The organism is Pseudomonas sp. BAV 4579, assembly GCF_009765395.1.
GTDB classification, from domain to species: Bacteria; Pseudomonadota; Gammaproteobacteria; order Pseudomonadales; family Pseudomonadaceae; genus Chryseomonas; species Chryseomonas aestiva.
Map to the genome: position 1 here is coordinate 1 of NZ_WHOV01000003.1, position 57019 is coordinate 57019.

Below are 57019 nucleotides of genomic sequence, written 5' to 3' on the forward strand. Positions count from 1 at the left end.
CATCTGCGCCGGAAGTGGGGCGCATTATAGGGGAGTTTCAGGACAGGTCAACAGTTATTTTCACAAAGGCCAAAAAAGAAAGGGGGCTGCTTACGCAGCCCCCTTTCCTATAGACCTCTTGTGCGGCTAGCCGCGACCGACACGACGATTGCGCCAGAGGGTGGTGAAGGGGCCGGAGACGGCATAGGCCAGGAAGCCCAGCAGCAGAACGCGCGGCGGGTCGGTGAAGACCACGGCGAAGACCAGCACGGCGATCAGGATGACCACGAAGGGCACCCGCCCTTTCAGGCCTAGGGTCTTGAAGCTCCAGTACTTGAAGTTGCTGACCATGAGCATGCCAGCCGCGGCGACCATCAGGGCTACCAGCAGGGACAGCTTGGAGCCCTGGATGCCGAAGTCACTGAAGCACCAGACGGTACCAGCCACCAGGGCCGCCGCGGAAGGACTGGCCAGGCCGATGAAGTAGCGCTTGTCCACCGAACCGATCTGGGTGTTGAAGCGCGCCAGACGCAAGGCGGCGCCTGCCACATAGATGAAGGCAACGGCCCAGCCGACATTACCCAGGCCGCTCAGGGCCCACTGGAAGGCCAGGATGGCCGGCGCGACACCGAAGGCGACCATGTCGGAGAGCGAGTCGTACTGTTCGCCGAAGGCGCTCTGGGTGTTGGTCATCCGGGCGACGCGGCCATCCAGGCCATCAAGAACCATGGCGATAAAGATGGCGGCGGCGGCGGCCGAGAAACCGGCGGAGGCAATCTCGTACTGTCCCTGGATGAAGGCGGTCTGAGCCGCAACACCCTTGATGATCGAATAGAGGCCGGCAAAGAGCGCCGCGGTGGTGAAGAGGTTGGGCAGCAGGTACACGCCACGGCGTCTGATCTTGCGCCCCTGGGCGTCCTGCGTCTCCTCGATGTGTTCATCCACGGGGATGAGGCCGTCGGTGTTGGTGTTGGACGGGGTTTCTTCGGGACGCTCGCTCATGGATTTTCCTTGGGCATTACCTGACGGATTGGACTGACCTCTTGAGGATAGGGTTCAGCCTAACCTCCCATGCTAAGGCATTGCCGGGGTCGTGGGCAGTGCAATAAAAAACGCGGCCGAAGCCGCGTCTTTACTGTTCGTTACAGGGCTGACGCCCTGCCCGATCAGTTCTTGGTCTTGTCGACGATCTTGTTCGACGCGATCCAGGGCATCATGGCCCGCAGCTTCTCGCCGACCTGCTCGATCGGGTGAGCCGCGTTGTTGCGACGGTAGGCGGTCATGGAAGCGTAGTTGGACGCACCCTCGGCCACGAACATCTTGGCGTATTCGCCGTTCTGGATGCGCTTGAGCGCATTCTTCATGGCGGCGCGCGACTCGGCGTTGATCACCTCGGGGCCGGTCACGTACTCGCCGTACTCGGCGTTGTTGGAGATCGAGTAGTTCATGTTGGCGATGCCGCCTTCGTACATGAGGTCGACGATCAGCTTCAGTTCGTGCAGGCACTCGAAGTAGGCCATTTCCGGCGCGTAGCCGGCTTCGACCAGGGTTTCGAAACCGGCCTTGACCAGTTCGACCGCACCACCGCACAGCACGGCCTGCTCACCGAACAGGTCGGTTTCGGTCTCGTCCTTGAAGGTGGTCTCGATGATGCCGGTACGGCCGCCGCCGACGCCACAGGCGTAGGAAAGGGCGACGTCCTTGGCATTGCCGGAAGCGTCCTGGTGGACGGCGACCAGATCAGGGATGCCGCCGCCCTTGACGAACTCGGAACGCACGGTGTGACCCGGGGCCTTGGGGGCGATCATGATGACGTCCAGGTCAGCGCGGGGCACGACCTGGTTGTAGTGGATGGCGAAACCGTGGGCGAAGGCCAGGGTGGCACCCTGCTTCAGGTTCGGCTCGACTTCGTCCTTGTACAGCTTGGACTGGAATTCGTCGGGGGTCAGGATCATGACCACGTCGGCGGAGGCGACGGCGTCCTTGACCGGCTTGACGGTCAGGCCATGGGCCTCGGCCTTGGCCACGGTGGCCGAGCCACTGCGCAGACCGACGACGACGTCGACGCCGGAGTCCTTCAGGTTGCAGGCGTGGGCGTGACCCTGGGAGCCGTAGCCGATGATGGCGACCTTCTTGCCCTGGATGATGGAAAGGTCACAGTCTTTGTCGTAGTAAACGCGCATTGCAGGTTCTCCTGGAAAAGGGGGTATCAGATGCTCAGGGCTTTGTCGCCACGGGAAATTCCGGTCACGCCGCTACGCACCACCTCGAGGATAGACGCGGCGCCGATCGCCTGGATGAAGCTGTCGATCTTCTCGCTGGTGCCCGCCAGCTGAATGGTATACACGCTGCTGCCGACATCGACGATCTGGCCGCGAAAGATATCGGTGGTGCGCTTGACCTCGGCGCGCTGGGCGCCGGTGGCCTTGACCTTGATCAGCAGGAGTTCGCGCTCGATGTGGGCGCTCTCGGACAGGTTGACCAGTTTCACCACCTCGATGAGCTTGTTGAGGTTCTTGGTGATCTGCTCGACCGTCTCTTCCTGGCCGATGGTGGTCAGGGTCAGGCGCGACAGGGTCGGATCCTCGGTCGCGGCGACCGTGAGGCTTTCGATGTTGTAGTTGCGCTGGGAAAACAGGCCGACCACGCGGGACAGGGCGCCGGGCTCGTTTTCCAGCAGCAGGGAGATGATGTGTCTCATGTTCAGGTCCGCTCCGTCTTGCTCAGCCACATGTCGCGCATCGCGCCATCCTTGATCTGCATCGGATAGACGTGTTCGGTGTTGTCCACGGCGATGTCGAGGAAGACCAGGCGATTCTTCATGGCGAAGGCCTCGGCCATCATCGGCTTGAGGTCTTCCAGACGCTCGATGCGCATGCCGACGTGGCCATAGGCCTCGGCCAGCTTGACGAAGTCCGGCAGGGATTCCATGTAGGAGTGGGAGTAGCGGCTGCTGTACTGCATGTCCTGCCACTGGCGGACCATGCCCAGGGCACCGTTGTTGAGGCAGACGATCTTCACCGGCAGGTCGTACTGCATGCAGGTGGAGAGTTCCTGGATGTTCATCTGCACGCTGCCTTCACCGGTGACGCAGGCGACGTCAGCGTCCGGGAAGTTGAGCTTGACGCCCATGGCCGCCGGGAAGCCGAAGCCCATGGTGCCGAGGCCGCCGGAGTTGATCCAGCGATTGGGCTTGTCGTAGCGGTAGTACTGGGCGGCGAACATCTGGTGCTGGCCCACGTCCGAGGTGATGTAGGCATCGCCCGCGGTGACGTCGTACAGGGTTTCGATGACGGTCTGCGGCTTGATGATGCTGCCGTCGCCCTTGTCGTAGGGGAACATCTCGCGGCCGCCACGCCATTCCTCGATCTGCTTCCACCAGGAGGCCTGGCTTTCGGCGTGGGGCTTCTCGCTCAGCTCGCGGACCACGGCGACCATCTCAGTGAGGACGCTGTCGACCGGACCGACGATGGGCACGTCGGCCTTGATGGTCTTGGAGATCGACGCCGGGTCGATGTCGACGTGGATGATCTTGGCGTTCGGGCAGAAGCGCGTGGCGCCGTTGATGACGCGGTCATCGAAACGTGCGCCCACGGCGAGGATGACGTCGCTGTGGTGCATGGCCAGGTTGGCCGGGTAGCTGCCGTGCATGCCGAGCATGCCGAGGAACTGGCGATCGCTGCCCGGATAGCCGCCGAGCCCCATCAGGGTATTGGTGACCGGCAGGTTGAGCAGGCGCGCCAGCTCGGTGAGGGCCGCGGAGGCGCCGCCGAGGATGACCCCGCCACCGGCGTAGAGAACCGGGCGCTTGGCCGCCACCAGCATCTCAATGGCCTTGCGAATCTGCCCAGAATGACCGCGCTGCGCCGGATTGTAGGAGCGCAGCTTGATCTTCTTCGGATAGACGTATTCGAATTTCTTGGTCGGATCGCCCATGTCCTTGGGGATGTCGACCACCACCGGACCAGGACGGCCGGACTCGGCGAGGTAGAAGGCCTTCTTGAGGACTTCGGGGATCTCGGAGGGGTGCTTGATGATGAAGCTGTGCTTCACGATCGGCCGGGAGATGCCGACCATGTCGGTTTCCTGGAAGGCGTCGGTGCCCACCATGTTGCTCGGCACCTGCCCGGACAGGACCACCATGGGGATGGAGTCCATGTAGGCGGTGGCGATGCCGGTGATGGCGTTGGTCGCACCGGGGCCGGAGGTCACCAGGACCACGCCGGCCTTGCCGGTGGCGCGGGCATAGCCGTCAGCCATGTGGGTGGCGGCCTGCTCGTGACGAACCAGGATGTGGTTGAGCGCCGGTTCCTTGAACAGGGCGTCGTAGATGTGCAGCAGGGCACCGCCCGGGTACCCGTAGATGTGTTTCACGCCCTCGTCGCGCAAGAAGCGGACGACCATCTCAGCGCCAGTTAATAGCTCCACGTATCACCTCATTCCACGCATGGCGAGCGCCCATTGGTGGACGCTCAAGGTTCGGTTGACTGCAAGGCAGAGCATGGGCGACGGTGATCACCGACGATTCAGCTGCCTAGAAAGCCTTGTTGGAAGATTCCGATGAATGCTGGAGCTTCCACCCGACGCGAGGTAACGCGGTGCAGGGTATTTGACTGTGGCGGCGCGGGTAGGCACCTCATGGTCTGCCGAGCAGTCAGCTTTGGGCCGACTCGCTACAGCGAACTTTGGATTGTTCGCATTCGACCGGTGCAAGTCAAGCCGAAAGGTGCAACCGGGCGCAATCGGTCGTCGGCGAGCAGTCGTGATGAAAAGGTCGACGTCTCCTCTTATAGTGAAGTCCTGTCCTCTTCCCTTCCAGGATTCCCATGCGCTCGATCTTCTGGCTTTCCGCCCTGGCTTTCGCCTGCAGCCTGTCCGCCCAGGCCGCGCAGGTCTACAAATGGACCGACGACAAGGGTGTCACCCATTTCAGCGCCCAGCCGCCCGAGGGCCAGAAGGCCAACGAGGTGGACGTGAAGACGGCGCCGCAGATCAATGGCGGTGGCACTGCGCCCACCTACAAGATGCCCAATGGCGCCCAGCAGCCGTCGGTGTCCAACGATGCCCAGCAGCAGGAGCTGGATCGCCAGGTGAAGGCGCAGGTGCGCGAGGAGCAGAACAAGCTCAAGGAGCAGTGCGACCAGGCGCGCCAGAATCTGGCGCAGCTGCGCAACAATCCACGCATCCTGGTGCAGTCCGGTCGTGGCGAGACGCGGCGGCTGAGCGAAGAGGAGCGTCAGCAGCGGCTGGCCGAGACCCAGCTGTCCATCGAGCAGAACTGCGGCAAATAGCTCAGGGGCCTTCGATGATGCGGTCGAATTCGGCCAGGGACGCGAGCAGGGGCAGGACCGGATCGAGATTGCCCTGGTAGACCATCTCGGCCATCGGCCGGATGCCCGAGCGCGCCGGCAGGACCGCATCGCTCTCGATGATCAGCTTCATCCGCGGCACGAAGATCCACTGCAGCCACTGGGCGAAGTTCAGGGTATCGACGCAGAAGGGCTCCTGGCTGGCCAGGGCCTCGGCGCTGGGCGCCTGCGCCGACCACCAGCCGAGCAGGCGCAATTCACGCTCGATCTGCAGCAGCTGATCGGCGAGAGCCGGCAGGCGCTCGTCCATCAGGTACCCACCTGCGCCTTCTGCCGGGCCAGGGCGGCCCCGGAGGCATCGCCCTGGGCTTCGCGGGCCTGGGCGATCAGCTGCCAGAGACTGGCCTGCAGGGCCGGACGACCATTGGCATAGGTCAAGGCGCGACGGGCCAGTTGCTCGCCCTGGGCGGGATCGTTCTGCGCCAGGCGCACCTGGGCCAGGCGATAGAGCACCTGGGGCTCGCGCGGGGCGATGCGCATGGCGCGCTCCAGGCTCGAGGAGGCGCCGTTGAGATCGCCACCACCCTGCTGTTGCTGGGCGGTGGTCAGCAGGGACAGCACCGGACCGTCGAGCTGCTCGTCGGCAGCCAGGCCGCCGCCCGTGGAAGCGCTGGCGGAGGGGATGCCCGTCGGCGCGCTGCTGGCAGCGGCGGCGCCCTGAGTGGCGGGCGGATAGACCGGCTGTGAATAGCTCGGCTGTACCGGCGCCTGGGCGGGCGGCGTGCTGGGGCTGGACGAGGTGATCAGCGGCGCCGAGGCCGCCGGCGCGGCATAGGTCTCCAGGGGCGCGGAACTGCCGCCCGGCACCATGACGGTCACCCCGGCATCGGCCGGCGCACTGGGCGCTGCGGCCACCGGAGCCTGGCGCTGCGCCGGCAGGGGCCGGTTGTTGCCCTGGCGATAGAGTTCGCCGTTGGACACCGGACCGCCGGAATCGACCACGGGGATGGCGCCACGCTGCGGCGCGGCGCAACCGGCGAGGAGAACACCGGCGATCATCACCGGCCAGACTGCTTTCGTCACCTTGGGACCTCTCAATTCAACCAACCCTTGACCCAATCCATGACCGGACTGCCGCCGTTGCCGTTGCTGCCGGCGGCGGGTGCGGCCGGCGCGCCACAGGAGGCGCCCGCTGGCGGTTCACTGCCGCGAATATAAGGCATCTGCACGGCATTGGGACACGAGGGATCCGTGCCGCGGCCGGTGGTGGCATCGACCCAGGCCTGGGTGATGTTGTCCGGCACCGGCATGTCCAGGGAGACCGGATCGGCACGGCGCATGAAGTTGCTCCAGACCTGCAGGGCGCCGGTGGCACCGGTCAGCGGTGTCTTGCCGTTGTCGTCGCGACCCAGCCAGACCACCGCCAGCAGATCCTGGCTGAAGCCGGAGAACCAGCTGTCGCGGGAATCGTTGGTGGTACCGGTCTTGCCCGCCAGGTTAACGCTGGTGGGGATCTGGTTGTAGACCGAGCGGCCGGTGCCCTCGCGCATGACGCGCTGCATGGCGTACTGCACCAGGTAGATGGCGCCGGTATCGAAGCGCTGCTCGATCTGGAACGGATAGCGCTTGAGCGGCTCGCCATTGGCGTCGAGCACGCTGCGGATGCTGCGCAACGGCGTATTGAAGCCGCCGTTGGCCAGCGTCTGGTACATGGTCGCCACTTCCATGGGCGTCAGGGCGCCGGCACCGAGCAGGGTCGCCGGGTAAGGCGGCAGGGCGCGACTCACGCCCAGGCGCTCGACGGTCTTGAGCACCTCGGGTAGCCCCAGGTCCAGGCCCAGGCGCGCCGTGGAGAGGTTGTAGGAATGCGCCAGCCCCTGATAGAGGAAGATGGTGCCGTGCGCCTTGTGCTCGTAGTTCTGTGGCCGCCAGACCTGGCCGTCGGCGCCTTTCACCGAGAAGGGCTCGTCCTGGATCAGGGTGGTCAGGGTGTACTTGCTGGGGCGTTCCAGGGCGGTGAGATAGACCGCCGGCTTGATCAGCGAACCGACCTGGCGCACCGCATCGAGGGCGCGGTTGTAGCCGGCGAAGCGTGGATCGCGGCCGCCCAGCAGCGCCTGGACCTCACCGGTTTCCGGATTGGTCACCACCATGGCCGACTCGACGTTTTCCGCGCCCTTGCGACCATCGATGCGCTTCAAAGCCTCGGCCATGGCCGCTTCGGCCTTGGTCTGCAGGATGGGGTCGAAGCTGGTGAAGATGCGCAGCCCTTCCTCGGTGAGGTCTTCGTCGCGGTAGTCCTGCTTGAGCTGACGTTTGACCAGGTCGACGAAGGCCGGGAAGGAACTGTTGGTCAGGCTGCCGGCCTTGGTGATGCCCAGCGGGCGGGCCTTGGCGGCCTCGGCCTCGGTGGCGCTGACCACGCCCTGCTCGGCCATGAGGTCGAGTACCAGGTTGCGGCGGGCCATGGCGCGCTCGGGATAGCGACGCGGGTTGTAGTAGGACGGCCCCTTCACCAGACCGACCAGCAGGGCGACCTGGTGCAGTTTCAGTTCGCTGAAGGGCTGGCCGAAGAAGTACTGGGCGGCCAGACCGAAGCCGTGGATGGCGCGCGAGCCGTCCTGACCGAGGAACACCTCGTTGAGGTAGGCCTCGAGGATCTCCTGCTTGCTGTAGTGCAGCTCCAGCAGCAGCGCCATCAGGGCTTCGGTGCCCTTGCGGGTGATGCTGCGCTCGTTGGTGAGGTAGAAGTTCTTGACCAGCTGCTGGGTCAGGGTACTGCCACCCTGGCGCACCTGGCCGCTGGTGGCGTTGACCCAGACGGCGCGCGCGATGGACTTGGGCGAGACGCCATGGTGATGCCAGAACTCGCGGTCCTCGACGGCCACCAGGCCATCGACCAGGTGCGGTGGCGCCTGGTCGAGCTTGATGAGGATGCGATCCTCGTTATGCGCCGGATAGATGCCGCCGATAATCAGCGGTTCCAGGCGGGCCACGGCCAGGTTGCTGCCATCCAGGGCGCTGACGCCGGAGACGGTGCCGCCGGCGAAGCGCACGCGGATCGCCCGGGCCGGTTCGACGCCTTCGTAGAACTGGAAGCCGCGGGTGTTCAGCTCGACCGTGGAGGCGCCCACGGAGACGCTGCCGGGGCCGTCCACGGTCTTCTCGCGGCGATAGCCGAGGGCATCGAGTTCGGTGAGGAAGTCGTCACGGCTGAGCTTGACGCCATTGAACAATTCCAGCGGCCGGGCATAGACCTTGGCCGGGATGGTCCAGCGCTTGCCGGAGAATTTTTCCTGGACCACGGCATCCAGATAGATGCATACGCCAGCCAGGGCTACCAGCGCGACCAGACCAAGCTTGACTGCCCAGCCGGACAGACGGCGCCAGTCAAAGGTCTTGCGCTTGCGGGAACGAGAGGATCGGGGTCGCTTCATGGCGGCGCATTATACGCACTTGCCCGTTGGCCGACAGCGGCCCACAAGCGCTTCGTCAGCTGGGGTTCAAGGATGCCCCTTCCCGGTGCCGTGGCTTGCGTGGACCGCCCTGGCAGCGATAATGCCGCCATCCATTTCCTACAAGGACCGCCCGTGAGCCAGCTCCTGATTTCCGCCCTGCAGAACCCGGCGCTCTATCCCCACTCCACCTCGGCGTTCCGGGTGATCGAAACCCATATTTCCTGGGTCGTGCTGACCGGCGAGGTCGCCTACAAGATCAAGAAGCCGGTGAACTTCGGTTTCCTCGACTTCACCGACCTGGAGGCCCGCCGTCACTTCTGCCGTGAGGAGCTACGCCTCAATCAGCGCCTGACCCGCGATCTCTACCGGGACGTGGTGGCCATCACCGGCAGCGAAGGTGCTCCCGAGCTGGATGGCAGCGGTCCGGTGATCGAATACGCCCTGCGCATGCGCGAATTCCCCCAGAGCCAGCTGCTCAGCGAAGTGCAGCAACGCGGCGAACTGACCGAGGCGCACATCGATGCCCTGGCCGCCCAGATCGCCCGCTTCCACCTGGCAGCGCCCCAGGTGGCGACGGAGCATCCGCTGTGCACCCCGGACGCCGCCATGGCACCGGTACGGCAGAATTTCGAGCAGATCCGCGCCATGCTCGGCGAGGCGGACGACCTCAAGCAGCTCGATCAGCTGGAAGTCTGGGCCGAAGCCAGCTACGCCCGCCTGCTACCGCTGTTCGAGACCCGCTGCCGAGACGGCTTCATCCGCGAATGCCACGGCGACATCCACCTGGCCAACGCCACCCTGCTCGACGGCGAGGTGGTGCTGTTCGACTGCATCGAGTTCAACGAGCCCTTCCGCCTGACCGACACCATGGGCGATGCCGGCTTCCTGGCCATGGACCTGGAAGACCGGGGTCTCAAGTCGCTGAGCAACAGATTCGTCAACGCCTACTTCGAGGCGACCGGCGACTATGCCGGGCTGGCCCTGCTCGACTTCTACAAGGCCTATCGCGCCATGGTGCGCGCCAAGATCGCCCTGTTCCGCCTGGGTCAGGCCGAGGAGCCGGCGCTGCGGGCCGAGATTCTCGCCAGCTATCGCAGCTACACGGCCCTGGCCGAGGGCTACACCCAGGTGCCTCAGCCCTTCGCGGCGGTGATGCATGGCGTCTCGGGCATCGGCAAGAGCACCGTGGCCCTGGCCCTGGTCGAGGCGCTCGGCGCCATTCGCTTGAGATCCGATGTCGAGCGCCAGCGCCTCTATGTCGACAGCGACGAAGCCACCCGTTACAGCGCCGCAGCCGGCGAAGCCACCTATGCGCGACTGCACGAGATCGGCGCCCAGGTGCTGGCGGCCGGCTATCCGCTGGTGCTCGACGCCACCTATCTCAAGCAGGCCCAGCGCGCCGCGGCCCAGGCCCTGGCCGAAGCCCAGGCCGCCCCCCTGCTGATCATCGACTGCCAGGCGGACGACGAACTCATCGCCCGCTGGTTGCAGGAGCGCCAGGCCGAGGGGACCGACCCTTCCGAAGCCACCCTTGCGGTGGTGGCGGCCCAGCGCCAGGCGCAGGATCCGCTCGAACCCGCCGAGCAGGATCGGGCCCTGGTGGTGGAACTGGGGCGCGCGGGACAGCTGGAGGCCCTGCCGGCTCGACTGCTGCGCCGCCTGGGTCGCGCGTCGGTCTGACCGCGACCTCCTGGGAGGCAGAACAAGCGTTCCGTCACAGCTCGTGGAGTTGTGGATTTACGGTCGCCGACGAGCGGCTTATCGTGCGACCCACGTCACAACCTCTGCGTAACAAGAAGGAATTGGCACCATGTACCTCATCGGCGATCAGCCTCCCTATGTCGATCAGCTGCGTCAGGCGCTGCAGGCCATTCCGGCGCGGCTGGTCAGTGGTGTGGCGCCGAGTCGGCAGCCGCTGCAGCTGAGTCCCGCCGCCCTGCTGCAGGACTGGATGCGCAATGACGAGGTCTATCTGATCCAGCGCGGCCCGCTGCGGGTGGTGCTGGATCAGCGGGCGCTGTTCCAGCTCGGCGAAGGCGATCTGATCGGCCTGGGGCGCACCCTGGATCTGCCGATCCTCAACTACGAGAGCGAGGCCGACGTGCGGGTGCTGCCCTACGACCGCGAGACCTTTCTCGCGGCGGCCACCGCCACACCGGTCCAGCGCGATGCCCTGCTGAGGTACATGCTGGGCCAGCAGTCGCTGCTGGCCCAGGCGCTGATCCGGCTCAAGCCGCCGGTCACCCAGCCGGCGACCGGCTTCCGTCGCTATGCCGCCGGCGAGGTCATCATCCGCCAGGGCGACTCCGCCGAGCATGTCTTCGTCATCACCGAAGGCCATGCCGAGGCCTGGGTGGATGGCTGCAAGGTCGGCGAGGTCTGCCAGGACGAGATCGTCGGCGCCCTGGCGGTCTTCACCCATACGCCGCGTACCGCCAGCGTCATCGCCAAGACCGTCTGCACCGTGCTGGTGATCCCCCAGGATCAGTTCGTCTCGCTGATGGAGACCACCCCGCGCATCGCCCACAGCCTGATCGAGAACATGGCGCGCCATATCGATACGCTGAACAAGGAAGTCACCCGCCTGCGCAGTGCCCCGGAGCGGCCCGCGGGCAGTAATTAAGAAATATTCTCGAATACGCTTGACGATGGAATGAGAATTGTTATTATTCAAATCAGCCGGTCGCGAGATCGGTCGATAACTGGAGGTCCAGCAGTGGTCTTCGGGTTATCTCCTCATCAGGCTAATCACGGTTTTGGACCCGGCTCTGCAGGGTCTTTTTTTTGTCCGGAATCTGGCGCTAGCGGCGATCCAGTACGACTGGCACAGCATCAGCCGGCCGCTCCTCCCCCAGAACATAGGCCGCCTGCAGTTGCTGGGCAGCCCGCGCGGCACGGTGGGCGTCGCCGGCATGGATCAGACCCAGGGGCCGATTCTCGTCGACCCACTCGCCGGGTAATGCCAGATCAGCCAGGCCTACGGCGGGATCCACTTCATCTTCCGGGCGCTGTCGACCGCCACCCAGTTCGACCACCAGCAGACCGAGGGCACGGGTATCGACCTGCTGCACCCAGCCCGGGCGGGCCGGATGGACGGCGCGCACGACTGGAGCCCGGGGCAGATGCTGCCAGGGCCGCTCGGTCAGGTCGGACGGGCCGCCCAGGGCCAGGTTCATCGCCGCGAAACGCGCCAGGGCGGCGCCGCTCTGCCAGGCCTCCAGCACCAGGCGCTCGGCCACGATGGCATCGTCGGCCAGTCCGGCCAGTTGCAGCGCTTCCCCGGCCAGCGCCTGGATCACCTGCCAGAGGCGTGCGCTGCGCACCTCGCCGGCCAGCAGGGCGATCGCCTCTTCCACTTCCAGGGCATTGCCGGCGCTGCGCGCCAGGGGCTGGCCCATGTCGGTGACCAGGGCACGGGTACGGACCCCTGCCGCCTCGGCGACCTCGACGATGCTGTCGGCCAGGCGCAGCGCGGCTTCCTGCTCGGCCATGAAGGCACCGCCGCCGGTCTTGACGTCCATGACCAGCACGTCCAGGCCGGCGGCCAGTTTCTTGGCCAGGATGGAGGCGGTGATCAGGTCCACCGATTCCACCGTGGCGGTGACGTCGCGAATGGCATAGAGGCGGCGATCGGCCGGGGCCAGATCGGCGTCCGGACCGACGATGGCGCAACCCACCTCGGCCACCACCTGGCGAAAGCGCGCGAGGCCAGGACGGATACGATAGCCGGGGATGCTCTCCAGCTTGTCGAGGGTGCCGCCGGTATGGCCCAGGCCGCGCCCGGAGATCATCGGCACATGGCAGCCACAGGCGGCGAGCAGCGGCGCCAGCACCAGGCTGGTGAGATCGCCCACGCCGCCGGTGGAATGCTTGTCCACCACCGGCCCCGGCAGGTCCCAGTGCAGCACCTGGCCGCTGTCGCGCATGGCCAGGGTCAGGGCGGTGCGCTCCGCAGCGGTCATGCCGCGCAGCAGGGTGGCCATGGCGAAGGCGGCGATCTGGCCTTCACTGAGGCTGTCATCGACGATGCCGCTGACCAGGCGCTGAAGGTCCGCAGCGGACACCTCCAGGCCATCGCGCTTCTGGCGGATCACTTCCTGGGCGAGCCACATGGGCGGACTCCTCAGAAGTCGTCGAAGGCGCCGGGCAGCAGCTCGGCCAGGGTCCAGGTGCGGGTACGGCCGGGTTCGCTGCCGCTGCAGACGATGGTCGCGTCGGGCGCCATCAGCTCCAGCAGCACCTGCCGGCAGGCACCGCAGGGACTGATCAGGGGGACGCCCGGCGCATGGATGGCCATGGCGGTGAAGCTGCGCGGCGGCAGGCCCCGGCTGATGGCGGCGAACAGGGCGCTGCGCTCGGCGCAGTTGGTCAGGCCGTAGGAGATGTTTTCCACGTTGCAGCCATGGATGACCTCGCCCTCGGCGGTCAGCAGGGCGGCGCCCACGGGAAATTCCGAATGCGGACAGTAGGCGCGCTCGGCTGCAGCGACCGCTTCCGGAAGCAGGGCGGCGAGGTGCGCAGGCAGGTTGGTGCTCATGACAGTCTCCAGATCAGAACTGATAACCCACCCCCGCATAGTAGCCCCAGCCGTTGGAGCGACCCTCGAAATCGCCCTCGCCAAAGTTCAGCTCGGTGCCGTCGCGCCAGTTGCCGCCATTGTGGAAATGCCGTGCCGCGAACATGAAGCGCAGGTGGGTGAAGGCATAGAGCAGCACGTTGGTGGACACGGTGGCATTGGCCGTACGCCCCGGCTCGTCGCCCAGCTTGGAGCCGAAATCGAAGTTGGTGAAGCCGACATAGGTCAGGGAGGCGCCGTTGTCGAACCTGGCCAGCGGCCAGATGTACTTGAGCTGGGCCCGATAGCCGTCCCAGGAATTCTCGTTGGCGGCGCCATAGTTTTCCCACTGGCGGCGGCCGTAGAGGTTGGCGGACAGCAGTACCGGGGTGTGGGTCTCGATGTCGGTGCCGAAACCGGCGTAGAGGGTGTTCTGCCGACTGGCCTGGCTGCTGCCGTGATCGTAGATCCAGTCGAAGGCCAGGTACCACTCCTTGAACGGCCCGAAGGCCAGCGAGCGGCCGGTGAGCTGATCGAGGGAAATCCGCGGTTCGTGCTCCATGAACAGGGGCGAACCGCGGTCCCAGACGCCGGAGTCGTGGCTGTTGCCGATGCCCAGTACCCGGGGCACGTCGATGTAGCCATAGAGTTCGAAGGGCCCTTTGCGGCCGAAGTACTCGTACTCCAGATAGACGTCGTCCACGGGCTGCGGGCCGAAGCTGATGTCCTTGCTGCCGATCAGGGTCAGATCCTGGTTGTACCAGGACGACAGATAGGGGGAGCGATTTGCCGTCTGTTGCGCGGCAGGACTGGCGGTCTCGCCCTGGGCGCTGTCGGTCGCGACGGCGGGAGCGGCCAACAGCTGAGTGCTGCAGCAGAGCAGGAGCGATAAGGCGCCGAAGCGCACGCGACGGGGGCGGGAAAACGTCATGAGGAGGGTTCCTGAGCAAAAGCCTTGAGAAGCCGCGGACAACGCGTGGCGGCAGAGCAGGAGCACGCCATGGTCATCCACTGTTACGTTTTGGCGCACCCAGGCCAGCTGTGCACCATAAAGTGGACCCGATGGCCCGATCGGCATCGACCTAGAGGCCGATGAAGAAGCCGGCCAGGGCCGCGCTCATCAGGTTGGCCAGGGTGCCGCCAAGCATGGCGCGCAGGCCCAGCTGAGCCAGTTCGTGACGCCGCTGCGGGGCGATGCCGCCCAGGCCGCCGAGCTGGATGGCGATGGAGGAGAGGTTGGCGAAGCCGCAGAGGGCGAAGGTGACGATGACCTGGGTGTGCGCCGACAGCGGCTGGACGCCAGCCGCCGCCGACTTGACCGGGTCGAGGTAGGGCGAGAGGTCGGCATAGGCAACGAATTCGTTGAGCACCAGCTTCTGGCCGATGAAGCCACCGGCCTGCACCGCCTCGCTCCAGGGCACCCCGATGAGGAAGGCCACCGGCGCCAGCAGATAGCCCAGCACCAGTTGCATGCTCAGTTGCGGCACGCCGAACCAGGCGCCGCACCAGCCGAGGATGCCGTTGAGCAGGGCGATCAGGGCGATGAAGGCCAGCAGCATGGCACCGACCGCCAGGGCGATGCGCAGGCCGACCTGGGCGCCTTCGGCGGCCGCATCTATGACGTTGGCCGGACGCTCCTCGCCCTCCCCCAGGGTCTTCATGGCCTGGTCGCGCGGCTGTTCGGTCTCCGGCTCCATCAGCTTGGCCATCAGCAGTCCGCCCGGGGCGGCCATGAAGCTGGCGGCGATCAGATACTTGAGTTCCACGCCCATGCCGGCGTAGCCCAGCAGCACCGAACCGGCCACCGCGGCGAACCCGCCGACCATGATGGCGAACAGCTCCGAGCGGGTGAGATCGGCGATGAAGGGCCGCACCACCAGCGGCATTTCCGACTGGCCGAGAAACAGCGTCGCGGTGACCGTGGTGGATTCCACCCGACTGGTGCCAAGCAGGGCGTGCAAGGCCCCGCCCACCACACGGATGATCCAGCCCATGATGCCCAGGTAGTAGAGCACCGCGATCAGGCTGCCGAAGAACACGATCAGGGGCAGCACCCGCACGGCGAAAACGAAGCCGCCGTTACCGAAGTACTCGAACATCCTCGGTCCGGCGAGACCGCCGAAGAGGAATTCGATGCCCTTGTCGGCATAGAGCTGCAGCGAAGAGACGGCTCCGGAGACACTGCCGAGCACCTGCTGGCCCCAGGGAATGTAGAGCACGAACAGACCGAGCCCCGCCTGCAACAGAAAGGCCGCGAGCACGGTACGCACGCGAATGGCGCGGCGCTGGCGGGAAAAGAGGATGGCGATGGCCACCAGCAACAGCATGCCCAGCACAGAGATCATCAAGAGACTCCTGACAGGATCGCCCGATAGCGGCGATCGATGGGCGATATCCGTAAGCAAGGCGCCTGCCAGATCCTGTCCGGGCGATCAGCTTTTTGTGACTGCTCAGTCAGCGAGGCGTAGCGGCCGGTCCAGCTGCAGACCCGCGGGCGAGAGCCGTGCCCCATAAGCCAGCACCTGCACGCCCTGCCGGCGGGCTTCGCCCAGGGCCAGGGCATAGGCGGCGTCGATCTCCGCCGCCGGGCGCACCGCCTCGATGCCTTCGAGCAGCACGCAATAGAGCAGCACCGCCCGCTCGCCGGCCGCAGCCAGGGCCGCCAGCTCGCGCAGATGGCGGGTCCCGCGGGTGGTCACGGCATCGGGAAAGGCGGCGACCGTGGTGTCGGCAAAACCCAGGGTGACGCTCTTCACCTCCAGATACAGCGGCCCGGCGGGATACTCCAGGCGGAAATCGGCGCGACTGTTCTCCAGGCCGTAGGCCACCTCCCGGCGCAGGGCAGTGAAGCCGGCCAGCTCGGGAATGCCACCGGCCAGCAAGGCCTCTTCCACCAGGCCATTGGCACGGGCGGTATTGATGCAGGCCAGCCGCCCGTGATCCGTCTCGACCAGTTCCCAGGTGCCGGGCAGCTTGCGCTTGGGACCACTGGCCCGACTGAACCAGACCCGGGCACCCGCCGGCTGGCAATGGCGCATGGACCCGGTATTGGGGCAGTGCAGGGTCAGCACCTCGCCGCCGGCGGTCTCGATGTCGGCGAGAAAGCGCTTGTAGCGGCGCAGCAGGCGACCTTCTTCCAGAGGCGGATCGAATCTCACCGGGCCCTCCAGCGCTGCAGGCCCTGGGCGATGCGGGCGACGGCCTCTTCCAGGCGCGGCAGCGACTGGGTGTAGGCGAAGCGCACATGGGTGTCGGCACGGTGGCGACCGAAATCCAGGCCAGGGGTGATGGCCACATGTTCGGTCTCCAGCAGGAACTGGCAGAAGGCATAGGCGTCGCCACCGAAGGCGGAGATGTCGGCATAGAGATAGAAGGCGCCCTGGGGCTCGACGGCGATCCTGAAGCCCAGGCCACGCAGCGCCGGCAGCAGGTAGTCGCGACGGCGGGCGAATTCGGCGCGCCGCTCTTCGAAGATGGCCATGGCCGCCGGGGTGAAACAGGCCAGGGCGGCCTGCTGGGCCACGGTGGAGGCGCTGATGTAGAGATTCTGCGCCAGTTTTTCCAGTTCCGGCACGGCGGCGGGCGGCGCCACCAGCCAGCCGAGGCGCCAGCCGGTCATGCCGAAGTACTTGGAGAAGCTGTTGAGCACCAAGGCCGAATCGTCCACCTCCAGCACGCTGGGGGCGTCCAGGCCGTAGGTCAGGCCGTGGTAGATCTCGTCCACCACCAGGTGACCACCGCGGGTCTTGAGGGCGGCCGATAGCCCGGCGAGTTCATCGCGATCGAGCAGGGTGCCGGTCGGATTGGCCGGCGAGGCCACCAGGGCGCCCACGCTGGTCGGTTGCCAGTGCCGCTCCACCAGCTCGGGCGTGAGTTGGTAGCGGGTGTCGGCGCCGACCGGGATCAGCTGGGCCGCGCCTTCCACCAGACGCAGAAAGTGCCTGTTGCAGGGATAGCCGGGATCGGTCAGCAGCCAGTGCCGCCCGGGATCGACCAGCAGGGCGCTGGCCAGCAGCAGGGCGCCCGAGCCGCCGGGGGTGATCAGCACCCGCTCCGGATCCAGGCCGATGCCGTAGCGCTCGCCATAGAAGGCGGCGATGGCGCGGCGCAACTCCGGCAGGCCGCGGGCCGCGGTATAGCGGGTCTGACCGGCTGCCAGCGCGGCCTGGCCAGCGGCGATCACCGGGGCGGCGGTGGTGAAATCGGGCTCGCCAATCTCCAGGTGGATGACGTCGTGGCCGGCGGCCTGGAGCTGGTTAGCACGCTCCAGCAGGGCCATCACATGGAAGGGCTCGATGGCCTGGCTGCGTGCGCTGTAGGAATTGGACATGGACGGGGTCCGAACTTGTGGCGAAGGCGGGATTCTAACCAAGGCTTCGCAGACCGGCACCCGCCGCGTCGGCACGGAGCGGGAGGCCAGTAGTAGCGCCCCCTGGAAGCTTCTGGTAAGTTCGCCGGCTTGCATCCGCAGGGCGACTGGCCAGTCGAGAACATATTCAGCCTGGCGTCGGCATTGCGCGGGACGTCATCGGCAGCCACAGACCCCGGGCGTTCCAACATGGAGAGGCCTGGAAACGCATCCAGCCTGTGGACAGGATCAGCGAAAGTGAGAGGGTCAATCATGCCCAGCGAAGCAAATCAGCAGAACAATCATCTGGCCCGTGGCTACGAACCCTACCAGCCTGCCAAGGGCGAGGAATACATGAGTGAGCGCATGCGCGCGCACTTCACTGGCATTCTGAACAAGTGGAAGCAGGAACTGCGCGAAGAAGTCGATCGCACCGTGCACCACATGAAGGAAGAAGCGGCCAACTTCGCCGACCCGGCCGATCGCGCGACCCAGGAAGAGGAATTCAGCCTGGAACTGCGTGCCCGCGACCGCGAGCGCAAGCTGATCAAGAAGATCGACGAGACGCTGCAGCTGATCGAAGACAACGAATACGGCTGGTGCGACTCCTGCGGCGTGGAAATCGGTATCCGCCGTCTGGAAGCCCGTCCGACCGCCAGTCTGTGCATCGACTGCAAGACCCTGGCCGAGATCCGCGAGAAGCAGACCGGGACCTGAGTCCTGCTGCCTCACCGACGAGGGCGCTACGGCGCCCTTTGTTCTGTTCAGATTTCGGTTTTTCCGGCATTCACAGGATGAGCTATGGCCAGGCGCCCCTATGTCGGCCGTTTCGCCCCCACGCCCAGCGGCTATCTGCACTTCGGCTCGCTGGTCGCCGCCCTCGCCTCCTACCTGGATGCCCGCGCCGCGGGCGGGCGCTGGCTGGTGCGCATGGAAGACCTGGATCCGCCACGCGAGGTCCCGGGCGCCCAGACGACCATCCTCACCACCCTGGAGGCCTATGGCTTCGAATGGGACGGCCCGGTGCTGCGCCAGAGCGAACGCCTGGACGCCTATCACGCAGTCATCGCCCAGTGGCTGGCCAGCGGGCTGGCCTATGCTTGCGACTGCTCGCGCAAGCAGCTCGAAGGCGGTGGTGGGCTCTACCCCGGCTACTGCCGCAATCGCGGCCTGCCGGCGACGGACGCCGCCCTCCGCATCCGCGTCCCTGAGCTGGACTACCGCTTCGTCGACCGGGTGCAGGGCGAATTCCGCCAGCACCTGGGACGCGAGGTGGGCGACTTCGTCATCCAGCGTCGCGACGGCCTGATCGCCTACCAGCTGGCGGTGGTAATGGACGATGCCCTGCAGGGCGTCACCGACGTAGTGCGGGGCGCCGACCTGCTGGACTCCACGCCGCGCCAGCTCTATCTGCAGGAATTGCTCGGCCATCCGGCGCCGCGCTATCTGCACGTGCCGCTGCTGATCCAGCCCGACGGCCACAAGCTGGGCAAAAGTTACCGCTCGCCGCCGCTGCCAGCCGAACAGGCCGGCGCCCTGCTGGTACGCGCCCTGCGCGCCCTGGGCCAGCCGACCCAGCCGGCGCTGGCCGAGGAGCCCCCGACCCGGGTGCTGGCCTGGGGCGTCGCCCACTGGGACGCCACGCTGATCCCGCGGGTGCCCCACCTGGCCGAAGCCCAGCTGCCGGACTAGTAGTTGGGCCAGAGTCCGGGCGTGACCAGTTCCAGCAGGTGCCCGTCCGGATCACGGAAATACAGGCTGATCGCGCCCCGTGGCCACTGGGTGCGTTCCTCGATGGTGACCTCGGCGGCTGCCAGGTGCGCGACCCAGGCGTCCAGTTCATCCGCCGCGATCGCTAGGGCCAGGTGCTGACAGCCCTGGGCGCCGTGAGGGGGGATGCAGCCGCCCGGCAACCTGACGGGTTGCTCGGTAGTGCCCCGCTGGAACAGCAACAGGACGCTGGCGCCCACCGCATAGGCGGCCAAGCGGTCGTCGGCGAACAGCGGCGCCAGGCCCAGCACCTCGTCGTAGAAGCGCCGGGCCCTGGGCAGATCGGCGACATAGAGCGCGGTTTCCAGTACGGCCGCGAGACGGGGTCTGGTCATTGACGAACTCCAGCGGGCAAGTAAGCCTTCACGGTAGAAGCCCCCCTCTCCGGGGTACAGCGCTTTTGCTTTACCATGGCGCCATCGCCGTTCGGGAACCGTGCATGTACATCTACCGGCTGGTCCTGCTCCTCGTGGTAGGCATCTATCTGTTCTCCCCCGCCATCATGGATTGGTGGATCGCTCCCAGCGGCGCCTGGTATCGGCCCTACCTGCTGTGGCTCATTCTCATCGTGGTGACCTTCATCCTGCAGAGCCAGCGCGATGCCGACGAGCTTTAGTCTGTCCCAACTGGTCCTGATCAGCGCCGGTTACCTGCTGATCTTCTTTGGCGTCGCCTGGATGACCGAGAAGGGCTGGGTGCCGCGCCGGCTGGTGCGCCATCCGCTGATCTACACCCTGTCGCTGGGCGTCTATGCCAGCGCCTGGGCCTTCTATGGCACCGTGGGCCTGGCCTACGACTACGGCTACGGCTTTCTCGCCTATTATCTGGGGCTGTGCGGCGCCTTTCTGCTGGCGCCGGTATTGCTCTACCCCATCCTGCGCCTGACCCGTGCCTACCAGCTGGCGTCCCTGGCCGATCTCTTCGCCTTCCGCTTCCGCAGCACCTGGGCCGGCGCCCTGACCAGTCTGGGCATGCTGATCGCCGTGCTGCCACTGCTGGCGCTGCAGATCCAGGCGGTGGCCACCAGCACCGGCATCCTGGTGCAGGCCCGCGCCCAGGACGCCCCGGCGCTGGGCTTCTGCCTGCTGATCACCCTGTTCGCCATGCTCTTCGGCGCGCGCCAGATCAACTCCAAGGAGCGCCACGAGGGCCTGGTGGTGGCCATCGCCTTCGAATCCCTGGTCAAGCTGCTGGCCCTGGGCATCGTCGGCGGCGTCACCCTCTATACCGTGTTCGGCGGCCCCAACGGCTTGGAGACCTGGCTGCAGCAGAACCAGAGCGCCCTCTCCACCCTGCACACCCCGCTGCAGGAAGGCCCCTGGCGGATCCTGCTGCTGGTGTTCTTCGCCGCCGCCATCGTCACCCCGCACATGTACCACATGGCCTTTACCGAGAATCTCAGTCCCCAGGCGCTGGTCAGCGCCAGCTGGGGCCTGCCGCTGTTCCTGCTGCTGATCAGCCTGGCGGTGCCGCCGATTCTCTGGGGTGGCCTGGCGCTGGGTTCGCCGACGCCGCCGGAGTACTTCACCCTGGGCGTGGGCCTGGCGCTGGACAATCCGCTGCTGGCGCTGGTGGCCTTCGTCGGCGGCCTGTCGGCGGCCAGCGGCCTGATCATCGTGGTGACCATGGCGCTGTCGGGCATGCTGCTCAACCACATCGTGCTGCCGCTCTACCAGCCACCCACCGACGGCAACATCTATCGCTGGCTGCGCATGACCCGGCGTCTGCTGATCGCCGCCATCATCCTCGGCAGCTACGGCTTCTATCGCCTGCTGCAGGGCCATGGCGATCTCTCCAGCCTGGGCATCGTCTCCTTTGTCGCCACCGTGCAGTTCCTGCCCGGCGCGCTGTCGGTGCTCTACTGGCAGACGGCCAATCGCAAGGGCTTCATCGCCGGCCTGCTGTGCGGCCTGGGCCTGTGGTTCCTGAGCATGCTCATGCCGCTGGTGGCCGACATCAATCCGCTGCACATCGGCGTCTTCAGCTATCGCATCAGCGCCAGCAACTGGCACCTTGCCGCGGTGGCCTCGCTGACCGTCAACGTGCTGGTGTTCGCCCTGGTCTCGCTGTTCACCGAAGCCAGCGAAGAAGAGAAGAGCGCCGCCGAGGCCTGCGCGGTGGACAACGTCCGCCGGCCGCAGCGCCGCGAACTGGCCGCCAGCTCGCCCCAGGACTTCGCGGCCCAGCTGGCCAAGCCGCTGGGCGCCAAGACCGCGCAAAAGGAAGTCGAGCGCGCCCTGGCCGACCTGCTGCTGCCCTATGACGAACGCCGCCCCTATGCCCTGCGCCGGTTGCGCGATCGCATCGAGGCCAACCTCTCGGGCCTGATGGGCCCGCGGGTCGCCCAGGACATCGTCGAGACCTTTCTGCCGTTCAAGGCGGAAAGCGAGGCCTATGCCACCGAAGACATCCACTTCATCGAGAATCGCCTGGAAGACTACCAGTCGCGCCTGACGGGTCTCGCCGCCGAGCTGGACGCCCTGCGTCGCTATCACCGCCAGACCCTGCAGGAGTTGCCCATGGGCGTCTGCTCCCTGGCCCGCGACCGCGAGATCCTCATGTGGAACCGCGCCATGGAAGAACTCACCGGCATCGATGGCGCCCGGGTGGTCGGCTCGCGCCTGAGCGCCCTGCCCGATCCCTGGCAGGACCTGTTCGAGCGCTTTCTCGCCGAACCGGCGCAGCAGCACCTCTACAAGCAGCGCCTGCCCCAGGAACATGAGCAGCGCTGGCTCAACCTGCACAAGGCGACCATAGACGAACCCCTGGCGGTGGGCAGCAACGGCACGGTGCTGGTGGTGGAAGACATCAGCGAGACGCAACTGCTGGAAGACCGCCTGATCCACTCCGAGCGCCTGGCCTCCATCGGCCGGCTGGCCGCGGGCGTCGCCCACGAGATCGGCAACCCGGTCACCGGCATCGCCTGCCTGGCGCAGAACCTGCGCGAGGAGCGCGAAGCGGACGAAGAGATCGACGAGATCAGCAGCCAGATCATCGAGCAGACCCGCCGCATCACCCGCATCGTCCAGTCGCTGATGAGTTTCGCCCACGCCGGCGGCCGCCAGCAGGCCCACGAACCGGTGTGCGTGGCCGAGGCGGCACAGGAGGCTATCGCCCTGCTCTCGCTCAATCGGCAGAGCGTGGACGTCGATTTCTTCAATCTCTGCGATCCGGAACACCTGGTGCAGGGCGATCCCCAGCGCCTGGTGCAGGTGATGATCAACCTGCTGTCCAACGCCCGCGACGCCTCGCCGGCCGGCGCGCCGATCCGGGTGCGCAGCGAGGCCCATGGCCAGACCGTGACCCTGAGCGTCGAAGACGAAGGCAGCGGCATTCCCAAGGCCATCGTCAGTCGGCTGTTCGAACCCTTCTTCACCACCAAGGATCCGGGCAAGGGGACAGGGCTTGGCTTGGCGCTGGTCTATTCCATCGTAGAAGAGCATTATGGTCAGATAATGATCGATAGTCCTACCGACCCCGTGACCGGCCAGGGCACCCGCATTCGGGTACTGCTGCCGCGCTATCTCGGGTTGCCGGAGGCGCCGTGACGGACCCATCCGCCTGCTGGATGGATCTGCTAAAGCATTCGGAAGTCCAGACGACCGCGACAACACACGCTGCCTGGCGTGGGTCGTCTTGCCTTCCCGTAAGAGAGCGCACTTGATGGCCCATATCCTGATTGTCGAAGACGAGAAGATCATCCGTTCGGCGCTGCGCCGCCTGCTCGAGCGCAACCAGTTCCGTGTCAGCGAAGCCGGCTCCGTCCAGGAAGCCCAGGATCTCTACGACGTTTCCAGCTTCGATCTCGTCATCAGCGATCTGCGCCTGCCCGGCGCCCCGGGTACCGAGATGATCGATCTCGCCAAGGGCAAGCCGGTGCTGATCATGACCAGCTACGCCAGCCTTCGCTCGGCGGTCGATTCCATGAAGCAGGGTGCGGTGGACTACATCGCCAAGCCCTTCGATCACGACGAGATGCTGCAGGCCGTGGCGCGCATCCTGGTGGAACGCGAGCAGCGGCCGCCGATGGTCGCCGAGGAAAGCGTCACGCCGGCACCGGCCACCGGCGAGATCGGCATCATCGGCAACTGCGCGCCGATGCAGGACCTCTTCGGCAAGATCCGCAAGGTCGCGCCCACCGACTCCACCGTGCTGATCCAGGGCGAATCGGGTACCGGCAAGGAACTGGTGGCGCGGGCACTGCACAATCTGTCGCGGCGCGCCAAGGCGCCGCTGATCTCGGTCAACTGCGCGGCCATTCCCGAGACCCTGATCGAATCCGAACTGTTCGGCCACGAGAAGGGCGCCTTCACCGGCGCCAGTGCCAGCCGTACCGGCCTGGTGGAAGCGGCCGACGGCGGCACCCTGTTTCTCGACGAGATCGGCGAATTGCCGCTGGAAGCCCAGGCACGCCTCTTGCGCGTGCTGCAGGAAGGCGAGATTCGCCGGGTCGGCTCGGTGCAGTCGCAAAAGGTCGATGTGCGCCTGATCGCCGCGACCCACCGGGATCTCAAGGGCCTGGCCAAGATCGGCCAGTTTCGCGAAGACCTCTTCTATCGCCTCAATGTCATCTCCCTGCGCCTGCCCGCCCTGCGCGAACGTGGCGGCGACGTCATGGAGATCGCCCGGGTGTTCCTCGCTCGCCAGTCGGCGCGCATGAGTCGTCCAGGCCTGAAGCTCGGCGCCGAGGCCGAGGCCGCCATCCGCCACTACAGCTGGCCGGGCAACGTGCGCGAGCTGGAGAACGCCATCGAGCGCTCGGTGATTCTCAGCGAAGGCCAGGAAATCAATGCCGATCAGTTGGGCATCGACGTCGAGCTCGGCGAACTGGAGCTGGCCGACAGCTACCTGGATCCGCTGCCCAGCTCGGGGCTGGGTAACGGCAATGGCGCCCACGAGCCCACCGAGGACCTGTCGCTGGAGGACTACTTCCAGCACTTCGTGCTCGAACACCAGGACCACATGACCGAGACCGAGCTGGCGCGCAAGCTGGGCGTCAGCCGCAAGTGCCTGTGGGAACGTCGGCAGCGCCTGGGCATCCCGCGGCGCAAGGCCAGCGCCAGCAGCGACGCCTCCTGATTCATACCGGGACGTGACCGCCCTGCACGTCCCGCGGTAACACCTCTCCAGCCCCTCCCCCATCCTTTGCAATGTGTTACCGCCGTAACAGCCGGCGGGTTCAGCGGTAACGAAAATCTGCCTGTAGCCCCTGAGCAAAAAGGCTACATTTTTCGTAAACCACTGAAAATAAAGGAGTTTATAAAACTGGCACGGCATCTGCTCTATGTTCTCGCACAAGAACAATAAGAACGTACCCCAGCCATAACAAAAACAAGACGTAGCGACTCCAGCACTATAAGAACAAGCAGGCGGAGGCGTAGCTAACTGATCATTTTGGAGAAGAGTCGTCTAGCGGGATGGTCCGCGCGATGTCAGGCCAGAGAACAACAAAACTGCCCCGAGGCAGCACCCGTACCAGGCAGAGCAGGAATGATCCTGACGACATCAGCTTCCAAAGTAATCCGTTTGCTTTTGGCTCTAGACTTCAGAGCCCTTCCGGCGGCAGGTAACCGCACGGAACAGACCACACAAGAAAAACAAGAGCTCTGGATAAACAATAAAAACAAAGCACGTACCACTTTGGGGGGGAGCTTCGGCTCCCCCAGTGCCTTTGACAGCCTCCCCTCCCTCGTTCAAGATCCCCTTCTTATCTATTGCGCAACGGTTCCCGCTGTGGGCCAGATTGCGAATAGCCGTCTCTCCGAACAGAAACTCGCATGCTGAAGAAGCTGATCCAGACTCTGCGCTCGCCCCTGCGGCGTACTCCGCCCGCGCCTGCCCTGCCCATCGAACTGCCCCGCAGTCAGCATGCTCTGGAACGAGAGCGCATCAGCCGCTACGCCCTGAGCGTCGTCGAGCGGCTGGAAAAGGCGGGTTATCAGGCCTACCTGGTGGGCGGTTGCGTCCGGGACCTGCTGCTGGGCTTCGAGCCCAAGGACTTCGATGTCGCCACCAGTGCCACGCCCGAACAGGTGCGGGCCGAATTCCGCAATGCACGGGTCATCGGCCGGCGTTTCAAGCTGGTCCACGTGCATTTCGGCCGCGAGATCATCGAGGTCGCGACCTTCCGCGCCAACCATCCCACCGGCGATGCCGAGGACGAGGCCCAGGGCTCGCGCCATGAAAGCGGCCGGATCCTGCGCGACAACATCTATGGCAACCAGGAACAGGATGCCCAGCGGCGCGACTTCACCATCAACGCGCTCTACTACGATGCCAGCGGCGAACGCATCCTCGACTACGCCAATGGCACCCAGGACATCCGCCTGCGGCAGATCCGCCTGATCGGTGACCCCGAGCAGCGCTACCAGGAAGATCCGGTACGGATGCTGCGCGCCGTGCGCTTCGCCGCCAAGCTGGACTTCCAGATCGAGACCGCCACCGCCGAACCCATCAGTCGCCTGGCACCGCTGCTGCGGGACATTCCCGCACCGCGCCTGTTCGACGAGGTCATCAAGCTGCTGCTCGGCGGCAAGGCCGAACGCACCTTCGAACTGCTCTGCCAGTACGGCCTGTTCGCCCCGCTGTTCCCGGCCAGTGGCGAAGCCCTGGAACGCGACCCGGAATACGCCGGCAGCCTGATTCGCCAGGCCCTGGCCAATACCGATACCCGCATCCGTGAAGGCAAGCCGGTCACTCCGGCCTTCCTGTTCGCCGCCCTGCTCTGGCCGGCGCTGCCCGAGCGTGTCCGGCATCACCAGGACCTCAGTCTGGCGCCGATTCCGGCCATGCAGGAAGCCGCCCACGACCTCACCGTGCAGCAGTGCCAACGCACCGCCGTCCCCAAGCGCTTCACCCTGCCGATGCGCGAGATCTGGGACATGCAGGAACGCCTGCCGCGCCGTCAGGGCAAGCGCGCCGATCAACTGCTGGAAAATCCGCGCTTCCGCGCCGGCTACGATTTCCTCCTGCTGCGCGAGAGCGCGGGCGAGGAGACCGGCGGCCTGGGCGACTGGTGGACGCGCTACCAGGAGGTCAGTGACAGCCAGCGGCGCGAGATGATCAAGAACCTCAGCCGGGACGAAGGCGCACCGGTCAAGCGACGCCGCCGCGGCGGCAGCAATCGCAAGCGGCGCACCTCGGATGCGCCCACCGCCGGCGACGAATGATGGAAAGGGTCTATCTCGGCCTGGGCAGCAACCTGGCCGAGCCCCGGCAGCAACTGGACGCCGCCCTGGAGGCCCTGGCCAGCCTGCCCGAGAGTCGGTTGGTGGCGGTCTCCGCCTTCTATGCCAGCGACCCCCTGGGCCCGCCCGACCAGCCGCGCTACGTCAATGCCGTCGCCGCGCTGGACACCGCCCTCGCCCCCCTGGCGCTGCTCGACGCCACCCAGGCCATCGAGCAGCAGCAGGGCCGCGTGCGCAAGGACGAACGCTGGGGTCCGCGCACCCTGGACATCGACATCCTGCTGTTCGGCGAACGGCTGATCGACGAGCCACGCCTGCAGGTGCCGCACTATCACCTCCAGGCCCGCGCCTTCGTGCTCTATCCGCTGGCCGAGCTGGCCCCCTCACTGCATCTGCCCGACGGCCGCCGCTTGCCGGACCTGCTGTCCGCCTGCCCTTTCGAAGGCCTGGAACGGCTGCTACCGTCGTCACCCAGCCGGTAACACAGCCGTAACACCGGGCATTGACTTGTGCCGGACGCGCCGGGACTATAGCAGCCGTTTGCGCGCGGCAACCCCGCGCCCGCGGCGCCCAGACAACAACCATAGCGCCGTCCCACGAGGACCCCTTGCATGCCTGATATCAGCCTCACGACCCTTCAGGGGCTCAAGCAGCGCGGCGAAAAGATCGCCATGCTGACCGCCTACGATGCCACCTTCGCCCAGGCCGCCAGTCAGGCCGGCGTGGAGATGCTGCTCGTCGGCGATTCCCTCGGCATGGTGCTGCAGGGTCACGACAGCACCCTGCCGGTGACCCTCGACGACATGGTCTACCACACCGCCTGCGTCAAGCGCGGCCATGCGGGTGCCTTCATCGTCGCCGACCTGTCGTTCATGACCTATGCCACCCTGGAGCAGACCCTGACCAGCGCCGGTCGCCTGATGCAGGCGGGGGCGCAGATGGTCAAGCTCGAGGGCGATGCCTGGCTGGCGGAGCCGATTCGCCGCCTGGCCGCCAATGGCGTGCCGGTCTGCGCCCACCTGGGCCTGACGCCCCAGTCGGTCAATGTCTTCGGCGGCTTCAAGGTACAGGGCCGCGATCCGCTCCGCGCGCAGCAGCTGCGCGAGGCCGCGCGGGAGCTGGAAGAAGCCGGCGCGGCCATGCTGCTGCTGGAATGCGTGCCCTCGGCGCTGGCCGAGGAAATCACCCGGGCCGCCCGGGTGCCGGTGATCGGCATCGGCGCCGGTGCCGCCACCGATGGCCAGGTGCTGGTGCTGCACGACATGCTCGGTCTGGCCCTGCGCGGGCGCACGCCGAAATTCGTGCGCAACTTCATGGCCGGTCAGGACAGCATCCAGGCTGCCCTGGCGGCCTACGTCGCCGCCGTCAAGGACGGCAGCTTTCCCGCTCTCGAACACGGATTCTCCGCATGAAAACGGTCCATAGCGTCCGCGAACTGCGCGCCGCCGTCGCCGCCGCGCGCCGCCAGGGTCTGCGCATCGGCCTGGTGCCCACCATGGGCAATCTGCACGCTGGCCATATCGCGCTGGTGGAGACCGCCCGGCGTCACGCCGACTTCGTGGTGGCGAGCATCTTCGTCAATCCGCTGCAGTTCGGCCCCGGCGAGGATCTGGACACCTATCCCCGCACCCTGGCGGAAGATAGCCGCCAGCTGAACGAGGCCCATTGCGATCTGCTGTTCGCACCGGCGGTGGCCGAGATGTATCCCAACGGCATGGACGGCCTGGCCCGGGTAAACGTCCCCCAGGTGTCGGAAGGCCTCTGCGGCGCACGCCGGCCCGGGCATTTCGAGGGCGTGGCGACGGTGGTCACCAAGCTGTTCCAGATGGCGCAACCGGACGTGGCGGTGTTTGGCGAAAAGGACTATCAGCAGCTGGCGGTGATCCGCAAGCTGGTCCAGGACCTGGACATGCCCATCGAGATCGTCGCCCAGCCCACGGTGCGGGCCACCGACGGCCTGGCGCTGTCGTCCCGCAATGGCTATCTCGACGACGACCAGCGCGCCAGTGCGCCCTGCCTGTACAGCCTGCTCAGGCGGCTCGCCGATCAGCTCGCCGCCGGCGCCGCGGTGGAGCCGACCCTGGCCGCCGGTGTCGCCGAACTGCAAGCTCAGGGGCTTAGGGTGGACTACCTGGAACTGCGTGAGCAGCTGAGTCTGCAACCGGCCGGGCCGGACACCTCGGCGCTGGTTCTGCTGGTGGCGGCCTATCTCGGCCAGACCCGCCTGATCGACAACCTGAGCTTTCGCCGCAGGGCCCGAGTGTGACGCAACCGAAGGTTAGCTCACCCGCTCCTGACTGAACCCTGGAAGCCCGGAACATACCGGGCTTTTTCATGCTCGAAGCGCGGCGCCACGACCGGCGTCTCGCGGTCACCGACTTTCTCTTGCAAGCCAGCGGCTTGTGGGGCACAACAGCAAACAAGAGCCACCAAGGAAAAGCCTACCCATGGAGTACTATCAACATCCCCTCGACGTGACCCAGCTCGCCTCCTGGAAAGCGCTGCAAGAGCACCGCAAGGCCATGCAGAATTTCCGCATGCGCGACGCCTTCGCCGCCGACCCGCAGCGGTTCACGCAGTTCTCCCTGAACACCAGTGGTCTGTTCCTCGACTATTCCAAGAACCTCATCACAGAGCAGACCCGCGAGCTGCTGGTGAACCTGGCTCGCGAAGCGGGCCTGGAAGGCGCCATCCGCACCCTGTTCGACGGCGCCTACGTCAACTCCTCCGAACACCGCCCCGCCCTGCACACCGCCCTGCGCCGCCCGGTGGGCGACAGCGTCCAGATCGACGGCCAGGACATCATGCCCGAGGTGCACCGGGTCCTGAACCAGATGACCCAGCTGGTCACCCGCATCCACAACGGCCTCTGGCGCGGCTACACCGAGAAGCCGATCACCGACGTGGTCAACATCGGCATCGGTGGCTCCTTCCTCGGTCCGCAACTGGTCTCCGAGGCGCTGGTGCCCTTCACCCAGCGCGGCGTGCGTTGCCACTACCTGGCCAACATCGATGGCAGCGAATTCCGCGAGGTGACCTCCAAGCTCGCCGCCGACACCACCCTGTTCATCGTCTCCTCCAAGTCCTTCGGCACCCTGGAGACCCTGAAGAACGCCCAGGCCGCCCGCGCCTGGTGCCTGGCCCAGGGCTGCCCGGAGCCGGAGCTGCACAAGCACTTCATCGCCGTCTCCAGCAACGTCAAGGTGGCGGTGGAATTCGGCATCGCCGAAGAGAACATCTTCCCCATGTGGGACTGGGTCGGCGGCCGCTATTCGCTGTGGTCGGCGATCGGCCTGCCCATCGCCCTGGCCATCGGCATGTCCAATTTCAAGGACCTGCTGGCCGGCGCCTATGCCATGGACCAGCACTTCACCAGCGCCCCCTTCGAAGAGAACATGCCGGTGCTGCTGGGCCTGCTCGGGATCTGGTACGGCAATTTCTGGGGCGCGACCAGTCACGCCATCCTGCCCTACGACCACCACCTGCGTAACTTCGTGAAGCACCTGCAGCAGCTGGACATGGAGTCCAACGGCAAGAGCGTGCGTCAGGACGGCTCGCCGGTGAGCGTGGAGACCGGCCCGGTGATCTGGGGCGGCGTCGGCTGCAACGGCCAGCACGCCTACCACCAGCTCTTGCACCAGGGCACCCAGCTGATTCCCGGCGACTTCATCGTGCCGGTGGTGAGCCACAACCCGGTGGCCGATCACCAGCAGTGGCTCTATGCCAACTGCCTGTCGCAGAGCCAGGCGCTGATGCTGGGCAAGACCCGCGAAGAAGCCGAGGTCGAACTGCGCGAGAAGGGTCTGGGCGAAGCCGAGATCGCCAAGCTGGCGCCGCACAAGGTGATCCCGGGCAACCGCCCGAGCAACACCCTGGTGCTGGAGCGGATCTCGCCACGGCGCCTGGGTGCGCTAGTGGCCCTGTACGAGCACAAGGTGTTCGTGCAGAGCGTCATCTGGGGCATTAACTGCTTCGACCAGTGGGGCGTCGAGCTGGGCAAGGAGCTGGGCAAGGACGTCTACCAGCACATCATCGGCCGCAGCGAAGGCAAGGCCGACGATGGTTCGACCCAGGGGCTGATCGACTACTTCCGCGGTCGTCACCGCGGCTGATCGATCAAGGTCCGCTCGAAAAGGCGCCGCTCTGCGGCGCTTTTTTCGTTTTATCGCCTCGCTGAACCCCGGCAGGCCATCCGCGGCCTAAACTGGGAGCACAACAACACCAAGAAGGAGCCGGCCATGAGCCAACGCTATCCCGTGCCCGAGAGCCTGAGTGCCCGCACCCACCTCGACGAAGCTCGTTATCGCGAGCTCTACCAGCGCTCGGTGGAACAGCCGGAGCGTTTCTGGAGCGAGCAGGCCAGCGCCCTGCTCGACTGGTCGCGCACCTGGGACGAAGTCCATAGCGGCGATCTGCGCCAGGGCCGGACCCGCTGGTTCAGCGGCGGCCAGCTCAACGTCGCCTACAACTGCATCGATCGCCACCTCGCCGCCCGCGGCGACCAGACTGCCATCCTCTGGGAAGGCGACGATCCCGCCGACAGCCAGGTCATCAGCTATCGCCAGTTGCACGAGCACGTCAGTCGCCTGGCCAATGTGCTCAGGGAGCGTGGGGTCGGGAAAGGCGACCGAGTCTGTCTCTATATGCCGATGATTCCCGAGGCAGCCTACGCCATGCTCGCCTGCGCGCGCATAGGCGCGGTGCATTCGGTGGTATTCGGCGGCTTCTCGCCCGAGGCGCTGCGCGACCGCATCCTCGATGCCGACTGCCGGGTGGTGATCACCGCCGACGAGGGTGTGCGCGGCGGCAAGCGTGTCCCGCTCAAGGCCAATGTCGACAAGGCCCTGGCCAAGTGCCCGGAGGTCCACACGGTGGTCATGGTCGAACGCACCGGCGCCGGCGTGGCGCGCCAGGAGGGGCGCGACCTGCCCTATGCCCAGGCGGTGGCCGCGGCGTCGCCCGACTGCCCGGCAGAGCCCATGGACGCCGAGGACCCGCTGTTCATCCTCTACACCTCCGGTTCCACCGGCAAACCCAAGGGCGTGCTGCACACCACCGGCGGCTATCTGCTGGGCGCCACCCTGAGCTTCAAGTACCTCTTCGACTACCACGAGGGCCAGGTCTTCTGGTGCACCGCCGATGTCGGCTGGGTCACTGGCCACAGCTATATCGTCTACGGCCCCCTGGCCAATGGCGCCACCACCCTGATGTTCGAAGGCGTACCGAGCTATCCCGATGCCAGTCGCCTCTGGCAGGTGGTGGACAAGCACCAGGTCAACATCTTCTACACCGCCCCCACCGCCCTGCGCGCCCTGATGCGCGAAGGCGACGGGCCGGTACAGCGCACCTCGCGCAAGAGCCTGCAGCTGCTGGGCAGCGTCGGCGAGCCGATCAATCCCGAGGCCTGGGAGTGGTATCACCGGGTGGTGGGCGAAGGGCGCTGTCCCATCGTCGACACCTGGTGGCAGACCGAGACCGGCAGCATCCTCATCGCCCCGCCCCCTGGCGCCCTGGCGCTGAAACCGGGTTCGGCCACCCTGCCCTTCTTTGGCGTCCAGCCAGTATTGCTGGACGAGCAGGGCAAGGAGATCGACGGACCCGGCAGTGGCGTACTGGCGATCAAGGCCAGCTGGCCGAGCCAGATCCGCACCGTCTATGGCGACCACCAGCGCCTGATCGACACCTATTTCAGCGCCTATCCGGGTTACTACTTCACCGGCGACGGCGCACGCCGGGACGAGGATGGCTACTACTGGATCACCGGGCGGGTGGACGACGTGCTCAACGTGTCCGGTCACCGCATCGGCACCGCCGAGGTGGAGAGCGTGCTGACCGAACATGCGGACGTGGCCGAGGCCGCCGTGGTGGGCTGCCCCCACGAGGTCAAGGGTCAGGCGGTCTATGCCTTCGTCACCACCAAGGGCGGGGTGACGCCGAGCGACGAACTCAAGGCCCGCCTGCGCCAGCAGGTGGCCGACGAGATCGGCAGCTTCGCCAAGCCGGAATTCCTGCAGTGGGCACCCGCCCTGCCCAAGACCCGTTCCGGCAAGATCATGAGACGCATCCTGCGCAAGATCGCCTGCGACGAGCTGGACAGCCTGGGCGATACCTCGACCCTGGCCGATCCGTCGGTAGTCGACAGCCTGATCGACGCCCGCCTCAATCGCACGCCCCAAGGCTGAACGCCAACCCAAAGAAAAGCCCCGCCTAGGCGGGGCTGTTTCTGCGAGCGCCTTAGTGGGCGGCTTGCATACGGTGCTTCAGGTCACGCATGCGATCATGGGTCGCACGGGCCTTTTCCAGCTGGCTGCGCAGGTTGGCCTGGGCATCCGGGGTGGCGTGTTCGTTGACGGCACGCTCCAGCGCGTGCAGCAGGCGATCTTCCTGCTCTTCCAACTCGCTGACGTAGGTGACTTCTTCCTTTTCCTTGCTGGCAAAGGAGGTTTTGACGTCGGTGTAGTACTTGCGGAAGCTGCCGGCGAAGGTGCCTTGCTCGGCGGGCTTCTCACCCGAGGCCGATACCTGGCTGCTCAGGGCGCTGATGATCTCGGCCTTGCTCTGGGCGATCTCGGTGAACAGAGCCTTCAACTCGGGGTTCTTCACTTCGGTGAGGGCGTGCTCGTAGAAATTCTTGCCGTCACGGGCGATCTCGATCAGATCGTTGAGGGTTTCGGTCGTGCTGGTCATGGCAGTTCTCCGGGGCGAAGGACAGGGGGTGATGGCAGCGCGCGGCGCCGCCATCGTGCCGGGTGTACCGGGCGTTCTTACTGGGCGGCTTTCAGCGCGTCAGCCGATACGGCCTTGACGCCCTTGATGGCCTTGGCTTCCTTGATCGCCAGGTCGCGCTGGGCTTCGGTCGCCACGGTGCCGGACAGGGACACGACACCCTTGTTGGTCTCGACCTTGATCGAGGTGCCCTTGATGTGTTCGTCGGCCAGGAAGGAAGCCTTCACCTTGCTGGTGATCCAGGTGTCGGACGCGGCTTCTTCGGTCTTGTCCATGGTGTTGTTGGCGGCCAGGGTCATGTTCTGGCTGGTGGCAGCAAAGGCACCGCCGGCCAGCGGCAGGCTCAGTACGGAAGCGGTAACGGCAGCGAGGGCAAAAGTACCGAAAGTCTTTTTCATGAGATGACTCCTGTTTTCCTTGGTTGTACTGCGCCAGGTCCTGGTAGCAGCGACCTAGATGTAGAGCGCAACGGCCGCGCCGAATTCCAAGATTCGTTAAAGACATTATTAATCAATGGCTTATGAATAAAATAGGCAGACGAGGGGCGGGCAAAATGCAATTGGCAGGTGGATAGGCCTGGTAATTTGCACGAGGTCAGACGACTCTTGAGCCTGGATGGGAAGAGCGGCCTGCCAGGGCACCTCGCCCGATAAAGCCAGACTTATGGAAAGGTTTCCACGTGACCAGGCCAGAACTGCCATCCCTTTATCCGGTTAAAGTCCAATCGAACCCGACACCTGCGATCGGGCCTTGAGGAACCGGCATGCGGCCTCTTTCTCCTGCGCGCATTGCCCTGGTTTATCTGCTGCTGAGTGCCCTCTGGGTGATCGGCAGCGATGGGCTGTTATATCTGCTGGTCAGCGATCAGGACAGTGTCTATCTGTGGCACACCCTGAAGGGTCTGGCCTTCATGAGTCTGCTGTCGCTGGTGCTCTATGCATTGCTGCGGCGCCAGGTCAGCTATCGCGAAGGCTTCATCGAAGAACTGCAGAACCAGCGTGCCACCCAGGATTTCGTCCAGCGCCTGACCAACACCGGCGACTGGCAACTGACGGCCGATGGCCGCCTGCTCTGCTCCGAACGTGCCCTGTTGATGCTGCACCAGCCCAAGGGCAGCGATCCGCTGGATTTCGCCACCATCGCGGCCTGCGCCCGTGTCGATGACCGTGATCATGTGCACAGCATGCTCGAACGCCTGCAGCACATGCAGGGCCCGCTGAATTTCTCCGCGCATTTCGCCGATGGCCAGGACAGCTGGCGCTGGCTCAACTGGCAAAGCGACTTCGACGAAGCCGGCACCACGCGCGGTGCCCTGGTCGACATCACCAGCCACAAGCTGGCCGAGCAGGCGCTGCAGGACAGCCAGAGACGCTATCGCGAACTGGTCCAGCACCTGCCACTGGTGGTCTTCGCCAGCGATCACCGTGGCCGTTGGCAGTTTCTCAATCCGGCCTGGGAAGCCCTGACCGGCCAACCCGCCAGCCAGCAACTCAACCACCCCCTGGATCAGGCCTTCCACCCCCAGGATGGAGCCCGATTGCGCCAGCTGGTGGCCGATTTCGCCGCCGGTCAGCGCCTGCACTGGAATGGCGTGGTACGGCTGCGCCTGTCGGTGGAAAGCCATCGCTGGATGCAGATGGAGCTGCGCGCCGGTCTCGATGGCGAGATCCAGGGCACCCTCACCGACATTCATCACGATTACCAGGCGCAGCAGCTGCAACAGGCCCGCAGCGACGTCCTCGACGATCTGCTCACCGGCCTGCCATTGGCGGAGATCCAGCAGGGCATCGCCCAGCGACTGGAACGGATCTATCCGGAGATGCGCGTCGCCCTGTTGCTGGACGACCAGGGCGAGCATCTACGGGTCGCCGCCGCGCCAAGCCTGCCACCTGCCTTCCAGGCGGCGCTGGAAAGCGTGCCGCGCAGCCGCCACGACCAGGGCTGCTGCAGCGCCGTCACCACCAATGCCCCGGTGTTCACCATCGATGTCGAGCTGGATCCGGCCTGGCAGCAGCTGCTGCCGGCCGCCCAGGCGGCCGGCATTCGCGGCGCCTGGGCCCTGCCCCTGCAGGACGAGCAGCAGCGCGCCGTGGGCGCCCTGGGCGTCTACTACGGAGAGGCGCGGCTGCCCGAGACGGAAACCCAGGCGCTGATCACCGAATTCACCCGCCTCGCAGTGCTGGCCATCCGCCAACAGCGCGTGGTCCAGGCCCAGCGTGCGAGCGAGGCACGTTACCGCGGCATCTTCGAGCAGGCCTACACCGGCATCATGCTCAGCGACCTGGAAGGTCGCTGGCTGAGCGCCAACCACCACTTCTGCCAGATGCTCGGCTACTCGCAACCGGAATTGCTGCAGAAGGGCACCGCCTCGGTGACCCATCCGGACGAGCGCGCCCTGGGCGCCACCCTGCGCAAACAACTGGTCGACACCGGTCAGGACCGCTATACCCTGGAAAAACGCTATCTGCATCGCAGTGGCCAGCCGGTCTGGGCCAATGTCACCACGCGCCTGATCCGCGACGACCAGGGGGTGCCCCAGTATTTCATCAGCACCGCCCAGGACATCACCCTGCGCAAGCAGCAGGAAGAAAGCCTGCGCCAGGCCGCGGCGATGTTCCAGAACAGTCGCGACGGCCTGCTGCTGCTCGACGAGCGCCGCTGGATCCTGGCGGTGAATCCGGCCTTCGCCCGCCTGCTGGGCGCCCAGGAAGGCACCCTGCTCGGCCAGCGGCTGGGACTGCCCGGCGGCGGTCGCCAGGACCAGCGCTTCTACCGTGAACTCTGGCGCACGGTGCGCCGCGAGGGCCGCTGGGAGGGCGAACTGCTCTGGCCGCGCCTCGACGGCACTACCTTTCCGGCCTGGACCGCCATCGACACCCTCTACCCCCGGGAAACCCGGCAGTACACGGTCACCGTCAGCGATACCACGCGCCTGCGGGAAAGCGAGGCGCGCCTGAGTCACCTGGCGCATCACGATCCCCTAACCGACCTGCCTAATCGCCTGCTGGCGCGCACCCATCTGGAGCACGCCCTGGCCCTGGCCGAGCCCCAGGAATACCTGGTCGCCGTACTGATCCTCGACTTCGACCATTTCCGCACGGTCAACGAAAGCCACGGCCATGCCCTGGGTGACGAACTGCTGGTGGAATTCGCCGCCCGCCTGCGCGCCCTGCTCAGCGAGGACATCACCCTGGCGCGCATCGGTGGCGACGAGTACCTGGTCATCATCGAGCGGATCGACCGGCCCGAATTCGCCGCCCAGATCGCCCAGGCCATGCTCGGCAAGCTGGAGCAGCCCTTCCATCTCGGCGAGCACGACATCTATCTCAATGCCAGCATCGGCATCAGTCTCTTTCCCGACGATGGCGCCACCGCCGATGACCTCATCCGCAATGCCGACACCGCCATGCACCAGGCCAAGGACCAGGGTCGCGACACCTTCCGCTTCTATACCCAGGCCCTCACCGAGCAGTCGCGGCGGCGGCTGAATCTGGAATCGCGGCTACGCACGGCGCTCAAGCGCGGTGATTTCGTCCTCTACTACCAGCCGCTGATGAGCGTCAGCACCGCCCAGACCATTGGCGTCGAAGCCCTGGTGCGCTGGCGGGATCCGGAGCTGGGGCTGATCCCGCCCACCGAGTTCATTCCGCTGGCCGAGGAGACCGGACTCATCGTGCCGCTGGGCGACTGGATCATCGAAAGCGCCTGCCAGCAGATGCACAGCTGGCTCGCCCAGGGACTGGAGCTGGAGACCCTGGCGATCAACATCTCGCCCCGGCAATTCGCCAAGCGCGACCTGGCCAGCACCATTTCCCGTGCCCTGGCGCGCAGTCGCCTGCCGGCCGAGAATCTGGAGCTGGAGATCACCGAAGGCACCCTGATGAACAATGTCGAGGAGGCGCTGCTGTCCCTGGCCACCCTCAAGACTCTGGGGGTGCGCATCGCGGTGGACGACTTCGGCACCGGCTATTCCTCGCTGGCCTACCTGCGCCGCTTCCCTCTGGACAAGCTCAAGATCGACCAGAGCTTCATGCACGAACTGCGCAGCGATAGCGGCACCCACAGCAGCCAGGCCATCGCTGCGGCCATCGTCGCCCTGGGCCAGGGGCTGGATCTCGACGTGCTGGCCGAAGGGGTGGAGACCACCGAGCAGTGGGACATCCTGCGCAAGCTGGGTTGCCAGCAATGCCAGGGCTTCCTGTTCAGTCCGCCGCTGCCGCCGGACGAGTTCGAGGCCTGGTATGCCGAACGGCAGAAGGCGCGCGCCTAGCGGCTAAGCGACGAATGTCACGGTATTGCAATCAAAACCGCTCTAGACTCGGGTTTCCACTTTCCGTCTGTCCCCGAGGGTACCAGTATGAAGATCGTGGTTCGTCCCCTGCGCAAGTCCACCACCAGTGCCTGGCAGGTCTGCATCGACAAGCAGGCCATCACCTTTCTCAGCGAAGCCGATGCCCGCAGCTACGTGGCCACGCTGGAGGCACGCATCGCCGCGCCCCATCCGTTGCCGCTGCGGGAAGCGACCACGGGAATGGCGGCGCCGCTTTAGGCCGGTAGCACCCTGACCGTCTGTCTTCTGGATCACCCTGGCGTCGCCCGTTCTGCGACGGCCCAGGGCGGTTCACGGCGGTTCCTCGGCGAACGATTGGCTAGCCAGCTATCGAAAATGTAACTTTTGCGGCGTCCGCCCCATCCTACCCCTAGGCCCTGCGTTCGCAGGGGCTCGCTGTCTGATGGATCTGGAACGCCATGCTCGAACTCGCTGCTGCCTTCATCTGCTTCACCTCGCTGCTCACCTACCTCAACTATCGCTTCGTCGGCCTGCCGCCCACCATCGGCGTCATGGTCATCGCGCTGATCTTCTCGGTCGGCCTGCAAAGTCTTTCCTGGCTCGGCTTTCCCGGCCTGGAACACCGCATCGGCGAATTGCTCGGGCAGATCGACTTCAATGACCTGCTGATGAACTGGATGCTCGGCTTCCTGCTGTTCGCCGGCGCCCTGCACGTCAATCTCAAGGACCTGCGCGACTACAAATGGGCCATCGGCGGCCTGGCGACCCTCGGGGTGATCATCTCGACGGTGCTGATCGGCTATCTCAGCCACTTGATCTTCGGCTGGCTGGGCTGGCACGTCGACATCCTCTACTGCCTGATCTTCGGTGCCCTGATCTCTCCGACCGATCCCATTGCCGTACTCGGCATCCTGCGCTCGGCCGGCGCGCCCAAGTCACTGGAAACCACCATCGTCGGGGAGGCGCTGTTCAATGACGGCGTGGCCGTGGTGGTCTATTCGGTGCTGCTGGGAGTGATCCAGCTGGGCGAGGCGCCCACGGTCAACGCGGCGCTCTGGCTATTTCTCGAAGAAGCCGGTGGCGGCATCCTGTTCGGCCTGCTGATCGGCTTCGCCTGCTACTGGCTGATGCTGAGCATCGAGCAGCATCAGATCGAGGTGATGCTGTCGCTGGCCCTGGTGATCGGCGGCTCGACGCTGGCCAGCCACCTGCACGTCTCGGGCCCCATCGCCATGGTGGTGGCCGGTCTGATCATCGGCAACCTGGGGCGAACCAAGGCAATGAGCGACTTCACCCGGCGTTATCTGGACGGCTTCTGGGAGTTGATCGACGAGATCCTCAACGCCCTGCTGTTCGCCCTGATCGGCATGGAGCTGCTGGTACTGCCGTTCAGCTGGGCTCACCTGGGCGCGGCGCTGCTGGTGACCTTGGCGATCCTCTTCGCCCGCTGGATCAGCGTGGCACCGGTGGTGCTGCTCAGCCCGCACTGGCGCAACATGACCCGTGGCACGGCGCGCATCCTCACCTGGGGTGCGCTGCGCGGCGGGGTCTCCGTGGCGCTGGCGTTGAGTCTGCCAGCCGGTCCGGAACGGGATCTGATCCTCGCCCTGACCTACATCGTGGTGCTGGTTTCCATCCTTGGCCAGGGCCTGACCATCGGCCGAGTGGTCAAGAGCGTCACCGGTGGCGCCCCGGTCGCGCGCGACGAGCAGCACTGATCCCCGGAAACGAGAAACCCCCGCCATGGCGGGGGTTTCTGGGTACCCGAGCGATCAGCGCGGCAGGTTGCGGCCGGAGAAGATCTCGCGCATCTCGTGCTTGAGGCGCTGGGTGTTCTGCTGACGCTGTTCGGAGGAGAGGCTGCGGGAGGCGTCGCCGAACAGATAGTTGTCCAGCTCGAATTCCTTGAGCAGCATCTTGGTGTGGAACAGGTTGTCCTGATACACGTTCACGTCGGTCATCTGGTAGGCCGCGCGGGTGTCTTCGGACAGGTAATTCTGGATCGAATTGATCTCGTGGTCGATGAAGTGCTTGCGCCCTTCGATGTCGCGGGTGAAGCCGCGCACCCGGTAGTCCACGGTGACGATGTCCGAGTCGAACTGGTGGATCAGGTAGTTCAGGGCCTTGAGCGGGGAGATCACGCCACAGGTGGAGACGTCGATGTCGACGCGGAAGGTGGCGATGCCGTCGTCCGGATGGATCTCCGGATAGGTGTGCACCGTGATGTGGCTCTTGTCCAGGTGGCCGAGAATGGTCTCGCGCAGCGGGCCGGGCGACTCCTCGATCTGGCTCTCGGTCGGCTCGACCGGTTGCTCGGAGATCAGGATGGTCACGCTGGCGCCCTGGGGATCGTAATCCTGGCGAGCGATATTGAGGATGTTGGCCCCGATGATATCGACCACGTCGGTCAGGATCTGGGTCAGACGCTCGGCGTCGTATTCCTCGTCGATGTACTGGACATAGGCCTGTTGATCTTCCGACGTCTCGGCGTAGCAGATGTCGTAGATGTTGAAGCTCAAGGTCTTGGTCAGGTTGTTGAAACCATGAAGCCTGAGTTTGCTTTTCACGGTGGTAAAGCTCCCGTCGTGCGGTCTCTGACCGCGGTCCTGAGTGCCCGTCAGTTGCGGATTGCGCAAGCTGCGTAGGGCGGCGAACACCTCTTCGCGATGGCGATTGGCTGTACTTGTCGGGGGCTTGCCCCTTAAGAGCGGCGCATTATGCAGATCGGCAGCGGCTGGGGCCAGAGTCTGCCGGGCCCAGGTGATGAATTGATGTCGGCGGGAAGGGGTGACGCGGAGGGCGACGCCTGCACGGGCGTCGCCTGCAAGAGCATCAGGCGAGTTCGACGAGTTCGTAGCTGTGGGTGATCTCGACGCCGGCCCGACCGAGCATGATGGACGCCGAGCAGTATTTTTCCGCCGACAGCTCAATGGCGCGCTTGACCTGGGCCTCCTTGAGACCCCGGCCCTTGACCACGAACTTCAGGTGGATACGGGTGAACACCTTGGGCTCGGTGTCGGCGCGGTCGGCTTCGAGGAAGGCCTCGCAGCTTTCCACCGGTTGCCGCGCCTTGCGCAGGATGCTGACCACGTCGTAGCTGGCGCAGCCGCCCAGGCCGATCAGCACGGTTTCCATCGGCCGCACGCCGAGGTTGCGACCACCGCTTTCCGGCGGGCCGTCCATGACTACCACGTGGCCACTGCCGGATTCACCGAGGAACATGGCCTCGCCTGCCCACTGGATGCGCGCTTTCATCGCTTTCGTCCTACTTATATATGCAAATGGTGATCAGCTTAACATGCTGGATGGCGTAAACTGGGGCGCAGTGAAGGGTTATTCAGCTCGCATTTAAGCTGCGCATGTTCTTATCCGGTCTTTGGATTGGAACCGGCGCAGCCTGTGCATGCACCGGTTCGGACCTCGGTGCCCCCGACTCAGGTTAGCTTTCAACCTCAGGAATCAGCATGGCCGCTATCATCCCACCCGCGAAGTTACAGCACATTGACAAGCTGCTAGCGCACTGCTCGCGTCGCCGCTATACCGCAAAAACCACCATCATCTACGCTGGCGACAACAGTGAAAGCCTGTTCTTCATCCTCAAGGGTTCGGTGACCATCCTCATCGAAGACGATGAAGGCCGCGAAATGATCATCGCCTATCTCAATGCCGGGGACTTCTTCGGCGAGATGGGGCTGTTCTCCAAGGAAGGCAGCGAGCCCGAGCGCAGTGCCTGGGTGCGTGCCCGTACCGAGTGCGAAGTCGCCGAGATCAGCTACGGCCAGTTCCGCGAACTGAGCCAGCACGATCCGGACATGCTGTTCTCCCTCGGTCGCCAGATGGCCGAGCGCCTGCGCCAGACCACCCGCAAGGTCGGCGACCTGGCCTTCCTCGACGTCACCGGTCGCGTGGCCCGTACCCTGCTCGACCTGTGCAAGCAGCCCGACGCCATGACCCACCCGGATGGCATGCAGATCAAGATCACCCGCCAGGAGATCGGCCGCATCGTCGGTTGCTCCCGCGAGATGGTCGGTCGTGTGTTGAAGTCCCTCGAAGAACAGGGTCTGGTCCACGTCAAGGGCAAGACCATGGTGGTGTTCGGCACCCGCTGAGCCCGCTTGGCGTGCCCCTGCCAGCAGGCGGGGGCCGCTCCCCCCGCCCATGCTGGCTTCAGTTCTCGACCTGCGGCTGGACCTGCGCGACCCGCACCGGGGCCTTCGCGTCGACGGTCTTCTCGTCATTGCCCTTGGCTTTGGGCTCGCCCACGACGAAGTGGAATTCTTCACCGTGCTTGACCGCGCCATAGAGCACCGCCTTCTCGATCAGCTCGGTACCGCGCAGATGCCGCAGCATCAGCGGATCGCAACGCAAGTCGCGATAGAGCGCCAGGCACAGCAGCGCCATCACCACCACGAAGGGTAGCGCGACCACAATAGTCAGATTTTGCAGGCCGTTAAGCGCCGCACCCGGGTTGCCCGGGTCACCGATGGCCAGCATGATCGCCGCCACCGCGCCGGTGAGGGCGCCCCAGAAGATCACCGTGCGCCGCGAAGGCTCGGTGGTGCCGCGCTCGGACAGGGTGCCCATCACCAGGGACGCGGCGTCGGCGCCGGACACGAAGAAGATCGCCACCAGCACCATCACCAGCACCGAGGTCACCGAGACCCAGGGATAGCTGGCCAGCAGGTCGTAGAGGGCGAAGTTGCTGTTCACCGCGCCGTCGACCAGGGTGAAGGCGCCCAGGCGCATGGCGTCGATGGCCGCGCCACCGAAGATGACGAACCAGACCACGCTGACCAGACTCGGCACCAGCAGCACACCGGTGACGAACTGGCGGATGGTGCGACCGCGACTGATGCGGGCGATGAACATGCCGACAAAGGGCGTCCAGGAAATCCACCAGGCCCAGTAGAACACCGTCCAGCTGGACAGCCAGTTGCCCATGGCCTCGCCACCGCTGGCGCTGGTGCGCGCCATCATCTCCGGCAGCAGGTCGATGTAGTCGCCGATGGCGGTGGGCAGCAGATTGAGCATCAGCAGGGTCGGACCGGCGACGAAGACGAACAGCGCCAGAGCCACCGCCAGCACCATGTTGGTGTTGGACAGCCACTGGATGCCCTTCTCGACCCCGGACACCGCGGAGATGACGAAGGCCACCGTCAGCACCGTGATGATGCTGATGTAGAGCATTTTCCCGGGTTGCTCGATCCAGCCGTTATGTTCGAGTCCGCCGGCGATCTGCAGGGCGCCCAGACCGAGGGAGGCCGCCGAACCGAACAGGGTGGCGAAGATCGCCATCATGTCGATGACGCGACCGACGGGGCCATTGGCGTGTTCGCCGATCAGGGGGCGAAAGGCCACCGAGATCAGCTGGCTGCGACCGCGCCGATAGGTGCCATAGGCGATGGCCAGCCCGACCACGGCATAGATGGCCCAGGGATGCAGGGTCCAGTGGAACAGCGTGGTCGCCATGGCCACCTGCAGGGCGGCGCTGCTCTGCCCCGCGGCGCCACCGGGCGGCGGATTGAGATAGTGCGACAGCGGTTCGGCGACGCCAAAGAACATCAGGCCGATACCCATGCCGGCGCTGAACATCAGCGCCACCCAGGAGAGGGTGCGGAATTCCGGCTGCTCGTCGTCGCGCCCCAGGGGGATCCGCCCATAGCGACTGGCGGCCAGCCAGATGACGAAGACCACGAAGCCGGTGGAGGTGAGCACGAACAGCCAGCCGAAGTGGGTGATCACCCAGCCCTGGGCGGTCGAGGCGCTGCTGGCCAGGCTGGCCTGGCTGATGAAGCCCCAGATCACGAAGGCCAACGCGGCGATGCTGGTGACGCCGAAGACGACCCAGTCGGTGGTGCCGGCGAGTCGCCGATCCCGGCGCGACTCCTCGGTCCGGGAGGGATCGGTGACGCTGATATCAAGTGTTTCGCTTTTTTCTTCCGTTGCCATGGTGCTTGCTTGCCCTGGTTATGGATGGCCTGGTGCGGCGGAGCGCTGTCTTGTCCTGCGACAGCCAGCCGTCTCCGCGCCTCGCCACGGTTCAGCGAGTCGGAGGCCATTAACCGGGTTTATTCCCGTGGAAACAAAGCCCTGCGTCGGCAGCGGGCACACGGAGGTCGTTCCCGCCGTTTGGGGAGCGCACGAGTCGACCTGGGTCACTGCGAAGGATAAAAAAAGGCCCCGGTGTCGCCACCGAGGCCTGCTGCGGACGACCGAAGGATCAGGCGTCCTTTAGCGGGAAGCGCCGCTCCGGAAAGAACAGGCGCTGCAGCTCCTGACCCGGCTCGTCAGCGCGCATGAAGGCTTCGCCGACCAGGAAGGCGCGCACCTCGTTGATCTCCATCAGCTCCACGTCGGCACGATTGAGGATGCCGCTCTCGGTGATCACCAGGCGATCCTGGGGGATACGCGGCAAGAGATCGAGGGTGGCTTCCAGGCTGACTTCGAAGGTGTGCAGGTTGCGGTTGTTGACTCCCACCAGCGGGGTATCCAGCACCGTCAGGGCGCGCTCCAGCTCGGCGCCGTCATGCACCTCGACCAGGACGTCCAGGCCGACGGCCTTGGCCGTGGCGGCCAGTTCGCCCATCAGGCCGTCGTCCAGCGCGGCGACGATCAGCAGGATGCAGTCGGCGCCGATGGCCCGGGCTTCCACCACCTGGATGGGGTCGACGAGGAAGTCCTTGCGGATCACCGGCAGCTGGCAGGCGGCGCGCGCCTGCTGCAGATAGGCGTTGCCACCCTGGAAGAAGTCCACGTCGGTGAGCACGCTCAGGCAGGTGGCCCCGCCCAGGGCGTAGCTGTGGGCGATCTCGGCCGGCACGAAGTGTTCACGGATCACGCCCTTGCTCGGCGAAGCCTTCTTCACCTCGGCGATGATCGCTGCCTCCTTGCGCGCCACCTGGGCCTGCAGGGCGCGGGCGAAGCCGCGCGGGGCGTCGGCGGCACGGGCCAGGGCCTCGAGTTCGGCCAGGCTGGTCCGAGCCTTGAGCTGGGCGATCTCCTCGGCCTTGCGGGCCAGGATCTTCTGCAACACGGTTGGCACACTCACGGGCGACCCTCCTCGCGATAGACGGATGTGAAATGGGCGAGCTCGTCCAGCTTTTCCCGGGCCAGGCCGCTGTAGAGCGCATCGTGGGCCAAGAGTACCCCTTCGTGCAGGCTGTGGGCGAGATCCGCGGCGTAGAGCGCCGCGCCGGCATTGAGCACGATCATGTCGGCGGCCTTTTGCCCGGCTTCGGTCTTGCGTCGGCCGAGGGCGTCGCGGATCAGCGCCAGGGAGGCCTCGGGGCCGTCCACGGTGAGGCCGACCAGGGTCTGGCTCTTGATGCCCAGATCCTCCGGCAGCACCTGGTATTCGCTGATGCTGCCGTCCTTGAGTTCGGCGACCTGGGTCGCCGCGGCCAGGCTGAATTCGTCCAGGCCGTCGCGGGAGTGCACTACCAGCACATGGTGGCTGCCCAGGCGCTGCAGCACCTCGGCCAGCGGCCGGCACAGCGCGGCGCTGAACACCCCGACCACCTGGTGCCGGACCCCGGCCGGATTGGTCAGGGGACCGAGCATGTTGAACAGGGTGCGCAGCCCCAGCGAGCGGCGCGGCCCGGCGGCGTGACGCATGGCGCTGTGGTGCGACTGGGCAAACATGAAGCCGACGCCCACCTGCTCGACGCAGCGGGCGATCTGCGCCGGAGTCAGCTCCAGGTAGATGCCGGCGGCCTCCAGCAGATCGGCGCTGCCGCTCTTGCCGGACACCGCGCGATTGCCGTGCTTGGCGACCTTGCCGCCCGCCGCCGCGACCACGAATACCGAGGCCGAGGAGACGTTGAAGATATTGGCGCCATCGCCGCCGGTACCCACCACGTCGACCACGTGGTCGAGGGTCGGCAGCACCACCGGGGTGGCCAGCTCGCGCATCACGCTGACCGCGCCGCAGATCTCGTCGATGGTCTCGCTCTTGATGCGCATGCCCATGAGGAAGGCACCGATCTGCGCCTCGTCGGCGCCACCGGTCATGATCTGGCGCATCACCGCCTGCATCTCGGCGACGTTGAGGTCGAGTTGCCCGCTGATGCGATTCAGGGCCTGCTTGATGTCCATCTAGCGCCGCCCCCCCTGCTGCTGGAGAAAGTTGGCCAGCAGATCATGGCCATGTTCGGTAAGGATGGATTCGGGGTGGAACTGCACCCCCTCGATCATGAATTCGCGGTGCCGCAGGCCCATGATCTCGTCCATGCTGCCGTCCGGATGCTGGGTCCAGGCGGTGATCTCCAGGCACTCGGGCAGGGTCTCGCGCTTGACCACCAGCGAATGGTAGCGGGTCACGGTGACGGGATTGGGCAGGCCGGCGAAGACCCCTTCGCCGTTGTGGTAGACCGGGCTGGTCTTGCCGTGCATCGGCTCGCGGGCCCGGACCACCTCGCCGCCAAAGGCCTGGCCCAGGCTCTGGTGCCCCAGGCAGACGCCCAGCACCGGCAACTTGCCGGCGAAGCGCTCCAGGGTGGCCAGGGAGATGCCCGCCTCGTTGGGCGTGCAGGGACCGGGAGAGACGACGATGCGCTCCGGCGCCAGGTCTTCGAGCGCCTCGACCGGCATCTCGTCGTTGCGCACCACCTTGACCTCGGCGCCCAGCTCGCCCAGGTACTGCACCAGGTTGTAGGTAAAGGAATCGTAGTTATCGAGCATCAGCAGCATGGCGGATTCCTCAGACGGACTGTTCGGCAAGGGTGACGGCGCGAAACATGGCGCGACGCTTGTTGAGGGTCTCTTCCCACTCCAGCGCCGGCACCGAGTCGGCGACGATCCCTGCCCCGGCCTGCACGTGCAGCTCACCGTCCTTGATCACCGCGGTGCGGATGGCGATGGCGGTGTCCATGTTGCCGTTCCAGGCCAGGTAACCCACGGCGCCGCCGTAGATGCCCCGCTTGACCGGCTCCAGTTCGTCGATGATCTCCATGGCGCGGATCTTCGGCGCGCCGGACAGGGTGCCGGCCGGCAGGATGGCGCGCAGGGCGTCCATGGCGCTCAGTTCGGGCTTGAGCCGACCGGTCACGTTGCTGACGATGTGCATCACGTTGGAATAACGCTCGATGACCATCTTCTCGGTCAAGGTCACGCTGCCGGTGCTGGAGACCCGGCCCACGTCGTTGCGCCCCAAGTCGATCAGCATCAGGTGCTCGGCTAGCTCCTTGGCATCGGCCAGCAGATCGCGCTCCAAGGCCAGATCGGCTTCTTCGGTGGCGCCACGCGGACGGGTTCCGGCGATGGGACGCACGGTGATCTCGCCGTCCTCCACCCGCACCAGCACCTCGGGCGAACTGCCCACCACATGGAAGTCGCCGAAGTTGAAGAAATACATGTAGGGCGTGGGGTTGAAGCAGCGCAGCGCCCGATAGAGGTCGATGGGCGCCGCCTGGAAGGCGATGGACATGCGCTGCGAGGGCACCACCTGCATGCAGTCGCCGGCCAGGATGTAGTCCTTGATGCGCTGCACCGCGCCTTCGAAATCCTCGCGGCTGAAGCTGGAACGAAAGCTCGGCTCCGGACCGGCCGGGGCGGCGAGATCCAGGCCGCGGCGCGGCACGATGGGCTGGCGCAGGCGGTCGAGGATGTCGGCCAGACGCGCCTGGGCGGCGTCGAAGGCGTCGGCCTCGTCCGGATCGGCCAGCACGATCGCGTGAATCTTGCCCGCCAGGTTGTCGAACACCACCACGGCATCGGACACCATCAGCAGGATGTCGGGCGTACCCAGCGGATCGGGATTGAGGCAGGCCGCCAGGCGCCGCTCGACGTAGCGCACGCTGTCGTAGCCGAAGTAGCCCACCAGGCCACCGTTGAAGCGTGGCAGGCCATCCAGCGTCGGCACGCGATAGCGCGCCTTGAAGGCTTCGACGAAGGCCAGGGGATCGTCGCAGTGCTCGATCACCTCGACCTCGCAACCGGCATCGCTGACCACCACGCGATGACCATGGACGCGCAGAACACGGCTGCACGGCAGGCCGATGATGGAGTAACGCCCCCATTTCTCACCACCCTGCACCGATTCCAGGAGATAGGAATTGGGGCCGTCGGCCAGCTTCAGGTAGATGGACAGCGGGGTGTCGAAATCGGCCAGGGTTTCGAAGGCCAGGGGAATGCGGTTATAGCCTTGAGCGGCCAGGCGCAGGAAATCGTCGCGGGTCATGATCAGCCTCGTGGCGAGGAAAACGAAAGGTCGGGTGCACAGCGCGCCGGTCAGATACCGGCCAAGACGAAATCAGGCGCGCCAGCGCCAACGGGCCAGGGCCTTGATGACTTTCATCCATGCTCGCGAGGAGCCTGTGCGGGTGACCACCACGATGCGATCTCTTGCTCTTGAGGCGGGGGTTGAAGGGCCACGTTAGCCTAGCCGGCGCGGCATGGCAACTGGCCGGCCACCTCGGCGTGCTAGATGAACAGCTCGCGCAGATCGTCGACGACCAGATCCGGCTGCTCCAGGGCGATGGACTCGCCATGGTTGTAGCCATAGCTCAGGGCCACGCAGCGCACCCCCGCGGCATGGGCGGCGCGGATGTCGTTGCGCGAATCGCCGATGAACAGGGCCTGGCCGGCCACCACGCCGGCCTGCTGCATGACCCACAGCAAGCCGGCCGGGTCCGGCTTCTGCTGCGGCAGGGTATCCCCGCCGACGATCCAGTCGAAGTCACCCAGGCCCATGTCGGCCAGGAGTGGCGCGACGAAGCGCTCCGGCTTGTTGGTGATCACCGCCAGGCGCACGCCCAGGGTGCGCAGCAGCGCCAGGCTGTCCAGCACGCCGGGATAGACACGGGTCAGGGCGTGACTGCCGCCATAGAGCTCCATGAACAGCGCCAGGGCCTCGTTGGCGGCGGCCTCGTCCACGGCGTCGTGCTGCATGTCATCGGCCAGGGCGCGACGCACCAGCACCCGGGCGCCGTTGCCAATCCACAGCCGCACCTTGTCCAGTCCCGCCGGCGCGCGGTCCAGGCGTTCGAGCATGGCGTCCACTGCAGCGGCCAGGTCCGGCGCCGAATCCAGCAGGGTGCCGTCGAGGTCGAACATCACCAGCGCGGGCGGCTGCCCGCCACCAAGCCTTACCAGGGCGCTCATACCGAGCGCGCCTTGGCCAGCTCGGCGCGCATCGCCTGGATCACCGCGGCGTAGTCGGACTGGCCGAAGATGGCCGAGCCGGCAACGAAGGTGTCGGCCCCCGCGCGGGCGATCTCACCAATGTTCTTGACGTTGACCCCGCCATCGATCTCGAGCCGGATCGGCCGGCCGGAGGCATCGATCAGGGCGCGCGCCTCGCGCAACTTGTCGAGGGTGCCAGGAATGAATTTCTGGCCGCCGAAGCCGGGGTTGACGCTCATCAGCAGCACCATGTCGATCTTGTCCATCACGTACTTGAGCACGTCCAGCGAGGTGGCCGGATTGAACACCAGACCGGCCCGGCAGCCGCCATCCTTGATCAGCTGCAGCGAGCGGTCGATGTGCTCGGAGGCCTCGGGGTGGAAGGTGATGTCGGTGGCGCCGGCCTCGATGAAGTCGCCGATGAGGCGATCCACTGGCTTGACCATCAGGTGCACGTCGATGGGCGCGGTCACCCCGTAGTTGCGCAACGCCTTGCAGACCATCGGGCCGATGGTGAGGTTGGGCACATAGTGATTGTCCATCACGTCGAAATGGACCATGTCGGCACCGGCGGCGAGGACCTTGTCGACTTCCTCGCCCAGGCGGGCGAAATCGGCGGACAGGATCGAGGGGGCGATGGCGAAGGGTTGCATGGGATAGCCTCGGCGAAGGTTGAGGAGCGGCATTGTAACGGAGATCCGTCTGCGGCTCGGGCGTTCCCGCTGCCCCGACGGGGCGAACGGCGGTAGGCTCGCCAGGGTCAACCGTGCCCTTGTCGAGGATTCCCGTCGATGTCGTCGCCCGCCCTGCTGCCACTCTGCCTCCTTCTGCTCGGCCTCGCCGCCCCGGTGCGTGCCGAAGAAGCACCCACCCCGGCGCCGGAACCGCCTGCGGCTCCCACAGCCCTGGCGCCAGCATTGACGCGCAGTCAGGAGCAGCAGCAGGCGCTGATGCGGCAGCTGCCTGCCGAGCAGCAGAAGACCCTGCAGGCCGGCGACGAGTCCTTTCTTGCCCTGCTGGTGCCCGCCGCCCGGGCCAAGGCCAGCGGGACGGTGGTGCTGGTGCCGGGCGACGGCGAATCGGCCGACTGGCCCACTGTGATAGCCCCCGTGCGCCAGCAGCTACCCACTTACGGCTGGCAGACCATCAGCCTGAGCCTGCCCGACCCCTATGACCCGGTGGTGGCGATCGAGCGCGATACCGCCCCGGCGGACACCGACGCCCAGGCCAACAGCGAGCAGACGGCACCGCCGGTCACCGGCGGCAGCGGCACGGCGCCCGCCGCCCCGACCCAGGCCGAAGCCGGCAGCGGCGAACCGGCCCAGGCGGCGGTCGCGCCGGTCGATCCCGAAGCCGCGGCCAATGCCCAGGCCACCCGGGTGCTGGCCCGCATCGCCGCTGGCATCGACCTGGCACTGCAACAGGGCGCCAACCCCATCGTGCTGGTCGGCCACGGCACCGGCGCCTATTGGGCCGCGCGCTATCTGGCGGAAAAGGAACCGGCCGAGGTCAAGCAACTGGTGCTCATCGATGGTCGCGAGCCCCAGGGGCTGCCGCCGCGGCTGGACGCCACCATGGGCAAGACCGATCTGCAGATCGCCGACCTGGTACATGCACCCGGACCGGCCGCCCAACGGCGCAAGGAGCGCGCGGCGCAAAAGGCCAACAAGGGCTATCGGCAGATCGACCTGCCGGTGATTCCCGGCGACCGCGCCGCGGAGCAGGAGCAGACCGTCCGCCGGCTGCGCGCCTGGCTGGATCGCCTGCCACCGGCCGCTAGCGGAAGCCCCGCCGCCTCTTGATCAGCTGATAGGCGGCATGCAGCTCGGCGGTACGCTGGGCAGCGGCATAGACCGCCGACTGGCCCGCCCCGGCACCGGCCTTCTTGTCGGGATGGTGGCGGGAGAGCAGCCGCCGATAGGCCTGCTTGACCGTGGCGGCGTCGGCGTCATCGGTAACGCCGAGCAGTTGCAGCGCCTTGCGATACGTCTCCTCGCTGCCGGGCTGGCGCGGCGCCGCTTGCACCGGTGGCTGCAGGGCCAGCACCTGGGCTTCGGCCAGACCCATCGCCTGCCCCCAACCGAGGATCTCGTCGCGATCCCCAGGGCGCACGCTGCCGCTGATCCAGACCATGCGCCAGCAGGCGCGCAGGATGCCCTCGCTGCGCTCGCTGAGACGCTGCAGGTCGGCCGCCGACGGCAGGGCGCCGCCCTTGCCCTGTTCGAAGGCGGCGATGGCCTTCTTGCGCTCGTCGGTGCCCAGCCCCAGGCGCTCGATCTCGCCTTCGGCCTGGCGGATGTGGGCGGTCAGCACCCGCCCTCCACGCTTGGCCAGCCGGCCGAGCATCTGGAATTGCGCCTGATGTTCGAAGCGCCCGGGGCGCCCCTGCCAGCGTGCCTTCCAGCCCGCCAGGGAAGTCAATCCCAGTTGCCGCTCGCCGGCATGGGCGAGCAGCGCCACCAGCAGGGCGCCGGGAATGCTGGCCACGGCCCAGCCGGCCAGAAAGCCCAGCACCGTCAGCGGCCAGAACCAGACTTTCACGGGACGATCCCGAACAGCAGCTCCGCCTCGGCTAGACGCTCCTGGGTACCCACGTCCACCCAACGATCATATAGACGCTCACCGGATACCTTCCCGGCGGCGATCGCGGGTCGCAGCACATCGACCAGTTTGAAAGCCCCAGCCGTGCGACCTTCGAACAACCGGGGATGCAACACGGCGATGCCGCTATAGGTGCGCTTGCCCACGCCATCCAGAGTGACTCGCCCCTCTACCAGGCCGAAGTCACCGAGCGGGTGATGAAGCGGATTGTCGGCCAGTACCAGATGCGCCAGGCAACCAGCGGGCAGGGTCAGGGTGGCGAAGTCGAAATCGGTGCGGATGTCGCCATTGACCAGCACGAAGGGCTCGCTACCTAGCAACGGCAGGGCCTGGAAGATGCCACCACCAGTCTCCAGCGGCTCCTCCTCGGCAGAAAAGCGGATGGAAACGCCGAAGCGGCTGCCATCGCCGAGCGCTGCCTCCAACTGGTCGCCCAGCCAGGCATGATTGATCACCAACTCGGTGATACCGGCCGTGGCCAGCGCCAGCAGGTGGTGCTCGATCAGCGGCCGACCATTCACCTCGATCAGCGGCTTGGGCCGGGTCAGGGTCAGCGGCCGCATCCGCTCACCCTTGCCGGCCGCCAGGATCATGGCCTTCATGCGTCGACCCGCCCGGCGTGCAACTCATCGAGCAGCGCGCCCAGGTCGGCCAGCTCAGGCCGTCGCGCCACGACGGTGCGGATATAGGCGAGAAAGCGCGGGGTATCGGCGACATAGCGCGGCTTGCCGTCGCGATGCCAGATACGGGCGAAGATGCCCATCACCTTGAGATGACGCTGCACGCCCATGAGGTCCGACGCCCGCTGGAAGTCGGCGAACTCGGCCTGCACCGGCACCCCGGCGGCACGCGCCCGCTCCCAGTAGCCCAGCAGCCAACGCTGCACCAGCGGCTCCGGCCAACTGAGGAAGGCATCCTTGAACAGGCTGGTGATGTCGTAGGTGACCGGCCCAATGACCGCATCCTGGAAATCCAGCACCCCCGGATTGGGCGTGCTCAGCATCAGGTTGCGCGGCATGAAGTCCCGATGGACCAGCACCTGGGGCTGTGCCAGGGCGCTGTCGATCAGCAGGCGGCAGACGGCCTGCCAGCGCTCGCGTTGCGTCTCGCTGAGGCTCGTATCGAGTTCGCGGCCGACGTACCACTCGGGAAACAGCGCCAATTCCCGCGCCAGCAGAGCCTCATCGTAGAGCGGCAGGCTGCCGTTCGTCGGCTGCTTGCGCTGAAAGGCCAGGAGCGCCTCGATGGCGGCCGCGAAATAATCGTCGGCGTTCGCCGCGTTGATGACCTCCAGGTAGGTGAGCTGGCCGAGATCGCTCAGCAGCAGGAATCCCCGCTCCAGATCCTGGGCCAGGATGCGCGGTACATGGACCCCGGCCTCGGCCAGCAGCGCGGCCACCTGGACGAACGGACGGCAGTCCTCCTGCGGCGGCGGCGCATCCATCACGATCAGGCTGCGGCCCTCGCCCGCCCAGCGGAAATAACGGCGAAAACTGGCATCGCTGCTGGCTGCGGTCAGGCTACCCTTGGGCACCTCGCCCCAGGCCTGTTCCCGGAAAATTTCCGGTAGCACGGTGGTCAGCCAGTCTTCTATCTGGTTTAAGCGAACATCTTCAGTCATTTACAGCGGATCCCTCGGCCCTAGCCGATGTGCAGGTCATGTTTTATTATCCGCTATCTTTTTGAGCCCATCGAGAGGCCGCGGCCCCTTAATGGCCGGCGTGCAGGACGACTTTAAGGATGGCCGTGAAAACCCCCGCGTTTCGCAGAAAATTCCCCCTCTTGGTAACCGGCAGCCTGCTCGCCATGCAGCCCGTCACCGCCCTTATCGCCGCCCCCGCCGAGCAGTTCAACTGTAGCGCCGGAGCCGGCGGTGGCTGGTCGTGCAACACCCAGGCACCAACCACGGCCATTCCGCCCCGTCCCAGCAAGGGCGAGACCCAGGGCGTCGCGGCTGAGCCCGCCGCGCGCAAGGGCGATGCTGCCGTGCTGGTGACCGAAAGCAAGGGCCGCGCCCTCAAGTCCCGCAGCGCCGACTACAGCCACCTGGACTGGGTCCCGCGCGACCAGCTGACCCCTGCCCAGTTGGCCGAGACCGGTCCCTACTGCAGCGGTGCCTATGTCGAGCCGCAGCGTCCGGGCATGTACGACGACACCCCGACCGCCAAGGCCCCGACCTACATCTCCGCCAAGGCCTCGCGCTACGAGCAGGAGCAGCAGGTCGCCACCCTGGCCGGTGACGTGGTGCTGCGCCAGGGCGGCATGCAGGTGGAATCCCAGGAAGCCAACCTGCACCAGCTGGAGAATCGCGGCGAGCTCAAGGGCAACGTCAGATTCCGCGACAACGGCCTGCTGATGGTCGGCGACAAGGCCGACATGCAGCTGGACAACGGCCAGGTCCAGGTCGACAACGCCGAATTCGTCATGCACCAGAGCCGCGCCCGTGGCAGCGCGCTCTACGCCAAGCGTAGCGACGACGCCATCATCCGCCTCAAGGATGGCACCTACACCACCTGCGAACCGGGCAGCAACGCCTGGCAGGTCAAGGGCAACACCGTCACCCTGAATCCGGCCACCGGCCTCGGCTACGCGACCAACGCCACGCTGCGGGTCAAGGACATTCCGGTCCTCTATACGCCCTTCATCTACTTCCCGATCGACGACCGTCGGCAGTCCGGTTTCCTGGCGCCCTCGATCAGTACCTCCAGCGACACCGGCTTCGCGATCACCACGCCCTACTACTTCAACCTGGCGCCCAACTATGACGCCACCCTCTATCCGCGCTACATGGCCAAGCACGGCCTGCAGACCGAGGGCGACTTCCGCTACCTGACCCGCAGCAGCGAAGGCGAGGTCTACGGCTCCTACCTCAAGGACACCGACCCGGAGCACGAAGGCGAACCGGAAGCCACCGACAACCGCTGGCTGTACGGCTGGAAGAATCGCAGCGGCCTGGATTCGCGCCTGATGGCCGAGGTGGACTACACCCGCATCAGCGACCCCTACTACTTCCAGGACCTGGACACCGACCTCGGCATCAACAAGCCAACCTACGTCAACCAGCAGGGTCGCCTGACCTACCGCGGCGACACCTTCGTCGCCGGCCTCAACGCCCAGGCCTACCAGCTGGCTACGGTCTCCGACGTGACGCCCTACAACCGCCTGCCGCAGCTGACCCTGAGCGGCGCCCTGCCCTACAACCCGGGCGGTCTGGACTTCACCTACGACACCGAGGCGGTGCGCTTCACCCGCAGCTTCGACGACAACACCTACTTCGACCTGGACGACAACGGCAACCGCACCAACGTGCGCAACCGCCCGGACGTCAACCTGTTCGGCCTGACCCGCGCCGAAGGCAATCGCTACCACGTCGAGCCGGGCATCGCCCGCCCGATGACCGCGTCCTGGGGCTTCCTGACGCCGTCGCTGCGCTATGCCTATACCCGCTACGACCTGGATCTGGACAGCACCGGCCAGAACGACCTGAACTCGCCGCTGGTTGGCGGTAGCCGTCGTGCCGCGGCCGGTTCCAGCGTGACCAGCTTCAACGACAGCCCGACCCGCTCGGTGCCGATCTTCAGCCTCGACAGCGGCCTCTACTTCGACCGCACCTCGAATCTGTTCGGCGAAGGCGGCAAGCAGACCCTGGAACCCCGCGCCAAGTACCTCTACGTACCCAACCGCGACCAGGACGATCTGCCGGTGTTCGATACCGGCGAATACACCTTCAGCTACAGCTCGCTGTGGCGCGACAACCGCTTCACCGGTCGCGACCGCATCGGCGACGCCAACCAGTTGGCCCTGGGTGCCACCAGCCGCTTCATCGAGCCCAACGGCTTCGAGCGCGCCAACGTCAGCTTCGGCCAGCTGTTCTACTTCCGCGACCGCGAAGTGCAGCTGCCCGGCCTGACCAAGGACGACCTGGCCTACGCCCGCAGCCTGGGGCAGAACATCGACAATCCCCAGGCCACCACCTCGCGCTCGCCCTATGCCCTGGCCGGCATGTATCGCTTCAATCGCGACTGGCGCGTGAACGGCGAATTCAACTGGGATCCGACCCTGCACCAGACCGACTCCGGCAGCGTCATGTTCCACTACCAGCCGGAAGCCGAGCCGGGCAAGATCCTCAACGTCGGCTATCGCTATCGTGACAACGTCCGGGTGTTCGATCCGAACTTCGGCCGCTTCACCTACAACAGCGACGACTACAAGGTCGACCAGCACGACATCTCCTTCATCTGGCCGATCGTGCCCCAGTGGTCCGCGATTGCCCGCTGGCAGTTCGACTACAACAAGAGCCGTACCCTCGAAGCCTTCGGTGGCTTCGAATACGACAACTGCTGCTGGAAGCTGCGCCTGATCAGCCGCTACTGGCTCAAGAGCGAAGACGACGTCTTCTACAACGCCCAGAGTTCCGAAGCCGATCGCGGGATCTTCCTGCAGATCGTGCTCAAGGGACTTGGCAACGTCTTCGGCGGCAAGACCGAAGGCTTCCTGGACAGAGGCATTCAAGGCTATCGTGAACGTGAAGACCAAGCTATGTAACGCCCTGCGCCCGCTCGCCCTGGGCGCGGCGCTCGCTCTCTCCCCTCTGGCTCAGGCTGCCGTGGTTCCGCTGGACAAGGTCGTGGCCATCGTCGACAACGACGTGGTCATGCAGAGCCAGCTCGATCAGCGACTCAACGAGGTCAAGCAGAACATCACCCGCCGCGGCGCTGCGGCGCCGCCGGAAAGCGAGCTGCGCCAGCAGGTGCTCGAGCGGCTGATCCTGGAAGACATCCAGATGCAGCTGGCCGGGCGCATGGGCGTGAAGATCTCCGACGAGGAGCTCAACCAGGCCGTGGCCACCATCGCCCAGCGCAATGGCCTGAGCGTGGCCGACTTCCGCAAGGCCCTGGCCCGCGACGGTCTCTCCTACGACGCCGCCCGCGAGCAGGTCCGCCGCGAGATGATGATCAGCCGGGTGCGTCAGCGTCAGGTCGGTCAGCGCGTGCAGGTCACCCAGCAGGAGGTGCAGAACTTCCTCGCCTCGGACCTGGGCAAGCTGCAGCTATCCGAAGAGTATCGCCTGGCCAACATCCTGATCCCGGCAGCGGACAACGCCGGCACCGCCGGTCTCGACGCCGCCGCGCGCCAGGCCCAGGACACCTACAACCAGCTGCGCCAGGGCGCCGACTTCAACCAGCTGGCCATCGCCCGCTCGGCCGGTGACAACGCCCTCGACGGCGGCGAGATCGGCTGGCGCAAGGCCGCCCAGTTGCCCCCGCCCTTCGATCGCCTGATCGGCAGTGTCGGCGTGGGCGGCATCACCCAGCCGGTGCGCGTACCCGGCGGCTTCGTGATCCTCAAGGTGGAGGAGAAGCGCGGAGGCGAGGCCAGCATCGTCGACGAGGTGCACGTCCGGCACATCCTGCTCAAGCCCAATGCCGTGCGCAGCGATGCCGAAACCCAGCGCCTGGCCGCGCGCCTGCGCGAGCGCATCCAGAACGGCGAGAGCTTCGCCACCCTGGCCAAGAGCTTCTCGGAAGACCCGGGCTCGGCGCTCAATGGCGGCGACCTGGGCTGGATCAACCCGGAATCCCTGGTCCCGGAATTCAGCGAAGTGATGAACAACTCGCCGGTCAACCAGCTGTCGCAGCCGTTCCGCACCGCCTTCGGCTGGCACATTCTGGAA

General features: G+C 66.0%; 48 protein-coding genes and 1 pseudogene (1 of these 49 cut by a window edge). 21 read left to right on the forward strand and 28 right to left on the reverse strand.

Annotated elements, in window-relative coordinates; translation table 11 throughout:
- Nucleotides 1-126 precede the first annotated feature (126 nt).
- From pssA to GSQ95_RS01145, 4 genes are all read right to left on the reverse strand, one after another.
- On the reverse strand, nt 127-981 hold the full coding sequence (pssA, locus tag GSQ95_RS01130; RefSeq protein WP_133861906.1) for a CDP-diacylglycerol--serine O-phosphatidyltransferase: 855 nt from the start codon (nt 979-981) through the stop codon (nt 127-129).
- 164 nt (nt 982-1145) lie between these two features.
- Nucleotides 1146-2162 carry a ketol-acid reductoisomerase gene (ilvC, locus tag GSQ95_RS01135; RefSeq protein ID WP_158895632.1) on the reverse strand — a complete coding sequence of 339 codons (1017 nt, stop codon included), beginning with the start codon at nt 2160-2162 and terminating at the stop codon, nt 1146-1148.
- 26 nt (nt 2163-2188) lie between these two features.
- Nucleotides 2189-2680 carry an acetolactate synthase small subunit gene (ilvN, locus tag GSQ95_RS01140; RefSeq protein WP_007159690.1) on the reverse strand — a complete coding sequence of 164 codons (492 nt, stop codon included), beginning with the start codon at nt 2678-2680 and terminating at the stop codon, nt 2189-2191.
- A gap of 2 nt (nt 2681-2682) precedes the next feature.
- The gene (locus GSQ95_RS01145) at nt 2683-4407 is read right to left on the reverse strand and encodes an acetolactate synthase 3 large subunit (RefSeq protein ID WP_158895634.1); all 1725 of its coding nucleotides are present in this window, start codon (nt 4405-4407) and stop codon (nt 2683-2685) included.
- Nucleotides 4408-4805: 398 nt separating this feature from the next.
- On the opposite strand from GSQ95_RS01145, the gene GSQ95_RS01150 reads away from it, so the two are divergent.
- The gene (locus tag GSQ95_RS01150) at nt 4806-5270 is read left to right on the forward strand and encodes a DUF4124 domain-containing protein (protein ID WP_133861909.1); all 465 of its coding nucleotides are present in this window, start codon (nt 4806-4808) and stop codon (nt 5268-5270) included.
- A 1-nt stretch (nt 5271) separates the two neighbouring features.
- Here the strand turns inward: GSQ95_RS01150 and GSQ95_RS01155 are convergent, their stop codons facing one another.
- The 3 genes from GSQ95_RS01155 to mrcB are packed head-to-tail and all read right to left on the reverse strand — an operon-like array spanning nt 5272 to nt 8725.
- Nucleotides 5272-5598 carry a YqcC family protein gene (locus GSQ95_RS01155; protein WP_158895636.1) on the reverse strand — a complete coding sequence of 109 codons (327 nt, stop codon included), beginning with the start codon at nt 5596-5598 and terminating at the stop codon, nt 5272-5274.
- Nucleotides 5598-6347: a M48 family metallopeptidase gene (locus tag GSQ95_RS01160; protein ID WP_158895650.1), complete on the reverse strand. Its 750-nt coding sequence runs from the start codon at nt 6345-6347 to the stop codon at nt 5598-5600. Before GSQ95_RS01160 ends, GSQ95_RS01155 begins: the two co-directional genes overlap by 1 nt.
- A 35-nt stretch (nt 6348-6382) precedes the next feature.
- Entirely contained in the window at nt 6383-8725 is a 2343-nt protein-coding gene (gene mrcB / locus GSQ95_RS01165; RefSeq protein WP_158895638.1) for a penicillin-binding protein 1B, read from the reverse strand.
- Between the two features lie 153 nt (nt 8726-8878).
- Here mrcB and GSQ95_RS01170 point away from each other — a divergent pair, with 153 nt between their 5' ends.
- Nucleotides 8879-10426 carry a bifunctional aminoglycoside phosphotransferase/ATP-binding protein gene (locus tag GSQ95_RS01170; protein WP_158895639.1) on the forward strand — a complete coding sequence of 516 codons (1548 nt, stop codon included), beginning with the start codon at nt 8879-8881 and terminating at the stop codon, nt 10424-10426.
- A gap of 130 nt (nt 10427-10556) precedes the next feature.
- The gene (locus tag GSQ95_RS01175) at nt 10557-11369 is read left to right on the forward strand and encodes a cyclic nucleotide-binding domain-containing protein (RefSeq protein ID WP_158895641.1); all 813 of its coding nucleotides are present in this window, start codon (nt 10557-10559) and stop codon (nt 11367-11369) included.
- Between the two features lie 178 nt (nt 11370-11547).
- Here the strand turns inward: GSQ95_RS01175 and deoA are convergent, their stop codons facing one another.
- The 6 genes from deoA to GSQ95_RS01205 all read right to left on the reverse strand — a co-directional run bounded on the left by deoA (nt 11548) and on the right by GSQ95_RS01205 (nt 17631).
- A complete protein-coding gene (gene deoA / locus GSQ95_RS01180; RefSeq protein WP_158895643.1) occupies nt 11548-12858 on the reverse strand; it encodes a thymidine phosphorylase in 1311 nt (436 codons plus the stop codon).
- An 11-nt stretch (nt 12859-12869) separates the two neighbouring features.
- Nucleotides 12870-13283: a cytidine deaminase gene (locus GSQ95_RS01185; protein WP_158895645.1), complete on the reverse strand. Its 414-nt coding sequence runs from the start codon at nt 13281-13283 to the stop codon at nt 12870-12872.
- Nucleotides 13284-13296: 13 nt separating this feature from the next.
- A complete protein-coding gene (locus GSQ95_RS01190; RefSeq protein WP_256664447.1) occupies nt 13297-14232 on the reverse strand; it encodes a nucleoside-specific channel-forming protein Tsx in 936 nt (311 codons plus the stop codon).
- A 151-nt stretch (nt 14233-14383) separates the two neighbouring features.
- A complete protein-coding gene (locus GSQ95_RS01195) occupies nt 14384-15646 on the reverse strand; it encodes a NupC/NupG family nucleoside CNT transporter (protein ID WP_158895646.1) in 1263 nt (420 codons plus the stop codon).
- Between the two features lie 105 nt (nt 15647-15751).
- A complete protein-coding gene (gene sfsA, locus GSQ95_RS01200; protein WP_158973729.1) occupies nt 15752-16459 on the reverse strand; it encodes a DNA/RNA nuclease SfsA in 708 nt (235 codons plus the stop codon).
- Entirely contained in the window at nt 16456-17631 is a 1176-nt protein-coding gene (locus GSQ95_RS01205; protein WP_158895231.1) for a pyridoxal phosphate-dependent aminotransferase, read from the reverse strand. The genes sfsA and GSQ95_RS01205 overlap by 4 nt, the downstream gene beginning before the upstream one ends.
- Nucleotides 17632-17922: 291 nt before the next feature.
- Here GSQ95_RS01205 and dksA point away from each other — a divergent pair, with 291 nt between their 5' ends.
- Together dksA and gluQRS are read left to right on the forward strand one after the other, a co-directional pair.
- Nucleotides 17923-18366 carry an RNA polymerase-binding protein DksA gene (gene dksA / locus GSQ95_RS01210; protein ID WP_007159704.1) on the forward strand — a complete coding sequence of 148 codons (444 nt, stop codon included), beginning with the start codon at nt 17923-17925 and terminating at the stop codon, nt 18364-18366.
- A gap of 84 nt (nt 18367-18450) precedes the next feature.
- The gene (gene gluQRS / locus GSQ95_RS01215; protein WP_158895233.1) at nt 18451-19341 is read left to right on the forward strand and encodes a tRNA glutamyl-Q(34) synthetase GluQRS; all 891 of its coding nucleotides are present in this window, start codon (nt 18451-18453) and stop codon (nt 19339-19341) included.
- On the opposite strand, the gene GSQ95_RS01220 is transcribed toward gluQRS, so the two are convergent.
- Nucleotides 19338-19754 (reverse strand): VOC family protein, encoded by a 417-nt coding sequence (locus GSQ95_RS01220; protein ID WP_158895235.1) that lies wholly within the window; start codon nt 19752-19754, stop codon nt 19338-19340. The genes gluQRS and GSQ95_RS01220 overlap by 4 nt on opposite strands.
- A 104-nt stretch (nt 19755-19858) precedes the next feature.
- Between GSQ95_RS01220 and GSQ95_RS01225 the strand changes: the two genes are divergently transcribed.
- The 9 genes from GSQ95_RS01225 to acs all read left to right on the forward strand — a co-directional run bounded on the left by GSQ95_RS01225 (nt 19859) and on the right by acs (nt 32788).
- Entirely contained in the window at nt 19859-20035 is a 177-nt protein-coding gene (locus GSQ95_RS01225) for a hypothetical protein (protein WP_007159707.1), read from the forward strand.
- Entirely contained in the window at nt 20019-22967 is a 2949-nt protein-coding gene (locus tag GSQ95_RS01230) for a sensor histidine kinase (protein WP_133861921.1), read from the forward strand. Before GSQ95_RS01225 ends, GSQ95_RS01230 begins: the two co-directional genes overlap by 17 nt.
- 115 nt (nt 22968-23082) lie before the next feature.
- Complete coding sequence (locus GSQ95_RS01235) at nt 23083-24498, forward strand: sigma-54 dependent transcriptional regulator (RefSeq protein ID WP_133861922.1); 1416 nt, start codon at nt 23083-23085, stop codon at nt 24496-24498.
- A 698-nt stretch (nt 24499-25196) separates the two neighbouring features.
- Entirely contained in the window at nt 25197-26588 is a 1392-nt protein-coding gene (locus tag GSQ95_RS01240) for a polynucleotide adenylyltransferase PcnB (RefSeq protein WP_158895237.1), read from the forward strand.
- The gene (gene folK / locus GSQ95_RS01245) at nt 26585-27088 is read left to right on the forward strand and encodes a 2-amino-4-hydroxy-6-hydroxymethyldihydropteridine diphosphokinase (protein WP_178118455.1); all 504 of its coding nucleotides are present in this window, start codon (nt 26585-26587) and stop codon (nt 27086-27088) included. The genes GSQ95_RS01240 and folK overlap by 4 nt, the downstream gene beginning before the upstream one ends.
- A gap of 129 nt (nt 27089-27217) precedes the next feature.
- Nucleotides 27218-28018, forward strand: coding sequence for a 3-methyl-2-oxobutanoate hydroxymethyltransferase (gene panB, locus GSQ95_RS01250; protein WP_158895241.1), 801 nt, complete (start codon nt 27218-27220; stop codon nt 28016-28018).
- On the forward strand, nt 28015-28872 hold the full coding sequence (gene panC / locus GSQ95_RS01255) for a pantoate--beta-alanine ligase (protein WP_158895243.1): 858 nt from the start codon (nt 28015-28017) through the stop codon (nt 28870-28872). Before panB ends, panC begins: the two co-directional genes overlap by 4 nt.
- Before the next feature lie 181 nt (nt 28873-29053).
- Nucleotides 29054-30718 (forward strand): glucose-6-phosphate isomerase, encoded by a 1665-nt coding sequence (gene pgi / locus GSQ95_RS01260; RefSeq protein WP_158895245.1) that lies wholly within the window; start codon nt 29054-29056, stop codon nt 30716-30718.
- Between the two features lie 126 nt (nt 30719-30844).
- A complete protein-coding gene (gene acs / locus GSQ95_RS01265) occupies nt 30845-32788 on the forward strand; it encodes an acetate--CoA ligase (protein WP_158895247.1) in 1944 nt (647 codons plus the stop codon).
- 52 nt (nt 32789-32840) lie between these two features.
- Here the strand turns inward: acs and GSQ95_RS01270 are convergent, their stop codons facing one another.
- Both GSQ95_RS01270 and GSQ95_RS01275 read right to left on the reverse strand, forming a co-directional pair.
- A complete protein-coding gene (locus tag GSQ95_RS01270; protein ID WP_133861929.1) occupies nt 32841-33293 on the reverse strand; it encodes a PA2169 family four-helix-bundle protein in 453 nt (150 codons plus the stop codon).
- Between the two features lie 77 nt (nt 33294-33370).
- Nucleotides 33371-33730, reverse strand: a complete 360-nt coding sequence (locus GSQ95_RS01275; protein ID WP_017640375.1) for a BON domain-containing protein — start codon at nt 33728-33730, stop codon at nt 33371-33373.
- Between the two features lie 365 nt (nt 33731-34095).
- On the opposite strand from GSQ95_RS01275, the gene GSQ95_RS01280 reads away from it, so the two are divergent.
- The 3 genes from GSQ95_RS01280 (at nt 34096) to GSQ95_RS01290 (ending at nt 39341) form a co-directional block, all read left to right on the forward strand.
- The gene (locus GSQ95_RS01280; RefSeq protein WP_158891535.1) at nt 34096-37602 is read left to right on the forward strand and encodes an EAL domain-containing protein; all 3507 of its coding nucleotides are present in this window, start codon (nt 34096-34098) and stop codon (nt 37600-37602) included.
- Between the two features lie 87 nt (nt 37603-37689).
- The gene (locus tag GSQ95_RS01285) at nt 37690-37881 is read left to right on the forward strand and encodes a hypothetical protein (RefSeq protein ID WP_158891533.1); all 192 of its coding nucleotides are present in this window, start codon (nt 37690-37692) and stop codon (nt 37879-37881) included.
- A 200-nt stretch (nt 37882-38081) separates the two neighbouring features.
- Nucleotides 38082-39341, forward strand: a complete 1260-nt coding sequence (locus GSQ95_RS01290; RefSeq protein ID WP_158891531.1) for a sodium:proton antiporter — start codon at nt 38082-38084, stop codon at nt 39339-39341.
- Nucleotides 39342-39395: 54 nt separating this feature from the next.
- On the opposite strand, the gene speD is transcribed toward GSQ95_RS01290, so the two are convergent.
- The gene (gene speD, locus GSQ95_RS01295) at nt 39396-40190 is read right to left on the reverse strand and encodes an adenosylmethionine decarboxylase (RefSeq protein WP_158891528.1); all 795 of its coding nucleotides are present in this window, start codon (nt 40188-40190) and stop codon (nt 39396-39398) included.
- 265 nt (nt 40191-40455) lie between these two features.
- The gene (locus tag GSQ95_RS01300) at nt 40456-40878 is read right to left on the reverse strand and encodes an OsmC family protein (protein WP_158891526.1); all 423 of its coding nucleotides are present in this window, start codon (nt 40876-40878) and stop codon (nt 40456-40458) included.
- 209 nt (nt 40879-41087) lie between these two features.
- Between GSQ95_RS01300 and crp the strand changes: the two genes are divergently transcribed.
- The gene (gene crp, locus GSQ95_RS01305; protein WP_017640369.1) at nt 41088-41732 is read left to right on the forward strand and encodes a cAMP-activated global transcriptional regulator CRP; all 645 of its coding nucleotides are present in this window, start codon (nt 41088-41090) and stop codon (nt 41730-41732) included.
- Nucleotides 41733-41790: 58 nt separating this feature from the next.
- Here the strand turns inward: crp and GSQ95_RS01310 are convergent, their stop codons facing one another.
- From GSQ95_RS01310 to rpe, 7 genes and pseudogenes are all read right to left on the reverse strand, one after another.
- Nucleotides 41791-43572: a BCCT family transporter gene (locus tag GSQ95_RS01310; protein ID WP_158891524.1), complete on the reverse strand. Its 1782-nt coding sequence runs from the start codon at nt 43570-43572 to the stop codon at nt 41791-41793.
- Between the two features lie 271 nt (nt 43573-43843).
- Complete coding sequence (gene trpC, locus GSQ95_RS01315; protein WP_158891522.1) at nt 43844-44671, reverse strand: indole-3-glycerol phosphate synthase TrpC; 828 nt, start codon at nt 44669-44671, stop codon at nt 43844-43846.
- Nucleotides 44668-45717 (reverse strand): anthranilate phosphoribosyltransferase, encoded by a 1050-nt coding sequence (trpD, locus tag GSQ95_RS01320; protein WP_145154087.1) that lies wholly within the window; start codon nt 45715-45717, stop codon nt 44668-44670. The genes trpC and trpD overlap by 4 nt, the downstream gene beginning before the upstream one ends.
- Nucleotides 45718-46311 carry an aminodeoxychorismate/anthranilate synthase component II gene (locus tag GSQ95_RS01325; protein ID WP_158891520.1) on the reverse strand — a complete coding sequence of 198 codons (594 nt, stop codon included), beginning with the start codon at nt 46309-46311 and terminating at the stop codon, nt 45718-45720.
- Nucleotides 46312-46321: 10 nt separating this feature from the next.
- A complete protein-coding gene (gene trpE, locus GSQ95_RS01330) occupies nt 46322-47800 on the reverse strand; it encodes an anthranilate synthase component I (protein ID WP_158891518.1) in 1479 nt (492 codons plus the stop codon).
- A gap of 72 nt (nt 47801-47872) precedes the next feature.
- A pseudogene (locus GSQ95_RS01335) lies at nt 47873-48723 on the reverse strand (phosphoglycolate phosphatase).
- The gene (gene rpe, locus GSQ95_RS01340; protein WP_158891514.1) at nt 48720-49397 is read right to left on the reverse strand and encodes a ribulose-phosphate 3-epimerase; all 678 of its coding nucleotides are present in this window, start codon (nt 49395-49397) and stop codon (nt 48720-48722) included. Before rpe ends, GSQ95_RS01335 begins: the two are co-directional and overlap by 4 nt.
- 138 nt (nt 49398-49535) lie before the next feature.
- Between rpe and GSQ95_RS01345 the strand changes: the two genes are divergently transcribed.
- On the forward strand, nt 49536-50546 hold the full coding sequence (locus tag GSQ95_RS01345) for a DUF3530 family protein (protein ID WP_158891512.1): 1011 nt from the start codon (nt 49536-49538) through the stop codon (nt 50544-50546).
- Here GSQ95_RS01345 and GSQ95_RS01350 read toward each other — a convergent pair.
- The 3 genes from GSQ95_RS01350 to GSQ95_RS01360 are packed head-to-tail and all read right to left on the reverse strand — an operon-like array spanning nt 50521 to nt 52966.
- Nucleotides 50521-51285, reverse strand: coding sequence for a DnaJ domain-containing protein (locus GSQ95_RS01350; protein ID WP_158891510.1), 765 nt, complete (start codon nt 51283-51285; stop codon nt 50521-50523). The genes GSQ95_RS01345 and GSQ95_RS01350 overlap by 26 nt on opposite strands.
- A complete protein-coding gene (gene murU, locus GSQ95_RS01355; RefSeq protein WP_158891509.1) occupies nt 51282-51947 on the reverse strand; it encodes an N-acetylmuramate alpha-1-phosphate uridylyltransferase MurU in 666 nt (221 codons plus the stop codon). Before murU ends, GSQ95_RS01350 begins: the two co-directional genes overlap by 4 nt.
- Nucleotides 51944-52966 carry an aminoglycoside phosphotransferase family protein gene (locus tag GSQ95_RS01360; RefSeq protein WP_158891507.1) on the reverse strand — a complete coding sequence of 341 codons (1023 nt, stop codon included), beginning with the start codon at nt 52964-52966 and terminating at the stop codon, nt 51944-51946. The genes murU and GSQ95_RS01360 overlap by 4 nt, the downstream gene beginning before the upstream one ends.
- 119 nt (nt 52967-53085) lie before the next feature.
- On the opposite strand from GSQ95_RS01360, the gene GSQ95_RS01365 reads away from it, so the two are divergent.
- The gene (locus GSQ95_RS01365; protein WP_158891505.1) at nt 53086-55890 is read left to right on the forward strand and encodes an LPS-assembly protein LptD; all 2805 of its coding nucleotides are present in this window, start codon (nt 53086-53088) and stop codon (nt 55888-55890) included.
- Nucleotides 55871-57019, forward strand: partial view of a peptidylprolyl isomerase gene (locus GSQ95_RS01370; protein WP_158891503.1) — the 5' portion only. The gene runs 147 nt beyond the window's last position; 1149 of the gene's 1296 nt are visible here — the first part of the coding sequence; it begins with the start codon at nt 55871-55873; its stop codon lies off the right edge, out of view. Before GSQ95_RS01365 ends, GSQ95_RS01370 begins: the two co-directional genes overlap by 20 nt.

What these genes read in the sequence shown, in the direction of transcription:
- pssA (WP_133861906.1), bottom strand. Translation starts at nt 981, where the DNA reads ATGAGCGAGCGTCCCGAAGAAACCCCGTCCAACACCAACACCGACGGC.
- ilvC (WP_158895632.1), bottom strand. Translation starts at nt 2,162, where the DNA reads ATGCGCGTTTACTACGACAAAGACTGTGACCTTTCCATCATCCAGGGC.
- ilvN (WP_007159690.1), bottom strand. Translation starts at nt 2,680, where the DNA reads ATGAGACACATCATCTCCCTGCTGCTGGAAAACGAGCCCGGCGCCCTG.
- GSQ95_RS01150 (WP_133861909.1), top strand. Translation starts at nt 4,806, where the DNA reads ATGCGCTCGATCTTCTGGCTTTCCGCCCTGGCTTTCGCCTGCAGCCTG.
- GSQ95_RS01155 (WP_158895636.1), bottom strand. Translation starts at nt 5,598, where the DNA reads ATGGACGAGCGCCTGCCGGCTCTCGCCGATCAGCTGCTGCAGATCGAG.
- GSQ95_RS01160 (WP_158895650.1), bottom strand. Translation starts at nt 6,347, where the DNA reads ATGATCGCCGGTGTTCTCCTCGCCGGTTGCGCCGCGCCGCAGCGTGGC.
- mrcB (WP_158895638.1), bottom strand. Translation starts at nt 8,725, where the DNA reads ATGAAGCGACCCCGATCCTCTCGTTCCCGCAAGCGCAAGACCTTTGAC.
- GSQ95_RS01175 (WP_158895641.1), top strand. Translation starts at nt 10,557, where the DNA reads ATGTACCTCATCGGCGATCAGCCTCCCTATGTCGATCAGCTGCGTCAG.
- deoA (WP_158895643.1), bottom strand. Translation starts at nt 12,858, where the DNA reads ATGTGGCTCGCCCAGGAAGTGATCCGCCAGAAGCGCGATGGCCTGGAG.
- GSQ95_RS01185 (WP_158895645.1), bottom strand. Translation starts at nt 13,283, where the DNA reads ATGAGCACCAACCTGCCTGCGCACCTCGCCGCCCTGCTTCCGGAAGCG.
- GSQ95_RS01190 (WP_256664447.1), bottom strand. Translation starts at nt 14,232, where the DNA reads ATGACGTTTTCCCGCCCCCGTCGCGTGCGCTTCGGCGCCTTATCGCTC.
- GSQ95_RS01195 (WP_158895646.1), bottom strand. Translation starts at nt 15,646, where the DNA reads ATGATCTCTGTGCTGGGCATGCTGTTGCTGGTGGCCATCGCCATCCTC.
- GSQ95_RS01205 (WP_158895231.1), bottom strand. Translation starts at nt 17,631, where the DNA reads ATGTCCAATTCCTACAGCGCACGCAGCCAGGCCATCGAGCCCTTCCAT.
- dksA (WP_007159704.1), top strand. Translation starts at nt 17,923, where the DNA reads ATGCCCAGCGAAGCAAATCAGCAGAACAATCATCTGGCCCGTGGCTAC.
- gluQRS (WP_158895233.1), top strand. Translation starts at nt 18,451, where the DNA reads ATGGCCAGGCGCCCCTATGTCGGCCGTTTCGCCCCCACGCCCAGCGGC.
- GSQ95_RS01220 (WP_158895235.1), bottom strand. Translation starts at nt 19,754, where the DNA reads ATGACCAGACCCCGTCTCGCGGCCGTACTGGAAACCGCGCTCTATGTC.
- GSQ95_RS01225 (WP_007159707.1), top strand. Translation starts at nt 19,859, where the DNA reads ATGTACATCTACCGGCTGGTCCTGCTCCTCGTGGTAGGCATCTATCTG.
- GSQ95_RS01230 (WP_133861921.1), top strand. Translation starts at nt 20,019, where the DNA reads ATGCCGACGAGCTTTAGTCTGTCCCAACTGGTCCTGATCAGCGCCGGT.
- GSQ95_RS01235 (WP_133861922.1), top strand. Translation starts at nt 23,083, where the DNA reads ATGGCCCATATCCTGATTGTCGAAGACGAGAAGATCATCCGTTCGGCG.
- GSQ95_RS01240 (WP_158895237.1), top strand. Translation starts at nt 25,197, where the DNA reads ATGCTGAAGAAGCTGATCCAGACTCTGCGCTCGCCCCTGCGGCGTACT.
- folK (WP_178118455.1), top strand. Translation starts at nt 26,585, where the DNA reads ATGATGGAAAGGGTCTATCTCGGCCTGGGCAGCAACCTGGCCGAGCCC.
- panB (WP_158895241.1), top strand. Translation starts at nt 27,218, where the DNA reads ATGCCTGATATCAGCCTCACGACCCTTCAGGGGCTCAAGCAGCGCGGC.
- panC (WP_158895243.1), top strand. Translation starts at nt 28,015, where the DNA reads ATGAAAACGGTCCATAGCGTCCGCGAACTGCGCGCCGCCGTCGCCGCC.
- pgi (WP_158895245.1), top strand. Translation starts at nt 29,054, where the DNA reads ATGGAGTACTATCAACATCCCCTCGACGTGACCCAGCTCGCCTCCTGG.
- acs (WP_158895247.1), top strand. Translation starts at nt 30,845, where the DNA reads ATGAGCCAACGCTATCCCGTGCCCGAGAGCCTGAGTGCCCGCACCCAC.
- GSQ95_RS01270 (WP_133861929.1), bottom strand. Translation starts at nt 33,293, where the DNA reads ATGACCAGCACGACCGAAACCCTCAACGATCTGATCGAGATCGCCCGT.
- GSQ95_RS01275 (WP_017640375.1), bottom strand. Translation starts at nt 33,730, where the DNA reads ATGAAAAAGACTTTCGGTACTTTTGCCCTCGCTGCCGTTACCGCTTCC.
- GSQ95_RS01280 (WP_158891535.1), top strand. Translation starts at nt 34,096, where the DNA reads ATGCGGCCTCTTTCTCCTGCGCGCATTGCCCTGGTTTATCTGCTGCTG.
- GSQ95_RS01285 (WP_158891533.1), top strand. Translation starts at nt 37,690, where the DNA reads ATGAAGATCGTGGTTCGTCCCCTGCGCAAGTCCACCACCAGTGCCTGG.
- GSQ95_RS01290 (WP_158891531.1), top strand. Translation starts at nt 38,082, where the DNA reads ATGCTCGAACTCGCTGCTGCCTTCATCTGCTTCACCTCGCTGCTCACC.
- GSQ95_RS01300 (WP_158891526.1), bottom strand. Translation starts at nt 40,878, where the DNA reads ATGAAAGCGCGCATCCAGTGGGCAGGCGAGGCCATGTTCCTCGGTGAA.
- crp (WP_017640369.1), top strand. Translation starts at nt 41,088, where the DNA reads ATGGCCGCTATCATCCCACCCGCGAAGTTACAGCACATTGACAAGCTG.
- GSQ95_RS01310 (WP_158891524.1), bottom strand. Translation starts at nt 43,572, where the DNA reads ATGGCAACGGAAGAAAAAAGCGAAACACTTGATATCAGCGTCACCGAT.
- trpD (WP_145154087.1), bottom strand. Translation starts at nt 45,717, where the DNA reads ATGGACATCAAGCAGGCCCTGAATCGCATCAGCGGGCAACTCGACCTC.
- GSQ95_RS01325 (WP_158891520.1), bottom strand. Translation starts at nt 46,311, where the DNA reads ATGCTGCTGATGCTCGATAACTACGATTCCTTTACCTACAACCTGGTG.
- trpE (WP_158891518.1), bottom strand. Translation starts at nt 47,800, where the DNA reads ATGACCCGCGACGATTTCCTGCGCCTGGCCGCTCAAGGCTATAACCGC.
- rpe (WP_158891514.1), bottom strand. Translation starts at nt 49,397, where the DNA reads ATGCAACCCTTCGCCATCGCCCCCTCGATCCTGTCCGCCGATTTCGCC.
- GSQ95_RS01345 (WP_158891512.1), top strand. Translation starts at nt 49,536, where the DNA reads ATGTCGTCGCCCGCCCTGCTGCCACTCTGCCTCCTTCTGCTCGGCCTC.
- murU (WP_158891509.1), bottom strand. Translation starts at nt 51,947, where the DNA reads ATGAAGGCCATGATCCTGGCGGCCGGCAAGGGTGAGCGGATGCGGCCG.
- GSQ95_RS01360 (WP_158891507.1), bottom strand. Translation starts at nt 52,966, where the DNA reads ATGACTGAAGATGTTCGCTTAAACCAGATAGAAGACTGGCTGACCACC.
- GSQ95_RS01365 (WP_158891505.1), top strand. Translation starts at nt 53,086, where the DNA reads ATGGCCGTGAAAACCCCCGCGTTTCGCAGAAAATTCCCCCTCTTGGTA.